The sequence below is a fragment of the Paenibacillus sp. AGC31 genome (assembly GCF_057334655.1).
The window spans coordinates 115,343-173,013 of sequence record NZ_JBHFJH010000047.1 but is presented as its reverse complement, the minus strand read 5'-3'; the positions used below and the strand labels follow the sequence as shown (position 1 = coordinate 173,013).

Sequence of the window (57,671 nt, the reverse complement as noted above, 5' to 3'; positions counted from 1 at the left end):
CATATTGTCAGCGTGTCTGCAGATCAACTGAATGCGATGGAAGAAGGCTGGCCCATTATCGCCCCACCTCAGCTCTTAAACCCAGATCTGTAATGTCAGGCAATCTAGTTATGCGAATCAGCAGCATGATGCGGAATGGAAAATGTAGCGGTAGCCTGTGGAATCGCTCTGATTCATTCCGCATCCGAATAATTGAAAGATCAACGAATTCTTTTTACAATATGACCAACGCAGTTATCATCAAGCGTAACTTGGGATCATGATATAGGGATAGGGAGGATGCGGGATGAAGAATTCTATAGTCAGACAAGCCGAACAGATTGCCAGTGATTTTTTGCTGGAAAAAGTAACATGCTCACATCATATCATCGGTAAAGGTTTTGTTAATCAGGTCTGCCTAGTGGAGACGGCAAGTCATAAAGTGGTTGTACGCATGAACGATCCAGATACATATTCTACCTTTGTGAAAGAAAAATGGTGCATCGAACAAGCGGCGAGTGCCAGTATTCCTGGGCCAGAGACATTGTCCGTTGGGGTCAACGCTGAACATGCCTATATGATTCAAACGGTTGTGGAAGGGGATAACGGGTTGGACACGACAGTGCCCACGTCTGTGATTTGGAGGAAACTCGGTGAGTACACACAACGTATGCAATCCATCCCGGTGGCAGGTTTCGGAAGGGAAATGCATGATCCCGTACAAAACCAATTTTACTCTCCTCCTCATGCAGGATCAGATGGCAGTTGGCAAGGATATGTGCAATACAATATCAATAGTCTCACGGAGCAAGATTCATTGATTGAGCTTGGTGTCATTACGATGAAGGAATCACAGCTCGTAAGGCAATGGTTCGAACAATTGAAATTGCAAAAGTTCCGCTTTGGTTTATGCCATGGCGATCTCTCCTTGAAGAATACAATCGTAAGTTCAACGGGTGAGATTACCCTTCTGGACTGGGGGAATGCGGAGGTCACCGTCGTGCCGTATGGCGATATCATTCAACTCATGCAATGCCAGCTACGGGGTGAAGGTCCTGACAAGGAAGAATTGAAAGCGTTTTTAGAAGGATATGGGACAGGCACACAAGAGCAAGAGCGCGAACTGAATCAAGCGAGCCGTGTGTTGTTATTGAAAGCTTTTGATACCCTGAGGTGGGCTATAGATCGAAGTCCGGATCAGATCGAGTTCTACACTGATTTAGCAAAACAAGCTTTTAACCAGGTTAGGAGGGGCCAATAGCGATTCAATCCTGTAAAATAAGCCATCTTTCAAATTTATAATTTAATCTTTCTATTTGGTTATAGGTTTATTCTATTAGCAGATCCATTGACGCAGGTAGGGCACAGGAGTACATTTAGAGCCATAATTCTTATTTAACAGATGGGAATTGAAGGTCTAGGGCGTTCATATTCAATCGCCCAGATCTTGATCTTAAAACTAATCAGGAGGTATGTCGATGTCATCATCAACCAAAAAAGTCGTGCTGTGGAGCAAAACAGGCTGTCATTTCTGCGGGGAAGTGAAAGCATTTCTGAAAGAGCGAAACCAGCCTTTTGAGAACATTGAAGTGCAGGGCAATGACGTGCTGCGTGATGTGCTTGAAGCAAAATATGGTATTCGGCATGTACCCGTCATTGAAGTGGGAGGGGACGGCAAGTTTGAAGCCTTGCTGGAACCTGATCTGGAGAAGCTGGCTGAACTTCTGGCACGAGCGGACGAAGCGGCAGCAGTCTAACGGGAGTTGATATATACCTTTGGAGCAAGCCGTTCCGGCTGCTGCATGATGCAAGATCGCATTTGTACAGCAGCTGGAACGTTCAAAAGCTATGGCTCACTTGGGATGTAAATGGTCATATTTACATCTTCAATGTTCATATAGAAAAAATCTATTAGTCGCGCTGTTGACCCTTTTACGGGGCAGTGATAAGATTTGTGAAATTAAAACAAACCAAACTCATAGGAATAGTTAACTTTTAAGTTATTTTGCATACGTAATCAGTTCAGTTGGCCCTTGATCATTCTTTTGAAGATTCTAATCCAAGGAAGGCGGAGTGCATATGACAGCGAAACGCAGTTTGAAATTTGGAGCCATTATTCATGGGGTTGGAGGAAGCAACACCACATGGAGACACCCGGAGGTTCTGTCGGATGCCAGCGTTAACTTTGGATTCTACAAACGTCAGGCACTGAAAGCGGAGGAAGGCAAGTTTGATCTGGTCTTTATCGCAGACGGTCTGTATATTACCGAGAAATCCATTCCGCATTTCCTGAATCGCTTCGAGCCAATCAGTATCCTCTCCGCTTTGGCTGCCGTTACTTCACGTATTGGACTGGTGGGTACCCTCTCGACATCCTATAGTGATCCGTTCACCGTAGCCAGACAGTTCGGTTCCCTCGATCAGATCAGTGATGGCCGTGCAGGCTGGAACGTCGTGACTTCTCCGCTGGAAGGTACAGCGAAGAACTATAGCAAGAGCAGTCACCCTTCACATCCGGAACGTTATCGCATTGCCGCGGAATATTTACAGGTAACCAAAGGGTTGTGGGACTCTTGGGAAGATGATGCCTTTGTAAGAGACAAAGAGAGCGGTGTATTCTTCGACCCATCCAAACTGCACACGCTTAATCATGAAGGAGAATTCTTCTCCGTACAGGGGCCGCTCAACATTGCCCGTTCACGGCAAGGACAGCCGGTGATTTTCCAGGCAGGTTCATCGGAAGATGGCAAAACGCTGGCGGCGCAAGAAGCGGATGCTGTCTTTACCGGACACGATACGATTGAAGATGCACAGGCATTCTATAAGGATGTCAAAACACGTGCGGCTTCCTATGGACGTTCTGCACAGGATATTGTTATTCTGCCAGGCATCAATCCTATTGTTGGACGGACGGAAGAGGAAGCTGAACAGAAATATCAGGAGATCGCGAGCCTGGTTACCATTGATAAAGCGCTGGATTATCTGGGACGTTTCTTCGAACACCATGATTTCTCCCAATATCCGCTGGATGAACCGTTCCCGGAGCTGAATGGCATTGGAAGCAACAGTTTCCGCAGTGGAACCGACAAGATCAAGAAGGATGCCAAAGAGCAGGGATTGACCTTGCGTGAAGTGGCTCTGCGGGCAGCAACACCGCGCAGCAAATTCCTGGGAACACCGGAGCAGGTCGCTGACAAGATTCAGAAATGGTTTGAGACGGAAGCAGCGGATGGTTTCATTATTGCTTCGGAACTGCCGAGTGGATTGTCTGATTTTGTGGAACTCGTTGTGCCGATTCTGCAAGAACGCGGCCTGTATCGTACGGACTATGAACACGATACATTGCGAGGTAACCTTGGGGTACAGATTCCGGTTAACCGTTATACGGCTGCGAAGAAGCAAGTTGTATCTGATTTGGCATAACTGATAGGGAGCGAACGAGCATCTGATGTTGTCTGGCTGTTTTCTCCAACCGGTAATGAAATCAATTACTACGTTTTGTACTACTTTAAAACCGACTTAACTCATAGGATATATAGAGTATTGGGTATAAACATCAATTAAATGACACCTGTATACACAGAGGGGGAAGCGATATGAACAGGTCTATCTCATGGATGAAATATATGGCATTGGCAGCAGTATTGGTGATGGTATTATCCGGTTGCGGATCGGCGGGAGGCAGCACGAACAGTACGGCACAGGCATCAGGCGGGGGGCAGGCCGGGCAAGCCGAAGGAGGTAACCTGACTTTTGCACTTGCAACTTCACCGGATACACTGGACCCTCATCGCAGTGGGCTTGCTGTAACTGTACGCGCCATCCGAACGATCTACGACAATCTGGTCGTGCAGCTGCCGGATGGTTCCATCAAACCGTGGCTTGCCACGGAATGGAGCGTATCCGAGGACGGCAAGAGTTATACATTCAAGCTGCGTGAAGGCGTGAAGTTCCATGATGGTACACCGTTTAATGCGGAAGCCGTGAAATACAATCTGGACCGGGTGATTGATCCGGCCACCAAAGCTGCCAATTCCCTTGCCCTGATTAGACCGTATAGCTCCTCCGAAGTTATTGATGAATATACCATCAAGGTAAATCTGGAATCACCATCGCAAGCCTTTCTTGGCAACTTGAGCCAGGCACTGCTGGGGATCGTATCCCCTACAGCTGCCCAAAAATATGGCGACCAGCTGGGTAAAAATCCGGTGGGCACAGGTCCGTATACCTTTGTGAAATGGGATGAAAATGCGGATATCGTCGTTGCCAAAAACAAGGATTACAACTGGGGGCCTGAGACGGTTGAAAATAAAGCTGCACCACATGTGGATACGATCACATTCAAAATTGTACCGGAAGAAGCAACGCGGATCGGAAGTGTACAGAGTAGTCAGGTACTCGCTGCCGAGACGGTTCCACCGCAAAATGTTGCTGCATTGAAAAACGATCCGAACCAGCAACTGTTGCAGGCCAACACAGTTGGGTTACCATACACACTCTTTTTCAATCTGCGCAAAGCGCCTTGGGATGATGTGAAAGTAAGGCAGGCGGTACAATCCGCCGTAGATGTGGAATCGATTGTCAAAACATTGTATCTGGGCAACTACGAACGTGCGTGGTCCGCACTGTCTCCTGGAATCCTGGGTTATAATGCATCGCTGGAAGGAAGCATCAACCCGGACATTAACAAAGCCAATCAGCTGCTGGACGAACAAGGCTGGGTGAAAGGCGCTGATGGTATTCGTGCCAAAGACGGGCAGAAGCTGACCCTGCGGTATGTTGATGGTTCGCCCAATCGGGAGAAACGCAATGACATTGCCGCCATTATCCAACAACAGTTGAAACAGATTGGCATTGCCGTTGAAGTCGAGATTACAAAAGATATCGCAACAGTCATTTATCAGAACTGGGATTATGATCTCTATGGCAACAGTCAGGTCAATTCTGATCCTAATGCCTTGTACGCTTTCTATCATACGAGTGCAGAGGGCGAGCGTCCGACATTGTCCGGTTTGTCTGATCCAAAGATCGATGAACTGTTAGAGCAGGGAGCGGTCGAGACAGATCCCGATAAACGTGTCGAGATCTACAATCAGATCCAGCAATACCTGATTGAGCAAGCGGTAATTTTGCCGATCTATGTATTCCCGTATACCGTCGCAGCATCGAAAAAGGTCGAAGGCATCAAGTTTGATTCATTGGGGTATCCACTCTTTAACGACGTCCGCATTCAGCCCTAACATGAACGGCCAATCCAGATTGAGGAAGGAGATATCCCGGTATGGTTCAAACGATACTGTCACGACTCGCAACATCGCTTCTGGTTATTTTCGGAGCTTCGGTGCTGGTGTACTGCATCATGTATCTTCTGCCGGGTGATCCGGTTCTGCTCATGCTGGACCCGTCCTCGGCTACCCCGGAGATGATCGAGAATCTGCGGGTCCAGCTAGGACTGGATCAACCGTTTTACATCCAGTTTGCGAACTATTTCGGTGATATGCTGCGTGGGGATTTCGGTAAATCAATGATCAATTCGGATCCGGTTCTGCCGAAAATACTGGAACATTTCCCAGCGACACTGGCTTTGACCGCACTCAGCTCAATCATTGCCATCACGATTGGAATTACACTTGGTGTATTGTCTGCGATTCATCGCAATGGCGTGATTGATTTTGTCGCTCGGCTAGTTGGACTTTTTGGCATCTCCATGCCAACCTTCTGGACGGGGATACTGCTCATCCTGTTATTTTCAGTACAGCTTGGCTGGTTCCCGGCGATGGGTTCCGATGGATTCAGTTCACTGGTTCTTCCGGCAGCTACGCTGGGTCTTGTGGGTGCAGGATTTATTGTACGGATGGTACGGAACAGCATGCTGGAAGTGATCAATGAACCGTTTATCGTGGCATTACGGGCCAAAGGACTTTCGGAACGTGCCATCATGTATGGTCATGCACTACGTAATGCGCTTATTCCTGCAGTAACGGTAATCGGCATGCTGATCGGTGATCTGCTTGCGGGCACCGTTGTGGTGGAAACTGTCTTCTCCAGACAAGGAATCGGCCGAATTATTGCGGATGCGCTAATGGCCAAGGATCTGCCAGTGGTGCAAGGGGTTGTCTTCTTTACATCCATTATCTATGTGGTCTTGAACCTGCTGGTGGATATCTCGTATTCGTACATTGATCCCCGGGTTCGGCGTGCAGTCCGCACATGATCATGGATAGAACAGTCAGATGTGTCCTGACGCGGAGTTATGAAAGGAGGAGTTGTTGCTCATGAGCATGAAACCTTTGGCTGGTGACAAAAAAGCATGGGCGGGCAGTGTAGGACGTATCCGTCTGTGGAATCGCCGCCCTTGGCGTTATCGCGTCTCATTCGCGGTATCCCGATTATTCTTTTATGCAGCATTGCTGGTGGTGGTATTTACCGTGGCATGTGCGATTGTACCGGGCTGGATTGCGCCCTATGATCCAACTCAGATGATGACTGATGTTATCCTGCAGGCTCCTTCTGCTGCGCATCTGTTCGGGACGGACTATTTTGGCAGGGATATCTTCAGTGTGGTTGTGCATGGAAGCAGGGATTCGCTGCTCATTGGATTTGCTTCCGTTCTTGTGGGCGGTATTGTCGGTAGTGCTCTGGGTATTATCTCCGGATATGCCGGAGGATTTGTTGATACCATCACGATGCGGGCTGTCGATATTCTGATGGCTGTACCTGGTGTGCTCCTGGCATTGTCTGTTGCAGCTGCTCTCGGGCCAGGACTGATGAATATTGCACTGGCTGTTGCGGTTTCCTCCATTCCGGGGTACGCACGGGTGATGCGTGGGCAGGTCATATCAGTTAAAGGTCTTCCTTTCATTACAGCGACACGTTCACTGGGCGGTTCCAATACGCGTATTTTCTGGAAACATGTACTGCCACATTCGTTGTCACCACTGCTGGTCATGGCTACGCTTGGCGTAGGGACATCAATTCTTACGGGTTCCGGACTCAGTTTTCTGGGACTTGGGGTGTTGAAGGAAATCCCGGATTGGGGCGCATTGCTCTCGCAAGGTAGAGGGTATCTGACGGTTGCCTGGTGGATCTGTACGTTCCCGGGGCTGGCGATCACGTTGTTTGTACTGGCGGTTAATCTGATTGGAGACGACATTCGCGATCGGCTGGACCCCAAAGTAAAAGGAGCGGCTTGACCGCTATTCCAAAATATAAGAATTTATAAGTTTCACCCTATCCATTTTTATATTTCACTGCGAAACGGTAGCTGTGCCACCAGAGGACAGCGACAGCCGTTTACGCTTGAGGAGGAGAAATTCATGTCACATGTTGTCATTATTGCCGGATCACCTTCCAAGCGTTCGCGTTTGACAGGTCTGACGGATTACAGCAGCCAAAAATTAACGGAGGCAGGCATTACCGTTGAAGTCATTCATGTTGTGGATCTACCCGCTGAGGATCTGGTGCAAGCCCGGTTTGACAGCTCATTCATTCGTGATGCACTTGCTGTCGTGGAAGCCGCGGATGCAGTTATTGTGGCTACGCCGGTATATAAGGCATCGTACTCGGGAGTGCTCAAGCTGTTCCTGGATCTGATTCCGCAAGAAGGGTTACGGGGTAAGTTGATACTCCCACTTGTCATCGGTGGCTCCATTGCTCATCTGCTCGCCATTGATTATGCATTGAAGCCTGTACTGGCAGCCCTTGGTGGAAGACATATTCTGGGTGGCGTGTATGCTGTGGATCAGGGAATCGAACGACTGGATGATGAGAAATTTGTGCTCTCTGCGGATATTACTACACGTCTGGATCGGTCGCTGGATGAATTGATATTGACACTGGAAAAGGATGGGATTACGATATCGTAAAACCAAGTAAATATATTGGATAAATCAATATAAGATCAAACGTCTGCGGACGTGGATACGGAGGCGCTCATGAATATCGAGAATATTGAAGCATTTGTATATATCAATCATTATGGAAGCTTCAATAAGGCTGCCGAAGTACTCTTCTTGTCCCAACCTTCGGTCACAGCTCGCATTCAGTCACTGGAAAGGGAGCTGGGCTGCAAGTTGTTTGATCGGCTTGGCAAGCAAATCGTGCTGACAGAAGAAGGTCGGAAATTCTTGCCGTATGCGCAGCAAGTGCTGCAAGTGATTCAGCAGGGCAAGCAGAAGATTCAGCAGCGTCGGACAACACCGGATGCTCTTCGGCTCGGTAGTACAGTATCAGTATCCAATTATGTCATTCCCGATTTTCTACCCAAGATCAAGGAAGCTTACCCCGAAATTAATATCAAACTGACGACAGCAACGACGGATCAGCTGATTGCCAAACTGCTTGGTCAGGAGATCGATCTTGCTTTTGTGCGCAAGGTCATGCATCCTGCGATCCGTACGGTTGCTTTTTATGAAGATCCGATCCAGCTCTATGTGTACAAAGGGCATCCATTCATTGAGAGCGGGCATGTCAGCATGGAAGCCATCCGGAATGAGCAACTGGTCTTTTTCGAATGTGGTTCACTGGACTGGCTTCGCATTCACCGGGCTTTCGACTCGCTGGAACAACCGCCGAATATTACATATCATGTCGATAATTCGGAGACGGCGAAGAAACTGGTTATGCAAGGGGCAGGCATTGCCTTTCTCCCGGGACTCACGGTGAAGAAGGAAGTGCAGAATCAGGAGTTGTTCCCCATTCAGGTACATGAGGTAGCAGGTGTATCGTTGCAGATCAGCGTTGTCACGTTAAAGGAAGAATATTCGCCATTGGCAGAGCCCTTCGGGGAACTGCTGCGAAAGTTATAGAGCGTCTAACGATGAATCTGACTTTTACACCAAAACGGAGAGTGCAGAACCAATCTGAAGAAGCGAAGCGTGCGCATTTATCAACAGATTTTTCCCTTGAACCAAGGGAGTAAAGAAAATCTGGGGATAAGAGTGATCGGAAGATGGTACTGCAATCGGAGTGATAAAGTGTAACATCTCCAGTTCAACTTAATAGTGATTCAAGAATAGTGGTTCAGCACAATCAAGGAGGAGAAGGATATGAGTATTCGTGTTGGCATTTTGGATCAGACCCCGATCTATGAAGGGGAAACGGCAGTGGATGCTTTTCGACATACGATTGAGCTGGCACAACGGGCAGAGCAGCTGGGATTCCATCGGTTCTGGGTATCGGAGCACCATGATTCAGGGCATGTTGCAGGTTCCTCCCCGGAGGTACTCATCTCTCACTTGCTTGCGCATACGAAGCGGATTCGTCTGGGGTCCGGCGGAGTAATGCTTCAGCATTATAGTCCATACAAAGTCGCCGAGAATTTCAATATACTCGCAGCGCTCGGACCAGGAAGAGTTGACCTGGGAATGGGTCGTGCACCAGGCGGGTTACCACGTTCGACACAGGCGTTGCAGGAAGGTATTCAGGAAGCCGCATCTCTTCAAGAGAAAATCGTTCAGGTGAAACGATACATCCACAATGAGCCGCTTGAAGATCAGTCGCATCCACTTGCAGGTCTCAGCGCTTCGCCTGTGTCCGACATTCCAGCGGAGCTGTACGTACTTGGAGCAAGTGTTGATAGTGCGGGCATGGCTGCGGAACTGGGACTCCCATATGTCTTTTCGCTGTTCATTAACAGTAATATAGGGGTAGCGCTTGAAGCGATCCGTGTATATCGTGAACAATTCGATCGTTCCCAGGGACGAGAGCCTTATGCTGCACTAGCCATATCGTTAATTGTGGCCGAAAGTGAGGAAGAAGCGGAAGGACTTGCGAGCGAGCATATGCTGGTGAAGATCCATCTGGAGAGTGGGAAGGTGCTGACGGTTGGTTCTGTGGAACAGGCGGAAGAATTCGGACGTCAATCAAACGAAACCTATCGGATCGAGATTTTGGAGCCAAGTGTGACCCGGGGTACGAAGGAAAGTGTAGGTCAGGCGCTGCTGAAGTTCCAGCAGGAGTTTGCTGTGGAAGAGTTCATTGTGACTACAGCTACACGGGACTTTACCAAGCGAATTCGTTCATTCGAATTGTTGCGTGAAATTTTGGCAGAGCAGGGACTCAGTGAATTTGCACTGGAATCCAAGGAAGAAGCAGCAATCGGATAGAAGTAGGCAGTGAAAATAGCAGTGAATATATACGAATGGGAGGCCATGTGATGAAAAGTGATCTGGAACAGCCCAAGCAGCATTCTGAGCAACAAGTACAGGGCCCCGAGCATGAACTGGACGGTGAACGGGCGGAAGAATTCGCGGAACGTTTAATCACCATTCGACGACATTTGCATCGTAACCCGGAATTGTCCGGCGAGGAAAAGGAGACGACAGTTGCCATTCGCGGTTGGCTGGAAGAGGAAGGCGTTCGTATTGCAGACGAATATGTGCTGCGGACAGGGCTTGTCGCTGAAGTGGGTCAAGGGGACGGTCCTGTTGTTGCCTTAAGAGCGGACATTGATGCGCTGCCCATTCAGGAAGAGACAAAGCTGGAATTTGCCTCCCAAGTAGATGGAAAGATGCACGCTTGCGGACATGACGTGCACACGGCAATTCTGATTGGTGCTGCACGATTACTGAAACAGCGCGAGTCCATTCTACCGGGAAAAGTACGGTTGATATTCCAGCCATCGGAGGAAAAAGCAACGGGTGCTCGGCAAGTGATCCAGACTGGCGCATTATCCGATGTTCGGGCGGTATTCGGGTTACATAACAAACCTGATCTCCAGGTAGGTACGGTGGGCATTCGGGAAGGCGCATTGATGGCAGCAGCAGACGGTTTTGTTGTCAAAGTGGAAGGTGTAGGCACCCATGCAGCCGTGCCTGAAGCCGGCATTGATCCAATCGTGGTTGCCGCACATATTGTTACGGCATTACAGGCCATTGTGAGTCGCAATGTGGGAGCACAGGAGAGTGCTGTAATCAGTGTCACCAAGCTCCACAGCGGCACAGCCTGGAACGTCATTCCGGATGAAGCGATACTCGATGGCACAGTGCGTACCTTTGATGAGAAAGTGCGTGCACGGATTCGCGAGCGTTTCAATCAGGTAGTCGCCGGTGTGGCAGCAGCTTATGGCACACGGGCTACGGTTCGCTGGATTCAGGGACCACCTGCCGTGGTCAACGATGAGTCTCTCGCATCTGCGGCGGAGCAAGTTGCAAGTGAGATTGGATTGAATAGTGTTAGACCGCTACCTTCTCCAGCAGGTGAGGACTTCTCTTTTTATCAAAAAGAAGTTCCGGGCCTGTTCCTCTTCCTGGGCACCTCTGGCCCGCATGAGTGGCATCACCCTGGCTTTGATATGGATGAACGGGCTCTGCCGCTGGGAGCACATCTTCTGGCAGCACTGGCTGAACGGGCATTGCACAATGTGCAAGCACATCAGGAGTGAGGGACGCAGTTTATCCCTGGATCATATCCAGATCGAAACGGTTCCGTTCTGCGGCAACCGTTTTTCGTATTTGTTGAATCTTATCAGACGGTGTAATTATGGCTAGGGCTGGCGCAGAAGCGTCAGCTCTGTTTGAGTTTTCTTACAGGAAGAGCAGCTAAAGGTATTGTTAAATTTTATTTTTTTAATGGAAATATTTGTTGACGCTTCCCAAAAAGATGTGCTATATTTTTCTCGACGTTTAATCGTAATAATTACTATTAGATAAAAAAGGAGAACAGGAGTAGTCGCTGCGATGAAACAGGAGATCGATTTTATCAAGTTCAGTCCCACCCAAAACATGACGATTCTGGTTAAAACAGATCATGCAGCCGAGCAATACAGTCATATTGCTACCCGCCTAATGTCGTATGACAACGTTTACGCTGAGCAAGTGGGATTCATTGAACCAACGAGGAGACCGGAAGCTGCTTCTCATCTGGAAATGGCCGGAGGAGAGTTCTGTGGCAATGCCTGTATGGCACTTGCAGCACACCTCGCATCTGAAGCAGGACTGGCACATCAGGAATCTATGGATATCATGTTGGAGGTTTCCGGAACTGACCAATTGATCATGTGCCATGTGAAGAAACAGCAGAACGAATACGACTGCCAGGTAAGCATGCCGATTCCGAAGCAGATCGAACAACGAACAATCCGATACGAAGGCATCGAACTCGATATGGTGATCATCCGGTACGCTGAGTTCATCCATATCGTGATCGAAGTTGATGACTTCGACGATACGATGAAGAAGAGGGCACAGACCCTTGCAAGATTACTGGGACTAACCCTGGGGGATAAGCTGATTGGTATCTTGTTATATCAATCACACTTGGAAGAAATGGCCCCACTCATCTATGTTCCGGAGCTGGACAGTCTGATCTGGGAAAGAGGGTGTGGTTCGGGTACGGCCTCCGTAGGAGCGTATCTCGCATGGAGCCAGCAGAGAGGAATTACTCAGTACATCAAGCAGCCCGGTGGTGCAATCAAAGTGGTGGCCGAGTGGGATGGCGCAGAACTTGGGAGCATTACGATTGAGGGATCTGTTGGCATCGTGGCTCAGGGCAAAGCCTTCATAGATGCTCCAGCAGAATGGAGCGTTGTAAACGCATGAGGGACATGATACATGATCGAGACAACGTATAGGGGGAAAAGAAATGATCACATTGGTCCATTTTCAGACATGTTTGAGTGAATTTGCAGAGAAATTCGATAAGCTTGCGAACAAGTATGATCATACGATTCAGCATAGTGCAGAGCTTGAGGCTGTGATCAATGACTACTCCCGCTTTGTGACTGATCAGAACAATAAGGCAGCCTGGGAACAGTTGGAGCATTCGGAGTTGGAAGAACTGGATTCGCTTGTATGGCAGTTAAGAAATAAATCCGCCCAGTGTGTGGCGATCATGGAGAAATATCGTGCATTGAAGTTAGAGAACGGGGATGTGCAGATTGCCGATTATTTCAAAAATATAGAAGAGTGTATCGATAAAGAATTTGGTAGTTTCCATGTCACCTCCGATTCCAACGTATTGCTGGTAGGCTCCGGTTCATTCCCCATGACACCATTACTCATTGCCAAGCGAACAGGTGCACAGGTTGTCGGGATCGATATTGATGAAGAGTCCATTACACTCGGGCGAAAAGTGGTGGATACACTGGGTACGGGTTTGAAGATTCGTTTGGAGTCAACATTGCTGGAGGATCTGGATTATACCAGGGAAGCAACCCATATCATTTTCAGCTCTACGGTGGCCCCTAAATATGAGCTGCTTGATCAACTGCATGCCCTGACGAATGCGCAGGTGGTTGTAGCCATGAGATACGGTGATCAGTTGAAGTCCTTGTTCAATTATCCCATGAGAGAGACGGACAGCAACAAGTGGAAGCTGGTGGATACGATCCTGCGCCCGGATGATGTGTTCGATATTGCGTTGTATCAAAAAGCATAACCATCCAAGTCAATCCCGATGGAGTCCAGATTGAACTTTGAATATAGGAGGCATATATGAGTAATCTTCAGCGAATTCTGATACTCGGAACCGGACCTGCATCCATTCAGCTTGCGGCAACGCTCAAAGATCATCTCAACTGCAGTATAGGCATTGCGGGGAGACAATCGGTTCGTTCAGCATCCGTATTCTCAGCCCTTGAAGAGAACAATCAACGTATTCAGGTCAGCATTCAAAATGAGAAACATCAATCGCTCGCAGGTGAGTGTTACGTTGATCATGTGTTCAAGGGATATGACACCATTGAGGGTGAATGGGATACACTCATTTTGGCGGTTACCACCGATGCTTATATCGATGTATTGGAACAAATGAAAAATGAATTCATTAAACAACTGAAATGTATCATTTTGATTTCTCCAACGTTTGGGTCGAATCGACTCGTGACCCATTACATGAGAGAGCGGAATGCAGAGCCGGAAGTGATCAGCTTCTCCACCTACCTTGGAGATACCCGTTGGATGCACGAACATCCGTCCAATCATGTGATTACAACAGGGGTTAAGAAAAAGGTCTATATCGGTTCCACTCGTTACCCGTCTGAACAGGTCAGCAAGCTACGCCAAGTGTATGATCGTTTGGGTATTGTGCTGGAAGTGATGCGATCCCCACTGGAGGCGGAAACGAGAAATATCTCGTTGTACGTGCATCCACCCTTGTTCATGAATGACTTTTCATTAGAAGCCATCTTTGGAGATTCGGATATTCAGAAGTACGTATACAAGATGTATCCTGAAGGTCCGATTACACAAGTTTTGATACGGGAAATGCGGGCACAGTGGCAGGAGATTATGAATATTACGGACCGACTTGATATTCAGGGAGTCAACCTGCTTCAGTTCATGACGGATGACAACTATCCGGTTCGATTAGAGAGTATATCACGCCAGGATATCGAGAATTTCAATCAGCTGCAGGTCATTCATCAAGAGTATTTATTATACATACGGTACACCTCATTATTGATTGATCCATTCTCGGAACCCGATTCGGGAGGGAAATATTTCGACTTTTCAGCAGTCCCATTCCGTAAAACGTTTATGAACCGCGAAGGGGAATTGGACATTCCTCGTATGCCCAAGGAAGATTACTACCGCATCAAAATCATTCAGGGCATAGCCAGACACCTCGATGTGAGCTGTCCAACCATTGATCAATTTATCGCCAGGTATGAGGCGAAAATTCAGGAAGTGGTTGACGCACACCCGGACCAGCGCTTGTCCAATGCCTTTGTAATCCAATCCTTTGACGAGGATATTCGCATGATCTGCACCGGACTTGTAAGTAACAAGGTTTAATTACATCTCAAATTAATCAAGTTGAACCTGATGTTTACATCATAACGGAGAGTGTAGAACCAATCTGAAGAAGCGAAGCGGTCGCCTTTATCCCCAGATTTTCTCTATGGAAAAGAGAATCAAAAAAAATCTGGGGATAACAGCGATCGGAAGATGGTACTGCAATCGGAGTGGTCCGATGTAACCTACAAGGTCTGCTTGTAACTTAATCATCAGGAGGAAATGTTGTGAAAAAGGGTCTTACTTTTACATCCATACTATTGCTGGTGTCTGCCATTGCGCTGCTCGCCGGATGCGGACAGAGCCCAAAAGAGAAAGAGAGCGCACAAACGGAGCCTGCCAATAGCCAAGTACAAACGGAACTTATCTATGCTTCTGCCAAAGATATTAATGATATGAACCCTCATCTGTATACAGGCTCCATGCCTGCGCAAGGGATGGTATATGAGTCTCTGGTGGAAAACACCCCTGACGGAATCAAGCCATTGCTGGCTGAATCATGGGATATTTCCGAGGATGGCAAGACTTATACCTTTCATCTGCGACAAGATGTGAAATTCCATGATGGGGAGCCGTTCAACGCAGAGGCGGTTAAACAAAATATCGATGCAGTACAGGCAAATGCCGAAAAACATGCTTGGATCAAGCTGTCTACCAAAATCACGAGTGTAAAGGTAATCGATGAGCATACGGTGGAGCTGACGCTGTCGGAAGCCTATTATCCGGCACTGGTGGAATTGTCAATGACAAGACCTTACGTCTTCATATCACCCAAGGATTTCAAGGATGGTGGAACCAAAGACGGAGTAAGTGGTTTCCACGGCACAGGACCATACAAGCTTACTGCTCATAAAGTCGAAGAGAATGCCACGTTTGAAGCCAATGAAGACTATTGGGGTGGTGCACCTGCAATCAAGAAAATCACATCCAAGGTTCTTCCCGCAGGTGAAACGACATTCCTGGCACTACAAAAGGGAGAGATCAACTTTGTGTTCACCGATGACCGGGGAGCAGATAGTATCGATGTCGAAGCCATGGATCAATTGGCTGAATCTAGTGGTTATCAAGTGGTCCGAAGTGAAGCAATGAATACGAATATGATCGTAGCCAATAGCAGTCGCCAGAATAGTCCGGTTCAGGAAACGGCAGTGCGGGAAGCGTTATGGGTGGGCATTGATCGGGAAACGATCAGTAAAGATATTTTCAACGGAACGCAGACTGTAGCGGACACGCTATTTTCAGCCAATGTCAATTACGCCAAGGTAGACCTGAAGAAACGGGAGTATGATCCGGAATTGGCTAAAAATCTTCTGGACCAAGCTGGCTGGACATTGGCAGATGGTGGAGGGGTGAGAACGAAGAACGGTCAGCCTTTAGCCATGAAATTATACTATGACAGCAACTCGTCTTCACAGAAAATACAGGCCGAATTGATCCAGTACTCCATGAAAGAATTGGGAATTCAGCTTGAAATCTTGGGCGAAGAGTCCACTTCCATTGCGAATCGGAGAGCCACCGGGGAATATGACCTGCTCTTTAATCAAACCTGGGGGCTGGCCTATGATCCACAGAGTACCATTGCTGCATTTACGTCTGATTCAGCATACAAACATACGACAAGCGGAATTGCCGAAGCAGATGAACTATATCAGAAAATCGATGCGGTTATGGTCTCCACGGATGAGGCTTCACGCCAATCCCTGTATGCTGACATTATGAAGATCGTCCATGATGAAGCAGTCTTCATCCCGATTACCAACGGACGTGTTACCGTAGTCGCTCCCGAGAATCTTAATGGAATCTCATTCAAGCAGACTCAATATGAACTGCCATTTGAAAAAATGAATTTTAAATATATAAATTGAACTAAACATTTACACAAAACGGAGAGGACAGAAAGAACCTGAAGAAGCGGAGCGTTCGCCTTTATCCCCGGATTTTCCCTGTATAAAAGGAATCAAAAAAATCTGGGGATAACAGCGATCGGAAGGTTGTTCTGTCATCGGAGTGTAGTGTAAATATTGTTTAGTTCAATTTAAATAGAGCGGAGATGGCTATGGGAAGTTATATCGTCAAAAGGATTCTGTTAACCATCCCTTTACTGATTATCATTTCATTTATAACGTTTGTTCTGATTAATCTATCTCCCTTGGACCCGGCGGTTGTTGTGTTACAGGCACAGGAAGTTCCGCAGATCACAGAGGAATTAATTGCTCAGACGAACAAGGCATTGGGGTTCGATCAGCCGTTCATGATCCAGTATGTGAACTGGATCATGGCTGTTGTGCAGTTGGACTTTGGTAACTCTTATGTATCTGGTGAACCCGTATGGTCATTGATGGGGCCGGCTTTTATGAATACATTGAAGTTAACGCTTGTCTCATCGGTATTCATTATTGCGCTGTCCATTCTGCTGGGTGTGATCTGTGCCATGAGAGAAGGCAAGCTGCTGGATCGATCGGTCAGAGGTGTATCATTTTTCCTTACCGCCATGCCATCCTACTGGCTTGCAGCCATGATGATCTGGTATTTTTCCGTCAAGCTGGACCTGTTACCTACCAGTGGCATGGACTCGTATCGAAGCTACATTCTACCGGTGATTGTAATCACGGTGAGTTATACGGGCATTTATTTCCGAACGGTTCGAAGTTCCATGCTGAGCAATATGAATGAGGACTATGTGTTATATGCAAGGGCAAGCGGTCTAAGTGAGAAGAAAGTTACCCTGCATATTCTAAGAAATTCATTACAGGTGGCTGTGTCCATCTTTTGCATGGCGATCCCGATTGTACTGGGCAGTACGGTAGTCATCGAAAATGTATTTGCCTGGCCGGGACTCGGTAGGCTCAGTGTAAAATCCATTTTAAGCAGGGATTTTCCGATTATTCAGGCGTATGTTCTGATGTTGGCTGTCACCTTTGTCTTGTTTAACACGTTATCCGACATCATTAATGCGGCGATGAATCCCCGTTTGAGAAAGGAATTCTGATGCGAATATTGAAGAATCTGAGCAAAGACAAGCTTGCGTTGACCTCTTTGGTAGTGATTATGGTCGCGATTATGGCGGGCGTACTGGCTCCGCTTATTGCGCCGCATGATCCTGGACAAGTGAACATGAAGCTTCGTTATGCCTCCTCGTCCTGGGATTATCTATTAGGCAATGATCATCTGGGCAGATGTGTATTATCCCGGCTTATCTATGGAATCCGTCCAAGTGTGTTATGGGTTCTTGTTGCGCTGAGCCTTTCTGTTCTGATTGGAGCTATTGTTGGCTTCGTCGCAGGCTACTTCAAGGGGAAAGTGGATGCGTGGATCATGAGAGTCTGTGACATTATGCTGTCTTTCCCCGGATACGTGATGACACTGGCGGTGGTCGGTATTTTGGGTGCAGGACTGGAGAATATTTTGATTGCCTTTGTGTGCATGAAATGGGCCTGGTTTGCCCGCGTTATTCGAACATCTGTGATGCAATTCTCCGATATGGATTATGTGAAATTCGCCAAAGCCTCCGGCACACCCAATCTGAGAATTATAACGAAACATATTGTTCCGGTTACCTTTGCTGATATTGCCGTCATAGCCAGTGGTTCCATGTGTTCGATGATGTTGCAGATCTCGGGTCTTTCCTTTCTGGGTCTTGGTATTCAGGCTCCGCATGCGGAGTGGGGCATGATGCTCAATGAGGCGAGAGAAGTCATGTTCTCCAGACCTGAATTGATGTTGGCACCGGTCCTGGCCATTGTGGTGGTGGTGTCTGCTTTTAATTTTCTATCGGATGCCCTTCAAGTGGCTCTGGACCCCAAATTGATGACCTCTCAAGGTAAGTCTGACAAGTCTTACGAAAGTGAGGTGAGAAAGACGACTTATGAATATAGTCGAGGTTGAACATTTGAAAGTATGGGATACCAATACAGGTAAAGTGATCATTCATGACATTTCATTCGAAGTTAAGCAGGGAAGCTGCATGGCCATCGTGGGGGAAAGTGGTAGTGGGAAGTCCGTTACGTGCAGGGCTATCATGCGACTGAACAAGCCATGGATTCGCCAATCGGGCACAATGTTATTTCAGGGCGAAGACCTGAACCAGCTTTCGGAACCGGAGATGCGGCGTAAGCGGGGCAAGCATCTGTGTATGATTTTGCAGAATGGCATGAGTGCATTTGATCCCTCCTGTGTTATTGGTGTCCATATTCGGGAGACGCTTCAGCAGCATTTTGGCTGGAATACCCGCGAGATTGAGCGGAAAATCATCAATGCGATGGAAAGCGTCATGCTCAGACATCCGCGCGAGATTCTGAATCAATATCCACATCAGCTGTCCGGTGGGATGCTGCAACGAATCATGATTGCACTGGCATTGGTGCTTGAGCCCGATCTCATTATTGCGGATGAGCCGACAACGGCGCTGGATACGATCTCCCAATATGAAGTGGTGGAGCAATTGATTCAATTACGCGAACGCATGGGCTGTTCCATGATGTTCATCTCCCATGATCTCGGCGTCGTTCAGAAGATTGCAGATGACGTGATGGTCATGAAAGACGGCAAGATCGTCGAGCGCGGTAGCATGCATTCTGTTTTGACAGAGCCGGAGCATGCCTATACGAAGTATCTGGTCTCTACCCGATTGGAGCTGAGCAATCATTTTAAGGCGTTGATGCAGGAGGACTTATAGATGCTAAAGGTGGAAGGTATTGAAAAATCATATAACCAAGGCGGACTGTTCTCCAAGCACAAACAACAGGTGTTGAAACAAGTTACTTTTGAATGCCGGCATGGCGAATGTCTGGGCATCATCGGTGAAAGCGGAAGCGGCAAATCGACGTTGGGCCGTCTGATCCTGGGCATTGAACGGCCGGATCGTGGAACGATCTCGCTGGATGGTAAAGACGTACAGGATCGACGTGTACGGATGGGTAACCTCAGCGCCGTTTTTCAAAATTATACGTCATCCATCAATCCATTTCTTAATGTGGAAGCTGCCATTATGGAACCTATGCAAGCGCAGCAGAAGCTACGGAAGGATCAGGGCAACTCAGAAAAGGTAGATCTGTTGCTGAATCAAGTTGGACTGGACCCTTCCTATAGATCCAAATATCCGCATGAACTATCCGGCGGGGAGGCTCAGAGAGTGTGCATTGCCAGGGCCATCTCGACAGCCTCAAAACTTATCGTATTCGATGAAGCGATCAGCTCACTAGACGTGTCTGTTCAGATTCAGGTACTGCAATTGTTGAAAGAGCTTAAGGAAATCTACAAGCTGAGTTATGTCTTTATCACACATGATATACAGGCGGCAGCTTATATCTGTGACAGGGTTATCATTTTCAGAGAGGGTCAGATTGAAGAGATCGTTCCTATTGAGCAGCTAAAGGATGTTCAGTCAGACTATGCGAAGAAATTATTGAAGCATTTAATTACATTTTAGGGGGAACACCCATTGTGAGTGGAGCGATGTCTTGGCCTTTTCTGCGCTTGTACATACTGGTTCTTCTATATTTCAGTGCCAATGCCATTCTTAACGTGATCATCCCATTGCAAGGGGCGTCTTTGGGTGCGAGCGGTACAACGATTGGACTGATCATGGGCGCGTATATGTTCACAACCATGTTTTTCAGACCCTGGGCAGGTCGGATTATTCAAAAGCACGGTCCGATCAAAATATTGCGTTTGATTCTGATCATCAATGGATTTGCGCTGATTTTATATACCTTTACGGGACTCGGAGGTTATTTGGTTGCTCGTATTTTGCAAGGTGTATCAACAGCGTTTTTCTCCATGGCCTTGCAGATTGGCATTATTGATGCTCTTCCGGAGAAAGATCGGTCACAGGGAATTTCGTATTATTCGTTGTTCAGTTATATACCGGGGATCGTGGGGCCTATTATCGCGTTAGGAATCTGGCAGACGGGTGGTATGGATTATTTTACAGTGGTTCTGATCGGCATTGCCGTCTGTACGGGCGTCTTCGGATATACCGCCAAAATGGAACCAAGCAAGGAGCAACCTGCTGAGAATCTTTCGGAGCAGAACGTGAGTATGTGGGAATCCTTTGCTCAGTTGGTGAAAAATCCGTTTCTGTTTCGATGCAGTGTATTGATGCTTGCGGCTTCCGTTGTATTTGGTGCAATTACAACCTTTATTCCGCTGTATGCGAGCCAAGTACCAAATGGGAATGCGGGTGTGTATCTGATGCTTCAGGCCGGGACGGTTGTGCTGGCTCGAATCATGCTCCGGAAAAGGATTCCTTCTGATGGGAGATGGCATTCTCCTTTTATCATGGGTACCCTTTTTCTTTTGGCCGTTGCTGCCCAATGTGTGAGTTTTTCGGTGACAGGAGGCGTAGTCTTTTTCTATGTCGGGGCTATATTCATGGGCATTGCTCAAGCCATTCTGTATCCGACGCTCACGACCTATTTGTCTTTTGTGTTGCCTAAGCTGAACCGGAACGTCCTGATCGGGTTATTTATCGCGATGGCGGATCTGGGGATTTCTCTGGGTGGTGTGATTATGGGACCCGTCGCTGACTTCTCTTCCTATTCATTTATGTACATGATGTGTGCTATCCTAGGAGCGGTAATGGTCGTTTTTGCCTATGAACGGCGGAGACCCGTGACAGGTACATCTGTGAGTTGACTGCCAGGAGAGAAAGTGGTGACGAACGTTTGAAGGCTTCAATGAATGCAACATCCAATGGAAAATTAAATCCGGTATCCTTTTCGTTTATCCGGTTTTATATGCTGGCCTTTTTATTTTTTGCGGCAAATTCAGCTTTGACGATTATTCTGCCTCTGAGAAGTGAGGCCGCTGGATTAAATCAGGCTGAGATTGGTCTGATGATGGGGGCATATATGTTCACCTGTATGCTCTTGAGACCTTTTGCAGCGCAGCTGTTGGGTAAGCATGGGCCGCTCCGAGTGATGCAATGGCTATTGCTTTTGCATGCGGGTACGCTGCTGCTGTTTGTTGTTTTTGGTGTGGAGACGTATCTGTGGTTGCGGGCCCTGCAAGGGGTAGCTACGGCCTTTTTCTCCATGACGATGCAGGCAGGCATTGTGGAAAAGCTGGAGGACAAAGACCGGGCACAAGGGCTCTCCATGTACACCCTGTTTACGATGGTTCCTACTCTGGTCATTCCGATCCTCGCCATACAAATCTGGGAAAATGCCAGTGATCTGGCGTTTACGCTGCTGATGATCGGACTGGCGGCGCTGCCACTTCTGATTGGATATAATGTGGATTTGCCGCGGAGTACCGTGCAGAACAAATCGTACACCTTGGGCGATATGTTTCGTTCATTCGGCGGCATCTGGCGCAGTACGCCACTGCTGATTAGCAGTGTGGTGATGTTGTTTGCGTCCTGCGTCTTTGGGGCGACAGCGACCTTTCTTCCCCTGTATATGGTATCCACCGGAATGGCGAGTGCAGGGGTATTTCTGACGATACAGGGATTGGTTGTGATCCTGTGCAGGTTTATTTTGCGTAAAAAAATTCCGTCCGACGGTAGCTGGAATACCTGGCTGATGGCAGGGTTAATGCTGTGTGCAGCACTGGGTACCCAATTACTCAGCTTAATGGAGATCATCGGGCCATTGGTGTATCTCTCCGCGGTGTTCAGCGGTTTTGCCCTGGCATTGTTGTACCCGACATTAACCACATATCTGTCTTTTGTGCTGCCTGCGGAATCCAGATATGTACTCATGGGGATCTTCATGTCCTCGTATGACCTTGGATTCTCCCTGGGAGGACTTGCGATGGGATTCATTGTACAGGTGAGTTCATATTCGACCATGTTTATGATCTGCACGTTGCTCTCTATTGCAGCGATGATTCTGGTGTTGGTGTTCAGGCAACGGATGGAAGCGGGGAATAAGGCCAAATCTGTGGTGGCAAGCTGAACCGTATGGTCGTGGAATGATCCTGGGCAGTAATAGACAGCCGGATGTTACTGCGAGGTATCGGTATTGAGGTACGAATGGAACGCCGATATGGAATAGTAAGGTAAAGGCTCATGAACTGAATTTTCCGGCACGTATCATCAGGATACAAAGCGGCAGGAGACAGATCATGGGTCTTTTTTATATCTTAGAATTTATAAGTTTTCAGCGGAGCTGAACAATTCGATTATTGTAAGAAAAACTTCAACTAAAAGCGGTCTGTCTTCTGTGAAAGTACATCGGTAGATGTTTTTCTTATCCATTTTTCTGGACTATTTCGTAAAAATAGTTTGACAACGACCGTCCAACAGGATTATAGTCATTGTTGTTAATCGTAATAATTACTATTAAAGTCCGAATTACACAGACTGCACATATAAGGAGTAGATTTCTATGACACAAAAGCAAGTTCCGGTAACCGTACTGAGTGGTTACCTCGGTTCAGGGAAAACGACGGTTTTGAATCATGTGTTGAACAACAGACAGGGACTCAAAGTTGCGGTGATCGTCAACGACATGAGTGAGGTGAACATTGATGCTGCGCTGGTTAAGGGGGAGGCAACCTTGTCTCGAACCGAAGAGAAACTGGTGGAGTTGTCGAACGGCTGTATCTGCTGCACCTTGCGGGATGATCTGATGCAAGAGATTGAGAAGCTGGTGAACGAAGGCAAGTATGACTATATTTTGATCGAATCCACCGGCATCAGTGAACCTGTTCCAGTTGCACAGACCTTTACATACGCCGATGAGGAGTCGGGTATTGATCTGACTAGCCTAGCCCGATTGGATTGTCTGGTAACGGTGGTGGATGCCAATCGATTCTGGCATGATTTTGGATCAGGGCAGAGTCTTCTGGATCGTAACCAGGCGACCGGAGATGAGGACACCCGTGACGTCGTAGACTTGTTGATTGATCAGATCGAAACCTGTGATGTGCTGCTACTGAACAAATGTGATCTGGTCGATGACACCGAGCTGAACAAGCTCGAAGGTATCATCCGCAAGTTACAGCCTAACGCCAAGATCATTCGGACCGAGAATGGACAGGTGAATCCGTCCGAGATTCTAAATACAGGCCGCTTTGATTTTGAGAAAGTGAGCATGTCCGCTGGATGGATTCAGGAACTGGAGAAGGAGTCGCACACACCGGAAACCGAGGAATATGGCATCGGTTCCTTCGTTTATCGCCGCAGAAAGCCATTCCATCCTTCCCGTCTGGCTGAGTTCATGAGTTACTGGCCGGAAGAAGTGGTACGCGCCAAAGGTTTAGTATGGATCGCGGCTGAAGGGGATGTTGCTGCAAGCCTCAGTCAGGCAGGGCCATCCATTCAGTTCGGTCCTGCGGGACATTGGGTCGCGGCGTTGCCGGAAGCGGACAAAGAGGAGATTTTACGTAGCGAACCCGATGTTCTGGAGAAATGGGATGCCCAGTGGGGAGATCGTCAGACGGAGCTTGTCATGATTGGGATCGAAATGGAGCGTGAGAGCATTGAAGACGAGCTGGACCAGTGCCTGCTCAGTGATGAAGAAATGTTAGCCGATTGGGGTCATTTCGACAATCCGCTGCCATGGCCTGTGGAAGCCGTATAACTCGGAAGATGATGTTTTGCATTGGGAGTAGCGCTGTATAAGCACATCTATATAAATTGAAATAAACATTTACACAAAACGGAGAGGACAGAAAGAACCTGAAGAAGCGGAGCGTTCGCCTACAAGCTTTCTGCAAGAAAGCTACATCGGAAGCATACGCTATCCCCGGATTTACCCTTTGTAAAAGGAATCAAAAAAATCTGGGGATAACAGCGATCGGAAGGTTGTTCTGTCATCGGAGTGTGCAGTGTAAATATTCTTTAGTTCAATTTATATAGATAAATAAACATAAATTCAATCAATAAGGAGCTGTCATTCATGGCTAAAAAATCTAAAGTGGTACGTGAGAAGCAACGTCAGGCAATCGTGGCAAAATATGCGGACCTGCGCCGGGAGCTGAAGGAAAAAGGGGATTATGAAGCATTGCAGAAATTGCCACGTAATGCATCTCCGACTCGTTTGAAGAACCGTTGTGAAGTGACAGGTCGCCCGCGGGGTTATCTACGCAAGTTCAAGGTATCTCGAATTAAGTTCAGAGAACTGGCCCATCAAGGACAGATTCCTGGCGTAACAAAATCCAGCTGGTAAAATGATCAAAGGGTGGTATTTTGCTGAAAGGATGTGCATGTTCATGCTGGACTCGTTTACGTTACGAAGAATTCAGTCGGTGATGAACGGTTATATTCACGAGAAGGTTCCGGCGCCAATCCGTACGATGGTGAAATTGACATATGAGATGAATGACAATGAATTGATCCTGACCGAAGAAAGACCTGCCGAAGAACGGTATCAATGGGACAAGATGCACATTGCCCGATTTTACTGGGAAGAAAATCAGTGGAAAGTGTATGCCAGAGATGAACAGAGCAGCTGGAATCCGGTAGATGTTATTACACCTTGTTCCGATTTTGAGAATGTTCTCGAGCAGGTGGAACGGGATGAGGCTGGACTGTTCTGGCGTACATGAGCGAGTTCAAAGATAACCACATGCAGTGGCTATCTTTGGACTTTTTTTGTGTCCAAGAAACATTGAAGCAAAGAGGGGGCTATTCTTTTGGTCTTTCTTCCTTAATGGGCAAAAGAATAAATAAAATCTGTTTTGCAATAAAAATTTATTGTAAAACGATAAATAATATGATAAATTCATATCACTTAAAACAAGTGAGGTGCTTTTTGTGAAGCGAGGTACGACCCTCTTTTTAAAATTGGCAGTGTTGCTTATTGGTGTTCCCATTCTTGCCTTATGTATATTCGGCATACCCTGGTTAGCAAATAACCCGGTGAATCCGAATTATGCAGGTGCACTATACCCCATAGTGATTATTATGTATGTGTCCGTTATTCCGTTTATTGTTGCACTGTACCAGGCATTCCGTCTGCTGAGCTACATCGACAAAAATGAAGCGTTCTCTCTAATGTCAGTGAAATCCTTAAAAACAATAAAATATTGTGCTATTGTAATCAGTAGTCTCTATTTTGTGATGTTGCCATTTGTTTATGTTGTCGCAGAGAAAGATGATGCCCCAGGCCTCATTCTTATGGGGATGGTTCCTGTTTTTGCTTCATTGGTCATTGCAGTATTTTCCGCTGTGCTCCAAAGATTGTTACAGGAAGCGATTGATATCAAATCAGAAAATGACCTAGTGGTCTGAGGTGAATATATGGCCATTATAATCAATATTGATGTGATGTTGGCAAAGCGGAAAATGACGGTTACCGAGCTTGCAGAGAGAGTTGAGATCACGATCGCCAATATTTCCATATTAAAAACAGGAAAAGCCAAAGCGATCCGTTTATCCACTCTGGATGCCATCTGTAAAGCACTGGATTGTCAGCCTGGAGATATATTGGAATATAAGGCTGATGAGGACGAAGATACAAATGAGCATTTATAAAAGTGACCGACGAAGACTCTGCATGTTGTATGCAGAGTCTTCTTTTACGTGTCTTGATCAAGAAATACGTGCCATGCCTATAACGAATGATTGTGCATCATTCGAAATTGCATGGGTGTTACGTTTTCCTGGGTTTTAAAACATCGGATGAAGTAGCTTGACTGTGAAAATCCCGTTTCCAGCGTAATTTGTTTAATGGAAAGGTTGGTTGTTGCGAGCAGCTGTTTCGCATGTAATAACCTGGATTCCAAGAGGAATTCCGGGAAGGAGATGCCAAACGTCTGACTGAACTTTCGGCTAAAGTATGTTGTACTGTATCCGGCAATCCCGGCAGCATGGTCTAGTGTAATGTGCTCGTTACTATGGGAACGAATATAATTCCCTGCTTCACGAATTCGCTCGGAAGTGTGATTGAGCGAAACATTGATCTGGCTCGCAGCGGATTGCAATCGGGTCAGAAGCTCATAGAGTGTAGCTGCCACACTATGCTCGTCTTCCACCTGATAGCCTCTGCCTAGCTCCAGTAATCGATCCATGAGCGCGGTAACCACCGGAAAGTTGGAACACTGAAACAACCAGGGCTCGTCAACGCCTTTCCCATTTAACAGTTCTTCGAGACGAACACCGTAAAAATGAATCCAACGAATGCTCCAAGGATCATCTAAATCTGAGTAGTACGTTTGTCTGAGACCGGGACCATAGAGGAATCCTTGCCCACGCATTAGCTCATAACAAGCGGTTCCCGTGTCCAGAAATCCTTTACCGTCCAGGACAAGGTGCAGGTTATAACATTGATCCAAGTTAATTTCAGTGGTGCCATATTCTCGATGCACATGATGTTTCGGAAAATCACTGTACCCTCCAATAAAATCGGGAAAGCATACATGTCTGGGGAAAACCGGCTTGGGGAGAAAGATGTGTTCTTTCACGTGTATCCTCCATTTAAACGCAATATTTTTATGTAGTGAACTGAAATAGATTCAGCCTACTGTTATTTGAATCTTGGACAATGACAATATTCTATTATATGTCGCATAATCTTGTCATTTATTATCTGTGAAGGTTCCAATAGAATGGAGGCAATATGGCAGGTTAAGGAGGCAATTAAAGGTGGCAAAATCAATCCAAATGGATGAATTGAAAATGGGGGTCTGTTATTACCCTGAGCACTGGTCGGAAGCGTTGTGGGAGGACGATTTCCGTAGAATGAAAGAGATGAATATCACAGTTATTCGGATGGCTGAATTCGCATGGTCCATCTTTGAAGCAGAAGAAGACCAGTTCGATTTTAGTTTTTTCCAAAAGGCACTGGATCTGGCGCATCAATACGGTTTGAGTGTTATTTTGGGAACACCCACTGCAACTCCACCAGCGTGGTTAACATCCAAATATCCTGAAGTATTAAACGCAAATAAGGACGGGGTGTTGTATCAACACGGAATGCGGCGTCATACCAACTACAGCAGCCCAATCTTCAGACAGCAATGTGAGAAAATCGTGCGCAATATGGTGATTGCCTATAAAGATCATCCGGCTCTTATTGGATGGCAGATCGATAACGAATTCAATTGTCATATGGATGTTTTCTATGCTGAGGCTGACCATGTCGCCTTCCGTGAATGGTTAAAGGATCGTTATGAATCGTTAGAGAATCTGAACCAGGCATGGGGAACCGTTTTCTGGAGTCAGACCTATACTGACTGGGAGCAAGTTCACCTTACCCGAAATATGGTCAGTCAATCGCCCAATCCTCATTTGGCACTAGATGAAAAGAGATTCATCTCAGCAAATACCATTTCATTTGCCAAGCTTCAGGTGGACATCATTCGGGAACTGGATCCGGAACATTGGATCACAACAAACGGTACATTTGGACACTTGGATAATCATGAAATGACAGAGGATTTATTGGATTTTTTCTCCTATGATTCGTATCCGCAGTTTGCCACGATCTTTCCAGGGACAGACGTTAACTCATTACAAGATCGGGCCTGGAGCATGAAACTGTCGAACGTACGCAACATGTCACCGAACTTCTGCGTCATGGAACAACAGTCTGGGCCAGGAGGCTGGGTTGACAGTATAGGCATGGGTACGCCAAGACCGGGACAGATCCGATTATGGTCGTATCAATCTGTTCTTCACGGAACAGATCTGCTCGTCTACTTCCGCTGGCGGACGGCAACATTTGGCACCGAGATGTACTGGCATGGCATCAATGATTACCATAATCAACCCAATAGAAGGGTACGCGAGGTTGCACAAGTAGGGGAAGAGTTTGCCAAGATCGGGCGTGTTATTGCGGGCACTACATATCAAGCCGATGTTGCGATCCTACAGGATTACGATAACATCTGGGACGGAGAGTTGGACGAATGGCACGGTCCGCTTCAGCAACAGAGTGTACGCTCCTGGTATAAACAGCTCCAGTATCGTCATATTCCGACGGACATGGTTACACTGCAACCAACGACAACACTGGAAGAGTTATCCGAATATAAGGTGATCATCTATGCTCATCCGGCCATCATGACAGACGAGACAGCAGAACTTCTGCAAGCCTATGTCAGTCAAGGAGGCACTCTGTTTTTCGGTGCGCGCACCGGATATAAAGATCTCAAGGGGCATTGTTACATGAGACCGTTCCCTGGGGCTGTCGCTGAGTTGTGTGGTGTAACCGTAGAGGACTTTACCTTAATCAAAGGAACCATTCCAGCAGCCAAACTGCAATGGAGTGGGGCGAGTGGGCGACTTCAGGAGGGAACGTCAACGGCCGGATTTAATGAAGTTCTTCATGTGGAGCATCCTGACGTACAGGTTGTGGCTGAGTATACATCCGAATATTATGCAGGTAGTCCTGCATTGACCAAACGTGTGGTAGGTCAGGGGCAAGTATGGTATTATGGAGCGGCTTACAATGAACCGGTCGTTGATGCTATTCTGGATGAAATAGGGCTATCTTCACCTGTGGGTGACCTGGTAGAGGTACCGTCCGAAGTTGAGCTTGGTATCCGTTCCGGTAAGGATAAAGCTTATGTATTTTTACTGAACTACTCGGATCAACAAGTGGCTATCAAGCTTAAGAAGCAAGCAAAAGAGTTACTGTCCGGTACAACACTTCAGAATGAGATCAACATGCCCGCGTATGGTGTATTCATCCTGGAGATTGATTTACCGCAATGAGGAGCCTGTTCTTCAATATAATGAGTTATATATATAAAGAAACACCAAAAACGCCTTGCAGCCATTGCAAGGCGTTTTGTATATGCATCTGGTGTAGCATCCGTTTAGCATGGGCTGTAATGGGGTGTTTTTTTCGTAAACCTATGCTTCGTACAAAATCTCACCTGTCCGGGATACATCATATCCCTCGAATGATTGCAGTTCCTGCCTAAACTCCGGCGATTGGAGAATTCGCAGTACTGATTCAGTCCAGGCTTCATTACCTTGCTTCCTCAGCATGACCAGATCATAGCGCTCCTGAGTGAGCGGGACAAAATCAACCTGACCCACAAGTCGTGCAGCTTTTTCAATGCCAACTCCGACATCAGCTTCACCTGAACTGACTTTGGCAGCCACGCCCATGTGACTGGTTTCCTCGGTTTCATATCCGATCAGACCTGCGGCAGGAATTCCATGCAGCCGAAGTTGCTCATCCAGCAATACTCTCGCGCCAGAACCTTTCTCCCGATTAGCTAGTCTCAGTTCAGGCTTGCTCAGATCGGTCCAATTCTGTAAGTTCTGCGGATTACCACGCTGTACATATAGTCCGGCAGGACGTGACAGCAGGTTTACCACAACATAGGACCGCCCCGTCAGAATTTTGCGAATATACGGCAAGTTATATTCACCCGTATCTCCGTCGAGCAGATGGGTGCTGACCAGATCGGACTCACCGCGATACATCGAGATAAGCCCATCCAGACTACCCATGAACGAGCGTAGCGGACGAATATCCCGAGTTTGTTTTTCCATATGGCGCATTAGAATATCCAGACTGACATCCTGACCTGTTATGACCAGATGCCGTGGTAGAGCAGTCATTGCATGAGCAGAACTCGCTGGAGTAATCGCATGCGCAGACCCAACAGGTGTAGTTGATTGTAAGGAAGTTCCCTGAAAATCACCCTGACCTGGGTGATTTCCTGATGCCGAGGTCTGATGAGGAGTCGGGATACGCTGACCTGAGGACTGAAGTTGCTTGGAGCGACGTTTATATGCCTCCAGATCGGTAGCATCAATCCGCATTTGTTTACCTACACGGTATGCGACGAGGTCTCCTTTTTTGATCAGGTCATAAACTGTCAGTTTCGATATTTTGAGTAGCTTGGATATTTCTTCGGTTGTGTAGGATTGCTCCTCCGTCATAAGTGAAGATCCTCCTTCAAAGGTATAGAGCAATGATGGTTTTGTTATGAATGTTTCTTGTACTATATCATTAATTGAGGGATGCCATAAACCTGAGAACACGCAATAAACGCGTAGGACAGATAACAAAAGCCAAATGTGATCTTAATCACCTTCCCATTTTTTTTGTCTTGTGTATAATTAGATATAATCAATTATAACTAGTTATAACCAAAGATAACGTTGGGGGAGAAATGAATGAGAAAGAGAATCGGATATGTGTTGGGAAGTATGTCACTGGGACTGGCTCTTGTATTGGCTGGTTGCGGCGCAAACACGGGCACTACGGATACATCCACGGGTGCAGAACAAACGACCTCAACGCCAGCGGCATCAGGTGAAAGTTCATCAGCAGAAAATACAGATCCGCAGGAAACGGTAGATCTGACAATCTCTGCGGCGGCAAGTCTGACCGATGCGATGAAAGAGATTGAAAACAATTATGAGCTAGCTAATCCTTATATAGAACTTAATTTTAACTTTGGCGCCTCGGGTGCCTTGCAACAGCAGATTGAACAGGGTGCCCCAGCTGATGTCTTTGTATCGGCGGCAACAAAAAATATGAATGCGCTAGTGGATGAAAACCTGATTGCATCGGGCGATCAGAAGAATTTGCTACAGAATTCACTGGTGGCGATTGTGCCAGCAGATGGGACACACACAGTAACCAGTGAAACGGATCTCACCAGCGACTCCATCAGGACGGTAGCGATTGGGATTCCGGAAAGTGTGCCTGCGGGAACCTATGCCAAGGAAGCTCTGACCAATGCCAAGCTGTGGGATGAACTGGAAAGCAAACTTGTGCAGGGGAAAGACGTTAGACAGGTTCTTCAATATGTAGAGACAGGTAATGCAGATGCAGGATTTGTATATAAAACGGATGCTCTTACTTCGGATCAGGTGAAAATTGCGTTTGAGGTGGACAAGAATAGCTACACACCAGCCAATTATCCGGTAGGTATTATTGAAGGAACGAAACACCGTACGGAAGCCGAACAATTCTATGCGTATTTACAAACCCCTGAAGTGCTCGATATCTTCAAGAAATACGGATTCACAATTCCGGAATGAATGTGAACGCCATAGACTGGTCCGTATTCTGGTCACCGGTGCGCCTATCGCTTCAGGTTGCGTTATTATCCAGCGTAGTGGCCACGGTGCTCGGAATTGCGATAGCCTGGAAGATGTCACGTTCTTCATTTCGGGGAAAGATTCTGCTGGAAACGGCATTTATGCTGCCGCTAGTCCTTCCTCCGACGGTGGTTGGATTTCTGTTACTTGTCATACTGGGGCGTAAAAGTCTGTTTGGACAATGGATCGAAGCCATATTCTCCGCACCGGTTATTTTCACCTGGTGGGCTGCGGTGATTGCTTCGGTGGTGGTTGCTTTTCCACTCGTGTATCAGACGATGAAATCGGGATTCAGCGGTGTGGATCGTGATCTGGAGGATGCGGGTCGTTCGATTGGGGCGAATGAGTGGCAGGTCTTTCGTTACATCTCCCTGCCGCTCGCAGGCAGAGCATTGATGACTGCTTTCATCCTGGGCTTTGCCCGTGCACTTGGGGAATTCGGAGCCACACTGATGATTGCAGGCAATATTCCGGGCAAAACACAAACGGTACCTACGGCAATCTATGTCGCTGTGGATTCGGGCAATCAGACCATGGCCTGGGCGTGGACTGTTTCCATTATTATCATCTCATTTCTCATGTTACTGATGACCAGACAGCAGCGAGATGGGAAAAGCGACTGATTTGATATGTGCTAATATTATATAAAATGATGAAAAATCCGTTTTAAGGAAAGAACTTTTTTCCTTAATGCGGGTTTTTATTACCAATTTCATATGTACCAATATCAATATCCTGCCAAATTGGTCTTAATGGAAATGTAAAGCTGTTTTAACATAAAAAAATAAAAATTTTCCCGAAATTTAATCGTTCAGTACTCGCTTTCAGTGGGCTTGTTCCTGTAAGATAGAAGTAATGGATTCCAGCCAAGTACTGAAATAAGGAGAGACGACGATGAACACTAAATCTGATTGCGGCGTTTCGTTGCAAATCGATGACTATCTGGATCTTTTGCATTTTGCCATCCAAATTCAGGATCAGGAATGGCAGCAATCCCTTATCCGCCAACTCAAAATATTTCAGACGGCGACGGAGCAGCAACGCACACCAGAAGAGGAATTATGGACACGGTTTGATTACATCAACAGCAAACTGACAGGTCTGTGCCACCAGATTCATGCCGCTCATTCCATGGACGAACGCAAGAAGTTCGAGGAACGGATCGGTCTCTTACAATTACAGCGAGTGGAAGTTGCACGTAAAATTAAATGGGCGAGTCGCAGATAGATGAGTAGTGTATACACCAAGTGATGCACCGCCAAAATGGTATAATCAGTGAGAGTCATACAAGAAGAAGCCATCCACCAATCGATATGGGGGATGGCTTTTTCTTGTGCCATAGAGAAGTTCTATAACCTTATCAGGATGTCCTATTAGTTTAGTTATTGCCCAAAGATGACTTGTAATGATATTCTTTGTTCAACCTAATTCCGAGTATACAAGTATGAATGGTTTGTTAAGAGGTTTGAGGATGGGGAGTACACATCATATTCGCTGTGATAACAGCCTGTGGAGGAGATTGGGAATGGTTAAAAAACGGGGGATTCAAAAATTCCGGACAGCACTGCTGTTCATTACAATGCTGGCGGTACTGGCTGGATGCAGCACTGGAACTGCAAGCAATGATTCAGAATCTGCTTCGGCAGCAGGCGACACCAAAGTGAAAAAGATCATTGTAGGAACAGGTACACAGTTCCCAAATGTCTGCTTCATTGATGAGAATGGCAAGTTAACAGGTTATGATGTGGAACTGATCCGGGAGATCGACAAACGTTTGCCTGAGTATGAATTCGAATTCAGCACGATGGATTTCAAAAACCTGCTGCTGAGTCTGGAAACGAAAAAAATTGACCTGATCGCTCACCAGATGGAAGTGAATGATGAGAGACAGGCCAAGTTCCTGTTTAATGATGAAGCCTATAATATTTTTCCAAATAAAATTGTCGTAAGTCAGAAAAATGAGGAAGTAAAATCGATTGAGGATCTAAAAGGGAAAAAACTGATTGTTGGTGCTACAAGTAATGCGGCTGTACTTGCTGAGAAATGGAATGCAGCGAACGGTAACGGGATTGATATCGTCTATTCCGGAGCGGGTGAGGATACCAATACCCAGATCAAAACAGGCCGGGTGGATGCCACCATCAGCACTCAGTTTGCCATTGATTATCAGAATAAGGCGGTTGATGCTCAGCTGAAAACGGTAGGCGATGCCCTCTCCAACTCCAAAGTGTACTTCATTCTGAACAAAGATGAGCAGGAGCTCAAAACCAAAGTGGACGAAGCGCTCAAAGCGATCAAAGAAGACGGAACGTTAGGCAAACTGAGCACAGAGTGGCTTGGAGCTGACTATACGGTTGAAGAGTAGTCTGAGAAAGGTGTGCAGCGGTAATGGGAAAATCATTTGATCTGTCATTAGTTCTGGATTTCATCCCGGAACTGCTACGATATTTGCATATAACACTGATTGTACTGGGTGGTTCCATCGTGCTCGGACTGGTGGGCGGCGTGCTTCTGGCCGTTCCCCGGCTGTATCGGATTCCGGTACTAAGCCAGTTGGCTACCCTGTACGTCTCATTCATGCGGGGCACACCGATCCTGATCAAATTGTTCCTGGTGTATTACGGACTTCCCGAGTTGCTCAAACCCATTGGCATCGACCTATCGAGAACCGACCCGTTGTTATTTGTCATTGTGACCTATGCGCTTAGTGATGCGGCATCTTTTGCCGAGATCTTTCGCGGAGCGGTGCGCAGTGTGGATAAAGGCCAGACGGAAGCAGCCTATGCTGCGGGAATGACCACATTCCAGTCTTTTCGGCGGATTGTTGTTCCGCAGGCACTGATTGTTGCTTTTCCGAACATGGCTAACACGTTAATTGGTTCATTGAAGGATACTTCTCTGGCCTTCTCCATTGGTGTCATGGATATGGTGGGCAGAGGGCAGACGTTAATTTCGGCCACGTCCCACGCACTTGAAGTGTATATCAGTCTGTCTGTGGTCTATTATGTCATTGTTATTGTGCTTGAAAAAGGATTTGCCTTTGCAGAACGCAGACTCCAGCGTCATGAACGTAAGAGAGTTGTACACAAACCGGCAATTCGAGCCAAACGCCTGAAAGAGGTTGTTCAAAAAGTCCGCTTTTGATTACGAATCATGCCTGGCGGCATCTTCTCGGTACTGAAAACCAGACTTTTTGAACTCTCACTGAAACGAATAGCGGGGTGAGCATATGTCGATTGATCTCCAGTTTATCTATACATCTTTTTTTCAAATCCTGAAGGCATTGCCACTGACACTTGTCATTACGATTGTTCCGTTGATTGCAGGCTTCGGAATCGGTCTGGCTACGGCTCTGATCCGTATTTATCGCGTGCGGTGGATTCACCGCATTGCTGACTTCTACGTTTCATTCCTGCGTGGAACACCGATGCTGATGCATCTATTCCTCATCTATTACGGCATTCCGATGATTATCGATAAGCTGGCGGAACGTTACGGTTGGGCTTTCCAATCCTCGTCGATTCCTATTCTCGTATTTGTACTGATTGCTTTCTCGCTCACTGCGGGCGCCTATATGTCCGAGATTATCCGTTCAGGCATTCTTGCTGTGGATATCGGCCAGATGGAGGCGGCTCACGCTGTAGGCATGAGCACATTTCAGGCTTTAAGACGTATCATCATCCCTCAAGCAATCGGGGCTGTATTGCCTAACCTGTGCAGTATGTTTGTTGGGTTCCTGCATGGATCAACACTCGCTTTTACCGTGTCTCAGATGGATATCCTCGGTAAAGCGGATGTGGTGGCATCCGTCAGTCTGAAGTTTCTGGAGGCCTTTATCGCCGCAGCGTTCATCTATTGGGGGCTGACCATCATTGCCGAGCGGATCACTGCTCTGCTTGAGCGTCGGGTTGCCGTGTACAGCAAAGGAGGCGTGTCATGATTACACTAACCAACATACACAAAACTTTTGGCAAGCAGGAAGTATTGAAGGGAATTGATCTGACCGTGGAACAGGGTGATGTCGTAGCGATCCTTGGACCGAGCGGATCAGGTAAAACAACGCTGCTGCGCTGCGTCAATTTTCTGGAACGTGCCGATGAGGGCGAGGTTCAGATCAGTGGATTAACCGTCGATTGCAAGCATGCACGCAAACATGACATTGTGCAGTTGAGACGAAAAACAGCGATGGTGTTCCAGCATTATAATCTGTTCAAACACAAGACAGTGCTGGATAACGTCACCGAGGGATTAATTATTGCCCAGAAAATGTCCAAAGCCGATGCCCGCACTCGTGCCCTGCATGTGCTTGAACAAGTTGGACTGTCTGCCAAAATCAATGAGTATCCAAGTATGTTGTCAGGTGGACAACAACAACGGGTGGGCATCGCCAGAGCACTGGCACTGAATCCCGAAGTGATTTTGTTTGATGAACCGACCTCGGCGCTGGACCCCGAGCTTGTGGGTGAGGTGTTGTCTGTCATCCGCTCCATTGCTCAAGAGGGGATTACCATGATTGTAGTTACCCATGAAATGGGGTTTGCCCGTGAGGTGGCAAGTCGGGTTGTATTCATGGATGGAGGTTCCGTTGTGGAGGAAGGAACCCCGGAGGAGGTGTTTGTACGTCCCAAGCAGGAACGTACTCGTCAATTCCTCAGTCGATATTCTTCCGACTGGAGTTATGTCATCTGACGATATAGGCGCAAGCTGTAGTAACTGACGATCCCGGCCCGGCATATGCTGTAACAGGCAAATGCTGATAGGCCGGGTTTTTCTATGGGTGAAGCAGGCCGTGACGGTAAGGAGGAGGACCATGCAGAGCAAAATCGATGAAATCATCACACATATTGCACACTCTCACCAGCAGATCGCACGTGTGCTGGATGCCAAACGCCAAGTCGCTGTACGCATGTCTGAAATCATCAATCATTTGCCAGATATCGAACCGGAGTTGGATGGCGTTGACGGTCTGCTGGATAGCTCTGGGCAAATCAACAAAAGCATTATCTCTTACTTGGGGGGCCTTGCAGATCTGGAAGAGGCTGTAGCCGAAACGCTGACCCAAGTCATGCGGGAGATCGCGGTTCAAGAAGAAGAATAAGCCCGGAAGGCGGGTGAAGGAACATGAGTAGAGAACAGAGCCTCATTCTGATGCTGGACGCAGCAGCCAAAATGCAGTGGAATATTGCCCTGATCTTGGAGGCAAAAGCGATTGAGGCCGAGAAGGTACGGAACTGGACGCTGAATCATTTGAATGGGGATACCTTTCTGACGCACGGGGATCAGGTAGGCGAGCCGCTCAAAATGCATGATCAGCTGGTGGAATTGCTGGAAGGTTTAACCCGGATGGAGACCGGACTGTGCAACAATCTCAAAGCGGTGATGGTACAGAACGATAGCGAAGATGGCGGCGGTATGGACGGGGGCATGTTTGGCGGCATGGATCTGGGAGACATGGGAAAATGAGTCTGATGCGGCGTGAGCAGGAAGCCAAACTGGCGCTCATTGAATCCATTGCACACAGTCAGCAGGCGCTGGCACGCATTCTGGACAGTGTAGCCAGTGTAACCGCTCATTCGGAAGTATCCGCCCGCAGTCTGGCCGAAAACATTCGTTTGCTGAGTCGCTATCAGGCAGAAATGTCTCGTATGGTTACGGGAATCAGGCTGGCCCGAATCCAGCATGGGGAGCCTGGCTTGCCGTGGCTCAAAGACCCCGGGTGTGCAATTCGTATCGTTCGGGACATACAGGAGGAATGTTGACATGTTAAAGAAGAAGAAAATACGACTGAGAACCAAAAGAGCTTTGTTAATCCGTGGAGCCCGTCTGCGCAAAATTCGCAAACTGCGTGCGCTCAGAGCCAAACGTGTTCTTCACAAACGCCCACTTAAAGGACGCAGTGCGTGGCTCAAAAAAAAGAAACGTGCGGTACGGCGGCACCGGAGTCCAAAGCCCGTACAACCAGTCGTCCCGGCTACCCCTACCGATCCGAACCCGGACGGTGCGTACAGCCAGGGATACAACGAGGCGTACAACGAGGGATTCAACGCGGGTTTCGCCAAGGGATTCGAGGACGGACATCAGCTGGCGTACAAAGCACAGTAACCGAGTAGACACGATTATTCCTGCATCGAATGATACCTGTCTAGCAGTTAGCCCGGGGGACAGATCCCTCCGGGCTATTTGCATCGCCGCAAAAGCGGACATGCCCGTACAGGCGGATGTGGAGGGCATGCGCCAATTTTGCGCCTTGCAGGACACCCGTCCATGATGCATCTGACCCCGAGGCATATCCTTTAGAGGGAAGACCAATCTCGGGGAGAGTCTGGAAGTGAGATCTCCTGAAGGAAGACAGGGTGAAGAATGTGGCAAAACGAAGGCACCGTCCGCTGACCGAAGCGGAAACGGCTTACCGCGGCGGATATGCAGAAGGCCGCAGATTCGGCGGCTGTCAAGCCATGATGGAGCGGGTGCAGATGTTTGAACCGACCCTGCGGGACATGAAGGTGTTATATATCCCGCAAGGATTCGATGCCATCGATGAAGGTGTCACCTTGGCTCTGCAGCAATCTGTACGTGAATGCGTTGTTGGATCGCCAGCAGCGATGTTGCAGGAAGCCAGTCAGCATCGGCCCGATGTTGTGCTCGTTATGAATGGTCTGCATGTATTTCCCGCAGATCATGTAGAGCAGGTGAATGGCATACGTGCACTCGGTATCCGAACTGCCGTGTGGTTTGTGGATGATCCGTATTTCACCGAAGATACAACGTCCCTTTGTCAGCATTATGATGTCGTGTTCACGCATGAAGAGGCCGCCGTACCCTTCTATCTGGGACATGGAGCGAACCAGGTCATCTATATGCCACTCGCGGTGAATCCAGGCATGTTTCAACCGCGGCGCGCCGCACCGCAGCATCAGCACGACATTTGTTTTATCGGTACCGGATTCTGGAACCGGATTGCCTTGTTCGACGAGCTGGCCCCTTTTCTTGCGGACAAAAAGGTATTCATTGCGGGTAGCCAGTGGAACCGATTGACACGCTATGATGTACTAGGCCGTTTCATCCACGAAGGATGGATTGCTCCTGGAGAGACAGTAGATTATTACAATGGCGCCAAGATTGTCATTAACATTCACCGGACTTGCGAGAATGGGGAAGACAATCGCAACACACATCATCTTGAAGGTCACTCGATTAATCCACGCACGTATGAGATTAGCGCATGCGGCACAATGCAGATTACGGATGCACGTGCAGATTTACCCCGTTATTATAAGCCGGGATATGACATCGAGACGTTCACCAACGCAGCGGAACTTCAGCGCAAGATCCACTATTATCTGAAGCATGAAGAAGAACGACAGGCGATGGCGTGGCGTGGACTTCTCACCACGATGAACCAGCATACATTCACTCGCCGGATCGGTCAGTTGCTGGAACATTTGTAATCCCCGTCTGAAGTGCAGCATCAACAAGAACCCTATCCCAAAAAATAAAGGAGTGGCGGTATGTCTCTCAAACACCGTAAAACCAAAAAGGTTCATGCACCCGTACTGAGCCTGGCTGATCAAGCGCGCAAAAATGGGCAACATGCCGGATATGACGCAGGTAAGGAAGAAGGATATCTGCGCGGTCGCGCCAACTATATTGTGAATTGTGCACAGGAACCGTTGCCTTTCCGACAGCTTCATGTGCTGTATGTATCCTCGGGTAAAGGCTTCCCTTATTCCCCGTTGGATGAGGCCATTATGGCCACGTTACAGGGTATGGTAGCTCAAGTAACCCTCTCTGATCCGCGTCAACCGGTTTCTGAAATTGCGCTGCAGACGCGTCCTGATCTTGTGCTGGTGCTGGATGGAATGGATATCCCCATCGAGCATATCGATGCGATTCGCCAAGCGGGCATTCAGACGGCGATCTGGCTGACGGATGACCCGTACTATACAGATATGACGCTGGATATTGTGACACATTTTGACCATGTCTTCACGCTGGAACTGAACTGTATCGATCTATATCGACAAATCGGCTGCGCGTCAGTACACTACCTCCCTTTTGCCGCATTCACTAATCATTACTTTCCAATTACAACCCCTTCCCCGTTAAAACGGGATGTCAGCTTTATCGGCTCGGCCTACTGGAACCGGGTATACTTCTTCAATCCGATCATGCCTCAGTTGATGTCACACAATACGGTATTTAACGGAATCTGGTGGGATCGCCTGCCTGACTACACTGCCTATGGCGAGAAGATTGAACTTGGTCGCTGGATGAGTCCGCCGGAGACCAATGATGTGTACAATGGCACCAAAATTGTCATCAACCTGCATCGATCCCACGAAGATGATTCCGTTAATAATAATCACCTCAAAATCCCGCCAGCCTCACCGAACCCTAGAACGTTTGAAATTGCCGCGTCCACGACGCTGCAGCTGACCGACGCCCGGGATGACATTGCGCGTTTCTACAAACCGGGTGTGGAGATTGAGACATATTCCTCGCCGCAGGAGTTACTCGACAAAGTGGAATATTATCTTACTCATGAAAAGGAACGCCGTGAGATTGCACTTCGTGGACTCGAACGTACACTGAAAGACCACACGTATGGCAAAAGAATTAATGAAATGTTAACCATCATATTCCCTTAATTCTGGCCGGGAGGAGGTGTGCACAGTACCCTGTATCGGATACCCGTGTACAGGGTCCGTGCGGCCATGGCAACGAAACCAAAGATGATGTTATTTTCACATGTGTGTAATACTCGCAGCATTACAGGCGCCGAGAAGCTGCTGCTTCATTTTATGAGAGAGATCGGTGCGATCTTTGAATGTGTGCTCGTAGCTCCTCAGGAGGGGAAGCTTGCGGGGCTTGCGCGAAGATTCGGCATTCAGGTCAAAATATGTACTCTGCCGATGCTTCACGGTGTGTACACACCTTATCTGGGCATTGCAGATGATGCGGAGCATCTTCGTCATACACCAGCGTTTCAGGAAGCAGTCTCCCTAATACGGGAGACTGCTCCCGATATGGTGTTAACGAACACCTGCGTTAATGTACTGCCGGCTGTAGCGGCAAAGTCCCTTCAGATTCCGGTCATCTGGAAGATTACCGAGATCATTCATACGAATGAACATACAACCGAGGCGATCCAGATGATTGGCCGTTACGCGGATTGGATTATCGGTATATCCGAGACAGCTGTAGCCCCATTCCAAGAAGCCGGCATAGGTGACAAAGTGACCATTATCTCCCCAACTTGGGAACCCGCGCTACCAGCCCCGGACCGCTGGGTTCATCTGCGCGAACGCAAGCGTAAGGAGCTCGGTTTCAAATCATCACAGACCTGTATCGGTTATATTTCTTCATTTATATATGATGCCAAAGGGTTGAAACCTTTTGTGGATATGGCCTTGAGGATCTGTGAAACGCATTCGCGTTGTCGCTTCTGGATCATCGGGGCACCATCGGATAAAAAGTATTACGACGAGTGTGTATCACGGGTGAAAAAATCCGGGTATTCACGCCGGTTTACCTTCACTACGTTTGAAGAGAACGTATCTCTGGCATATACCGCGATGGATATCCTGGTCATCCCAAGCATGGTCAAAGAAGGATTTGGCATGACCGCACTGGAGGGTCTCTATTTTGCCAAACCGGTCATCGCTTTCGCTCAGGGTGGACTGAAGGAACTAATGGAATCCGTAGGCAGTGATGCATTTCTGGCCCCGCCGGGCGATACCGAAGCGCTTGTCACCTTGGCAACAACCTTGCTGAATGATGCAGAGCTGGCCTCAACTACAGGATGGCGCAATCGGACAGAAGCGGAAAGGCTCTACGGCGTTGAAACCTACCGAACAAAATTGCATACGATGGTGACACAGTGGTTATTGCGTTTTCCCGGATGGTTTGCTTATATCCAACCTCCGAATGGACCGGTGTATGCCCATGGAGAGGGCGGACTACGCACTGTACTGGTTCTGGAGCCGGCTACGGTTCGGGCACTGTTATTCCCGCTGACCGTCATCCAGGCGTTGCCACATTCCTCATTACCTCCAATCGCATTGGGTCACGATGCTCCTGTTGCCTCAGGTACTGTCCCAGCTGCAAAGCTGATTCCACGGAGGGGCAAAACACGGAAGCGTCGTCGCAAGCCACTTGCACCTCATTCTCGCCGAGACCGTGAGGGACTGAAACGTACTTCCGGAACTGGCAGACGTAAGGGGAGACTCCGTACAACGAAGGGACCGCGTCCACATATGGGGAAATCGGCTAGTCGCAGACGCAAATCTGCCAAGGCAGGACGTAGCCGAGCAGGGCGCAAGGGTTCCAATACAAGATGAAGGCAGGGATTACGATGAAGATCATGACGGTGCTGGGTACGAGACCTGAGATCATACGGCTCAGCCTGATCATCTCCAAGCTGGACCAGTACGCGTCCAAACATATTCTGGTGCACACGGGACAGAACTTCACGGAAAGTCTCAGCGGTCTCTTTTTCAAGGAAATGGGCCTGCGCGCACCGGATTACGTTCTTCAGGATGAAGCGGCCACTCTGGGACGACAGCTATCCTCGATGTTTACGCAGATGGAAGATCTGATATTGCAGGAGAAACCCGATAAATTGCTGCTGCTCGGCGATACCAATAGCGCATTATGTGCAATATTGGCTGAGCGCATGGGTGTTCCTGTTATTCATATGGAAGCAGGCAATCGTTGCTTCGACCTGGATGTGCCTGAAGAGAAAAATCGTAAGGTTATTGATGCCATCTCCACCGTTAATATGCCTTACACGGAACAGAGCAAGAAACATTTGGTCAGTGAAGGGGTACCAAGCAGGCGCATCGTGCTAACGGGCAATCCCATCTATGAAGTAATGCAGCACTACGACGCGCAAGTAAGTTCCAGCAAAATACTGAAAAAGCTCAAGCTGAAGTCTGGGCAATACTTCCTGGTTACTGCCCATCGAGCCGAGAATGTGGATCATGCCCCTCATTTGCTGGAGATTATGAAAGGACTGAACCAGGTCGCAGAGGAACACGGGTTGCGTGTGATCTGCAGTATTCATCCGCGTACCGCAATCCGGATCGCGGAGCATCTGCAACTGGAGATGAACCCGCTGGTGGAGTTTCACGAGCCGTTTGGATTCTTCGACTTTGTAATGCTTGAACGTCATGCACGCTGTGCACTTACGGATAGCGGTACCGTGCAGGAAGAGTGTTGCATTATGGGCGTGCCGACCGTAACGATGCGTCGAACTACCGAGCGGCCGGAAACGGTCGATTGTGGCAGCAATGTAGTCTCCGGTCTGGATGCCGCGCGCATCGCTGATTGCGTGAAAGTCATGACAAAGATGTCTAGCGACTGGGATTGCCCGCAAGGTTACAAAGCCACAGATGTATCCAGTAAAGTGGTTAAATTTCTGCTTGGAGGGAAAATGCATGTTTGAAAATAAACGTATACTCGTGACTGGCGGTACGGGATCATGGGGTTATGAACTTGTGGCTCAACTACTGCCCCAGCAGCCCAAAGAAATTATTGTATATTCCCGGAACGAGTCCAGCCAAGTGGCTATGAGTCGTGAATTTGAAGACCCACGTCTTCATTTCCGGATTGGAGATATTCGTGACAAGGACGCCTTGACGGCGGCTTGCCAGCATGTGGACTATGTATTTCATCTGGCTGCGCTCAAGCATGTTCCGGTGTGTGAAGACCAACCGTACGAAGCACTCAAAACCAATGTGATTGGTACACAGAACGTGATCGAGGCCGCTATTGAGAACAAGGTGGAAAAAGTAATCTATATCTCAACTGACAAGGCTGCCAATCCGTCCAACTTCTATGGCATGACAAAAGCGATCGGCGAGAAATTAATTGTATATGCAAACTTGTTACACAGTGATACCAAGTTTGTTACGGTACGGGGTGGGAATGTACTGGGGACAAATGGAAGTGTGGTACATCTGTTCAAGAATCAGATCCGCCAGAAAGGGCAGGTCTCCATCACGGATATGAGTATGACTCGATTTTTTCTTACGCTGAAGGATGCAATCACCTTGCTGTTCAAAGCTTCGGTGGAAAGTGTCGGCGGAGAGATCTTTGTCATGACGATGCCTACCTGCAAAATTGTTGATCTCGCGGAAGTGCTGATTGAGGATTCCGGTGTGGAGAATGTGAGCATTGTGGAACGTGGCATTCGTCCAGGGGAGAAAATTCATGAAATATTGATGAGTGAATTCGAGAGCATGACCACCGTTGTCTACGATGAGCAGTACCTGGTAATTCTTCCTACCCTGGGCATACCGGGTCTGCGTGAACACTATACCAATTGTCCCCCGGTCTCCTTTAACAGTTTCAGTTCTGAGCATCAACTCATGACCAAAGAGGAGATTCGTGAAATTCTGAAACGCGGAGGATTCCTGTCATGAAACTGCTGATACTTGGTGGAAACGGAATGGCCGGCCATATTCTGGTCGACTATTTCCGCCGTCAAGGTGTACACAGCGTCTTCTACACATCTCGGGATGTAACCGACCCCAATGGTCTGCTCCTGGATGTGAACGACAGCTTCATGGTTGATCGATTGGTAGAAGCTGTGCACCCGGATGTGATTATTAATGCTGTAGGTGTGTTGAACAACTTCGCAGATGAGGACAAAATTACTGCATATCATATTAACGGTTTCCTGCCACATCGTCTGCGGCGGGTTGCAGATACGATTGGTGCACGCCTGATTCATATCAGCACAGACTGTGTGTTCAGTGGAGAACGGGGAGCATATCGGGAAGATGATGTTACGGATGGGACTTCAGCTTACGCCATCACCAAAGCCCTAGGTGAAGTTCAGGATGAAGGTCATCTGACGATCCGTACGTCCATCATTGGACCCGAGATTCGCCAGGGCGGCATTGGTCTGATGCAATGGTTTATGTCCAGCACAGGTGAAGTCGGAGGCTATACCCGCGTATTCTGGAACGGTGTGACCACACTTGAGCTGGCCAAATGGGTAGACCATTACCTGGCCTCATCGGTTAGTGGTCTGATTCACCTAGCTCATCCGGCACCTGTCAGCAAGCATGACCTGCTTGTATTGTTCAAGCAGACCTGGGATAAGCAGGATGTGACGATTGTTCGTGATGACAGTGTCGTGCAGGACCGTACGCTGGTGTCCACTCGCGAGGATGTGAAAACAGACCTGCCGGATTATTCTACAATGCTGAAGGAGTTGGCATTATGGATGGAGCAGAGCTGAGAGGCAAGAAAGTGCTGATTACAGGCGCATCCGGTTTTACCGGGCGACATGCCGTATCTTATTTTCGGGAAGTTGGTGCAGTGGTTGCGGCGGTAGTCCGGAGGCCGAATGTGTTTTCATTTGGTAAAGGTACTCAGGTCCATGTCTGTGATCTGAATGATAAACAGCAAGTGCGTCATCTGATCGGCGAGGTGCAGCCCGACTATGTGCTGCATCTCGCTGGCAAAAATTCAGTGCCTGATTCGTGGTCTGATCCGCTACTGGTCCTGGAGACCAATGTGATGGCCGTGCTGTATCTGCTGGATGCGCTTCGCAGTTGTCCGACAGCACGAACCGTTATTGTAGGATCGCGGTTAAAATATACGCCGGAACCTGGCCAGATTCCCCAGCCTCCGCATCCATACAGTCTCAGTAAAGCGCTGGAAGAGATGGTGTCCTTGTCGTGGATGTCGCTCTTCGGACAACAGATCATGCTGGCGGAGCCAGGCAATCTGATTGGTGCGGGTCCTTCCACAGGCATATGTTCACTGCTTGCACGCCATGTTGTTGCCTGTGAGCAGGCAGGCAAAACCGAGGCATTCCGTCTGTCCGGACGGGACAATACGCGTGACTTTCTGGATGTGCGGGATGCGGTCAGAGGGTATGCGACCCTCCTGGTACACGGGTCCAGCGGTACAGTATACCCGGTGGTGTCTGGAGTCGAGCGCAGTCTTGGTGAAATTGCAGATCTGCTGTTGTCCATGACAGAAGCGGAAGTCCCTGTTCGCTGGGATGGGGCATCTTCTGGTCCGGATGGTTCGGGGAAACAGGAGGAATTATCACTGCTGCGCAAGCTTGGCTGGCAGCCGATGATTCCATTTGCCACATCACTTCAGGATATCCTGAGTGATGTTCGTGTCCAGCAAGGGAGGACGACAAGTTGAATCCGAGAGTATCCATTGTCATTCCATTCTACAACTGCCCTTATGTGCCTCAGGCAATTCATAGTGCACTGAACCAGACGTATCCCCATGTGGAGATCGTTGTTGTGAATGACGGTTCAACCCGGCATGCAGAGTTGCTTCAACCCTATCTTCCTTATATTAATGTGCTTGGCAAAAGCAATGGCGGGACGGCTTCGGCACTTAATCATGGCATCCGCCATGCTTCTGGTGATTATGTAGCCTGGCTCAGTTCGGATGATTATCTGTACCCGGATAAAATTCGTTATCAGCTGGAGTTTATGCAACGCGAGAATGTGCTCGTCTCCCATACGAACTTTCATTATATCAACGAGCATTCGGCAGTTACCAGAATGCATGGTGGGCCTGAACCGATGGCCGATCTGGATTGGCTGCGAGTGTTCGTTAACAGCAATCCGGTCAACGGTTGTACTGTCATGATCCGCAAGGATCTGTTCAGCGGAGTGGGATTGTTTGATGAGCTTCTGCCCTACACCCATGATCTGGATCTCTGGATGCGGATTTTGCTAAACGGTCATCGGTTCCCATACCTGAATGAACCACTTACTGCCTATCGGTGGCATGGGGGAATGGGATCGGTACGTCATGCGGATGTCATCGGCAGAGAGGCATCCATGGTATGGTCCAGATATCGCGAACCGCTGTTGCAGCGAATAGCGACGCTTGGCGGGTAGCGTAGGGAGGGCAGTTAAGAAAGCCAAAAGATGGCTGATTAACGCCCTCTTTGCGCAGCATTTTACCTAAGACAGTAAGAGGAGGGGAAGGCCCGAATGGAGCCAAAAGTATCGATCGTCATTCCTTTTTACAATTGTGCTTATATCGAGCAGGCTGTTCACAGTGCCATTCACCAGACGTATCCGCATATCGAAGTCATCGTGGTGGATGATGGGTCAACCGAGCATGTGGAGCGGCTACAACCGTTCATGGATTCCATCCGCTATATTCGCAAAGAAAACGGTGGAACCGCGACAGCATTAAATGAAGGAATCAAACATGCAACAGGGGATTACTTTGTTTGGCTCAGCTCGGATGATGTGATGCTGCTGGACCGGGTGGAGAAACAACTGACGTTTATGCGAGAGGTCAAGGCTTCATTCTGCCATGGTGCCTACCATTATGTGAATGAGAAAAGTGAATGGTTGGATACGGTGCATCCGGAAGTGGGAAGTCGTCTGGAGATGTTGCAGGTACTGCTGGAAGGTTGTCCGATCAACGGCTGTACTGTCATGTTAGAGATGGAAGCATTTGAGCGGTTTGGACTGTTCGACACTGATTTTCGCTACACCCATGACTATGAGATGTGGATGAGGCTGTTTCCAATGTATGAGCTGTTCTACTACAATGAACCTCTGATGTGTTACCGATTGCATGAGTCAATGGGAACCAAACGTCACTTCAAGGCACTCGTTGCCGAGATGGAACGGGTTCAGGCGAAGCATCGGCCGATTCTGTTCAACTTGCTTCAGGTTGGCGGGTACTGGAAGTAGATGGATTTGGCAACGATGGCTGAATGGAATAGGTGTTAATTGGACAGGAGAGCACCCTTATGAAACACTTTTGAAGTGTTATAAGTGGAAGCTCTTTTTTTGCTCTATGGACAGATTCGTGGACAGAAAGGGTGAACGATTGCTGAAGTCTCTGTATAATGAAATGATTCATACACGGAAGGGACTGGACTATGCGCAGATATCAATATCTTAAACCCAACTATTAATAAACTAATGGAGGTAAGAGTATTGATTACAGAGTTATACACAGAACGGTTATATTTGCGAAAAATGAACGTATCGGATGCGGCCAGCTTGTTTAAAATTTGGTCTGATCCGGATGTAACTAGATTTATGAATATCACTCATTTTACGGATGAAAATCAAGCTATAGCCATGATTAATCTTCTGAATGATCTTGCTCAGGAAAACAAGGCCATTCGGTTCTCTATCCTTGTGCAAGAGTCCAACGAAATCATAGGTTCCTGTGGTTATAATTCACTGGATTTTGACAATCTTAAAGCAGAAATTGGGTATGACATTGCCAAATCACACTGGGGGAAAGGATATGCTACGGAAGCGATCTCTTCTTTGTTAGCTCATGCATTCTCGACTATGAAGCTGAATCGAATGGAAGCAAAGGTTGACCCCGGTAATGTGAATTCTATCAGGCTATTACAAAAGCTCAATTTCACATATGAAGGCACTCTCAGAGCATACGAGACGGTAGGCGAAACGTTCAGTGATCTGAATATGTATTCCAAGTTGTTGACAGATTAAAACGATCTGTAATAGCGTGTTCTCGGTCCGTTAGAACACATATGAAGCGAGCAAGGGGTGTCCTCAGTCATTCATATGACAGATGGGACACCCCTTGTTTGATATTTCGGCATGTTATATGAAGACGGCATATCATTGGACAACTCAATCTTTTGAATTCATGATCGCCATCGATGCAGGATCGGGAAATACATATCCTTTAGGCAGCTTTTTCATCAATTCATTCATTACAGTGTAATCCACGTCGATGTGAGGTGTGGAAACTGGAGTCGAAAACCAGCGATTGTATAGATCACTCGGTACAAGTAACGTCATATTGTATGTCCTCCTCTATAAATGGCTTCTTGGTAGACTTGAAATGTGCGAAACCCCATCACTTCCAGTGAACGGTATTGTTCAGCCCAGGCTTTCGCCGCCGCACCCACTGTTCTCCGGGTAACATGATCCTCAAGTAGTGCATCCAACAGTTCACGGAGCGAGTCGACATCCTGCGGAGGAACAACCCATCCCGTACGTCCAGGTTCAACCATCTCGGGCATGCCGGCTGTGCCACTGACGATAACAGGTACACCCGCAAGTTGCGCTTCGGTAACGGAGAACGGCTGGGTGTCCTGCAGGCTGGGCTGGACATAGATATCTGCATGGCGCAGGAAGGAAGGAATATTGTCCAACTTGCCCCAGAACACAACATCGGCTCCAATACCCGTTGACGCGGCTTGTGACCGCAATTCATCGGTTAGATTGCCTTCTCCTGCGATCCAGCAGACCCAATCGGAACGTTTGTTTTTCAGACTGGCTAAGGCCTTGATTAACACATGAACGCCCTTGATGTATTCAAGTCGTCCGGTAAAGGCAATGACTTTCTTGCCCGCAGGTGGTCGCTGGCGGAACTTCACAGCTGCTGAGGCGCGGTAGGCTGGGAGATCTATAGCATAGGGAATCTGTCTGAACTTTGATTCAGGAACGGCAAACTCTGTAAGCGTACTCTTGATCCAGTGGCTTGACACGAGAATGAGCTCGGACTGTGCTGCGCTTCGCTCTTCCAATGAGAGAAAATAACGTCCACGCTTGGATTGCAAATATGAAGGGAGAGTAAGCTGTGGGTTGGAATTTTGAGCATCGTAAAAGGCTTCGCGTGCAAGAGCGCCATGATAGCTTGTAACCAGTGGGATATTGCGGTTCAAGATGCGTTTTATGGCTACCGCAGCTACCGGATCTTGAGCATGAATAACGTCATAATGGTCCACCCCCAGATAAGCGGCCGCCATCTCGAAGGCATATCTATTCAGTTCATAATAAGCGAGAAGAGGATCGGCAGTGAATTGTGGCAGATCAGTCGGATTGAGTTTGGCTTGCAGCATGGGCCACACCTTATCCTTGGAGAAAGCGCGGTTGAGATTACGAACATATACTTCGTTATTGGCACCATTTGTGCCCATGATATCAACCTCTACACCAAGTGCGATTAACCTGTCGGCCAGTTGTTTAACATATGTCCATATGCCTCCCATATGTGTAAGCTCCCAATACGTAACGAGCAGAACCTTCATAGCTACCTCCTTGTCACGGCCTGCACCGGCCGAGCTTCGATCCTTTTATTCTATGAAAAAAGAGGACCGGAAGGTCGGGCATTTCCGTGTAATTGGTCGAAAATGGGTGAATGCAAATGGCAATGGACGAGAGGAAGCATATCCTATGTACAGGAAGGTTCATGTGCTCCGAAGGAGGGATCTACAGTGGCGGTATATTTACTTGAGATTCATGAGAATCTGTTACAGACATTTGTTCCCGTCAAGTACATGGATGTGGAGTTGGCCTATGTGGGCGGCGAGGAAGGGACGGATGTATATGTTGGTGGAGCCAGTATTCACGGAGAACTGTACCGGCACCTTTTTCACCTAACGTCAAATTCAGGGGGGGCGGGCGGTAATCAGGTCATTCATAATCTGGATGTCACATCCGAGCCTTATGAACTGAGGGTTATCAGCAACAGTTCTTCACCGAATCATCTGGTTATTCGAATATATTGCAGAAGTATTCACGGTCAGACATTGGGCATACTGTCAGAATATCAGATGATGAAGCTTGCAGATTGATATGGACATCATTGCATAGTCATGATTAACCAACGTGTGGAGCAGGGAAGGTGCCTGTTCCATTTTTTTGTGAGCATCCATAGTAGAAATGCTTAAAAAAATAGCTTGACAGCAAAGGTATTTTCATTAGAATTAGATCAGTATTAAACGAAAGTTTAAAACGATAGTTTGAATTTAGTCGTCAATATAGGCTGAGTGAGACGCATGAATACGCCTGCGATCTCCTGCCGGAAAAGAGTGTGGAGAACGTGAAAGAACAAACAGCAGGACTTCAGGAGCCCGCAGAGTTTTCAATCAAAACGATTATACTGCCACTCCTGGCTATTATCGTAGGTATGATCATGGTTATACTGGACAGCACGGTGGTGAACGTGGCCATTCCCAATCTGGTTCAATATTTTGAGACGGATCTTAAAACGATCCAATGGACGGTTACGGGTTACACCTTGGCTTTGTCTGCAGTTATTCCACTGGCAGGCTGGTTAACGGACCGTTTTGGTGCCAAAAGAGTATTCCTGTTCACCATTGCCATGTTTACCTTGGGTTCAGTGTTATGCTCGATCGCTCAATCACCTGAGCAATTAATCATTTACCGTATCATTCAAGGCCTTGGTGGAGGCATGGTTGCTCCTATTGGTATGGCGATGGTCTTTCGTCTGGCTCCGCCTGAGCGAAGAGGTTCCATCATGGGGATGCTGGGAATTCCCATGCTGCTTGCCCCCGCATTGGGTCCGGTGTTGTCCGGGTGGTTTATTGAATCACTGAGCTGGCACTGGATCTTCCTGATTAACTTGCCCATTGGTATTGCAGCTTTCATTCTATGTATCAAGTTTTTGCCGGATACAGATCGTGGACGCACACCTGCACTGGATCTGCTCGGCATGATTCTGGCGCCAATTGCGTTCTCGATGCTGGCTTACGGTGTGAGTGAGGGTGGAACGAGCTGGACGTCTGCAACAACTTTGACGGGTGTCATTGTGGGTGGTGTAGCGCTCATTTTGTTCATTATTGTGGAGCTTCGTCATCAAAATCCATTGCTCGAACTCCGGGTATTCAAATCATCTGATTTCTCACGGGGAATTATTCTCGCATGGGTGTCACAGGTGGCGCTGTTCGGTGCGATGATCCTGATCCCGCTTTATTTGCAGCAGATCAAAGGATACACTGCACTGGAAACTGGATTAATTCTGCTGCCACAGGCATTGGCTTCCGGTGTGGGTATGCCGCTTGGTGGTCGGTTGTTTGATAAAATCGGTGCTAGACCTCTGGCCTTTGTGGGTCTGGGTATTATCTCGGGAGCATTGTTTATTCTGTCCTCCATCACGGCAGAGACAGGTCTTGGCCTAATTATAACGGCTCTGGTCATGATGGGTCTGGGTATGGGCTTGTCCATGATGCCACTCAACACGCATGTATTAAATGCTGCACCGCGCAAGTTGGTTGGACGGGTTACACCGCTCACGGCTGCTGCACAGCAAGTAGTCGTGTCCTTTGCGGTTGCAGGGCTTACAGGCTTCCTGACTTCAAGAATCGCAGACAATACAACGAGTACAGAGCCGACCGCTATCGTTCATGGTTTGGTGGCTGGTTTCAATGATACGTTCTTCCTGGCCGCTTGTATTGCATTGTTCGGATGTTTGCTCAGTCTGATTCTGCGCAAACCTAAGCCGATGCCGAAAGAAGAGCTTCAAAATGGCGACAAGCCTGATCCCGCGATGATGATGGGACACTAACATTCTATAAAAACCATAATAGGGCAGTTCAGAGAAATTTTGCTGAACTGCCTTTTTTGCTATGATCAATGGAAAATTCGCAGTGCTGTCATCATTTCACGAAAAGAAATGGCATATCGATCTGGTGAAAAAGACAAGCTCATATGCTGTCTGCCCTGAATGCGAATATACTCACGCAGTTTCTTGTTTTTCATAAGGTCCCTTGCTTCGGCTACAGCGGCCTCTACATTTCCAATTGGATAAAACTTACCAGTCTTATTATGTGTGATAAATGAACGCACACCATCCGAATCCGTGCTGAGCACCGGGCAGCCACAAGAGATGGCTTCAGCGACGGCATAACCGAATCCTTCAAGCAGGGAAGTGGACAACATGATACCTCCTGAAGCAGCGATCATGGAATAGTATGCAGGCATCTGAGAATGAGGAACATTGATGAAGATCCCAATCCGATCCTCAAGCCCGTATTCTGCCAGCATGTGCCGGAACATGACTTCATCTTCTGGATTAGCCAAAGTTGGATCGTGGAACAACCATAGCCTGGCTTCCGGATTTTTTTTGACGATTTCACTCGATATGATTAAATATTCACGCCAGTTTTTGTTGTGTTCAAGTCGTCCTACCCAAGCCAGCACCGGATAGGGTGGGGTATCCACCAAGATTGGTGCAAAGGTGTCGGTATCCAGCATATTGGGAATAACAAACCGATGAAGCCAAGGACAGATATGAATGAACATATCCAGCAGGTGGTCTGTGGGAGGTATAACGGCAGCATCGCAATGGGCCTGAAGGTATGGGACACCCATCTGTATCGTTTCCAGAGCCTGATCGCGTGTTCCGAGTCCCTGCGCTTCAAAAATAATTCGCCCGGTATAACCAAGTCCTCTCAAGCGGCCGGGCATAGCGATGTCTGAAGTGGCAATGATGGCATCATAATGATGAGTATGAATGATATGATGGATATCCTCGTCACTGGACGCGGTGAAAATGGGCGTATCACTGTTGTTCTGCAATCCCGAGCCTGTGTTGAGATACAATAGGTGCGCTTCAATGCCATGGCGTTTCAGAACAGCGGTGCGCAGTCGATTTAACGTATCCACGCCACCGCTTGGAACATAAAACGTGAATAATACTTTCACACGATTCACCCTCTGACTTTTGGTCAGGAGCACATTCTCCTGTACTCTATGTTACGTTGGCTTTAAGCGCAGGGTGTGGGTGTTGCTCAGAATGTTCACATTTTGGACAAAAATTTTTAAGCTGTCTTTTAAGTGTCATTAAGCTGAGGCTAGGATAGCTCACGTATTATACAAAGAACTTCCCGTGTCTATCATCTATCCTAAACGATGGTGCACGGGTATTTTAACGGGAAAGGATGAATGATGTGCTCGAAGTGAAACAGGTCAGCAAAGTTTACGAAGGGCAGCGCGGCGTACATCAACTGGATTTCACCATGGAACGTGGTGAGATTGTTGGCTTTCTCGGACCCAATGGTGCCGGAAAAACAACAACGATGCGTATGATTACGGGTTATGTGCATCCAACCGCAGGTTCCATTATGGTGGATGGGGTATCGGTGCATGAGCAGGGTCAGCGTGTTCGTTCCAAGATTGGGTATCTGCCTGAAACGCCGCCGCTCTATCCGGATATGACGGTGCAGTCTTATCTTAAATTCGTGGCCAATTTGCGAGATGTGCCGGCACGTGAGGTTAAACTGCGGGTCAGTGAGATGGTTAGCAGACTGGGACTTCAGAGTCGGGAAAGGCAAATGGTACGTGGGTTATCCAAAGGATACAAGCAACGCCTTGGGCTGGCAGGAGCCATTATTCACAAGCCGGATCTGCTGGTCCTGGATGAGCCAACATCGGGCCTTGATCCAAATCAGATTATCGAGATTAGGGATCTGATTCGGGAACTCGGGGAGAATCATACGGTGCTGCTCAGTACGCATATTTTGCCTGAAGTGAGCACGCTCTGTAATCGAATGTTGATCATCAATCAGGGACAGCTCGTGCTGGATGGTTCACCTCAGCATTTCGGATCAGCAATGGGGGATCAGTTCAAGGTGTCGATTGAAGTGAAGGCCACTGCGGAGCAATTACATAATGTGCTGACACCATGGGAGAAGGTACGGAGTGAAGTCATTCATGCTTCGGATGCCACTACCGCCAAAGACAATTCACTTCCGTCAGATTCAGCGGATACGGTTAAAATGTTGCTCACTGGAGAAAACTCGGAAGATTTCCGGGAGGAGCTGTTCTACCTTTTGTCAGGTGCAGGATTACCGATACTGGAGATGAAGAAGGAGAACCTGAGTCTGGAGCAAATCTTCCTGAAGCTGACCACAACCGAGGCAACAGACACAGACGCAAATTCCGAAGATGTGGATAAGGTTGCTGGGGCAGAGATGGATCACGACGTAACTTCGGACATCGACTCGTCGAGTATATCGGGAACATCAGTTAATACAGCAGCCGATGCTTTGCCCCAAGCTCGCAAAGGGGAGGAGTCCAAATGAGACGAATGATGGCGGTATGCAATAAAGAGCTGCAAGCTTATTTTCTGTCACCAACGTCCTATTTTGCTTTTGCCGTATATGTACTGATGACCAGTTTGCTGTTCTATTCAAGCTTTGTGTATTACCAGCCGAGTATTGTCGATTATCGTCTCGTGTTGGGCGATACGTTGTCCATGCTGCTGTTTGTTGTGCCATTGTTAACGATGCGACTGGTTGCAGAGGAATTCAGACAAGGAACGGATGAATTGTTGCTGACTTCTCCGGCACGAGTAACAGAAATTATTTTTGGCAAATATCTTGCTTCTCTGGCCATTCTGGTCGTGCTCATCCTGTGTAGTCTGGTGTATCCATTCATCATGTCGTTCTATGGGACACTGGATATGACGACGGTATGGATGTCTGCGCTGGGGTTATTTTTCCTGGGCGGAAGCATGATGGCGATTGGACTGTTCGCTTCTACATTATCCCAGCATCAGATGGTGTCTGCGGTGGCGGGCTTTATTATTTTGCTCGTTTTGTGGATGCTTGATTCATTCGCAGGCAATACAGGATCTGCTTTGCAACAGTGGTTGGATCCGTTTGCTCTGACCAACCGGTTCGACAGCTTCATGAAAGGTGTGCTTAGTGGGCCGGATATCTTGTATTATGTCACCCTTTCGGGTGTGTTTCTGCTGTTAAGCATTCAAATTGTGGAACGGAAGCGGTGGAGGTGAGAAGATGAAAAAATGGTTAAGTCATACCAACAGTACCGTGCTGTCCGTAGCGGTGATTGGCATCTTTATTTTGCTAACACTGTTCCTGAATTCACTTGGCGGCTTCCAGCTGGATCTGACCTCGAACAAACAATACACGTTATCTGACCAGTCCCTTACTGCGATCAAAAATGTGAAGGATGACGTCAACATTCTGGTGTTAACCGTCGAAAATGCTAACAACACCGTCCTGAACCGTGAGGTCACGGATATGGTCGAGGAATATACGAAACGCAATAGCAAGTTGAAAATAAAACAGTATAATCTGACGCAGGAACCTGCGCTTGCATCCAAATACGGCATAACAGGCAGCTCCATTGTGCTGGAGCAGGGAGATCAACACAAAGTGATTGATATCGCCAGTTTGTTCACCGCGACAGGTGACGGCAGTGACGGATCATACCAGTTCACAGGTGAGGAAAAGCTTACGCAGGCGCTCATGAATATGTCATCCACGGAGATGCACAAAATGGTGTTTTTGACTGGACATGAAGAGCTGAGTCTCGATCAGATGACTACGCTGCAATCCTCCTTGGAACAAAATAATGTGCAGACAGAAGAGTTGCAGCTGAATCAAGCAGGGAAGGTTCCGGAAGATGCAGATGTGCTCGCCATTATTGGCCCACAACGCGACCTCAGTGATACGGAAATGAAAGCCATTCGCACATATCTTAGTAATGGAGGCAAGCTTTTATTATCCCTCGGATTTGTAGAAGATATGAAATCCAGTTGGAAAAACATCGATGCCCTCATGGCTGATTATGGCGTCGTTGATGAGCATGCGGTCATGGTGGATAATCAGCAAGCCAGTACGATGGGGCCACTCTGGGTGGTGCCGGAGTATGGTACACATGCAATTACGGACAAACTCGCTGCGAGCCAATTGTATCCGATGTTGTCGTTGTCGATTGCGTTGACCAGCAAAGAACAGGATAAATATACCCTTTCACCGTTAATGCATTCTTCGAATGACAGTTATGGGGAGACGAACATCGGCGGTTTACTGCAGAATGAAACAACCAATGATGTCGAAGAGGACATTCAGGGTCCAGTGGAACTAGGGTATGCAGCCGATACGAAGGATGGCAAACCGAAGGCTGTTATTCTGGGCTCGTCCATTTTCATGCAGGATTCGGAAATTGCAAATGGCGGCAATCGGGACTTTATTTTGAATACGGTAAACTATCTGAGTGAGAAAGAAAATGGATTGACGATTCGCCCACGGGTACAAGCCGGGTATGAGATGGCATACCTGAATGGCGAACAGGCCAGAACGATTTTCTTCGTGGCTATAGTAGCATTCCCACTTCTCTTTGTTATCATTGGTGTACTCTTATGGTGGAGGCGCAGACGCGTATGAGAAAATGGGTCCCAACGATTCTGGTGGTCATCGTACTGATTGTGGGCTGGGTGTACGCAGCCAGTCAAAATTATTTTCGAGAAGAAGAAGCGGTGCAAGCCAAATTGCTCGGTATTCAATCCGGGGATATCCAATCTATTACAATTCATGACACAACGGAGGAGACATCCGGTACAGCAGCATCTTCAACCCTGACGCTTGAAAATGGTGTATGGCAGATGGTTGAGCCAAAAGCCTATCCCCTGAACGGTTACAGTGTTAGCAGTTGGCTGGATGCTCTGAGTGGTGCGAATCAGGAACTGGTAGTGGAAGAAGCGCCGACGGATCTGGATAAGTACGGATTGGGAACAGATGCTACACGTATGGATATCAAACTCAAAGATAATCGGGAGATCAAACTGGCTATTGGCGGCCAGCTTCCAGCAGATGATGCACGTTATGTGCGTGTGGATTCGGGTCCTGTGGTTGCTGTGCAAACAGAGGCGATTACCAGCATAGCTTTGTCTCGTCGTGATTTGTTGGACACTACACCTTTTAACATGGATGAGACAAATGTTGGGTCTCTGGAGTGGGAAGGTGAAGCAGCTACCTGGATGTTAACATCGACATCGAAGAACGATGCGGCAGAGCAGACTTGGACATTGAATGGAAAAACGATTGAAGCCACAGATGCCATATCTCTTATCGGCAAAATCAAAAACCTGTCGACAGCAGATGATGTTCGTAAAGCGTCCGAGCTGAAGAATTCCGTTCCCCGATTCACCCTGTCTGTTGAACAGACGGTCAATGGGCAACAAGTTCGAGATGTGTATCGAGGAATTACGGTGCCATCCGAACCGGATCAGATCTGGGTCATTACCCCGGATGGTCAATGGGCATATAGCATGGATGCAACCAGTTTAACGGAAACAGAGAAATTGCCGGATACAATTAAAGCATCCACAACTTCTTCGGAAGAGTCATCGAGTTCTGCAAATGACGAAACGACTTCCTCATCAACAGACGGGAAATGAGCGGCGCGCAAGATAAGTGATATTATTGTGTTGAGATGCAAATATTA

59 protein-coding genes (1 of these 59 cut by a window edge) are annotated in these 57,671 nt (G+C 47.8%); 54 read left to right on the top strand and 5 right to left on the bottom strand.

What is annotated here, in order from left to right:
* From ACE04G_RS28600 to ACE04G_RS28475, 26 genes are all read left to right on the top strand, one after another.
* Positions 1-93, top strand: the final stretch of a protein-coding gene (locus ACE04G_RS28600) for a glycosyltransferase family 2 protein (protein WP_449004604.1). It extends 1,635 nt beyond the left edge of the window; 93 of the gene's 1,728 nt are visible here — the last part of the coding sequence; the start codon falls outside the window, past its left edge; the stop codon is at positions 91-93.
* 193 nt (positions 94-286) lie between these two features.
* Positions 287-1,240, top strand: coding sequence for an aminoglycoside phosphotransferase family protein (locus ACE04G_RS28595; protein ID WP_449004605.1), 954 nt, complete (start codon positions 287-289; stop codon positions 1,238-1,240).
* Positions 1,241-1,457: 217 nt separating this feature from the next.
* Positions 1,458-1,736 carry a glutaredoxin family protein gene (locus ACE04G_RS28590; protein ID WP_221820974.1) on the top strand — a complete coding sequence of 93 codons (279 nt, stop codon included), beginning with the start codon at positions 1,458-1,460 and terminating at the stop codon, positions 1,734-1,736.
* Positions 1,737-2,058: 322 nt separating this feature from the next.
* Positions 2,059-3,402 (top strand): LLM class flavin-dependent oxidoreductase, encoded by a 1,344-nt coding sequence (locus ACE04G_RS28585; RefSeq protein WP_221820972.1) that lies wholly within the window; start codon positions 2,059-2,061, stop codon positions 3,400-3,402.
* 173 nt (positions 3,403-3,575) lie between these two features.
* The gene (locus ACE04G_RS28580; protein WP_221820969.1) at positions 3,576-5,219 is read left to right on the top strand and encodes an ABC transporter substrate-binding protein; all 1,644 of its coding nucleotides are present in this window, start codon (positions 3,576-3,578) and stop codon (positions 5,217-5,219) included.
* A gap of 41 nt (positions 5,220-5,260) precedes the next feature.
* On the top strand, positions 5,261-6,193 hold the full coding sequence (locus ACE04G_RS28575) for an ABC transporter permease (RefSeq protein WP_036605816.1): 933 nt from the start codon (positions 5,261-5,263) through the stop codon (positions 6,191-6,193).
* Between the two features lie 61 nt (positions 6,194-6,254).
* Positions 6,255-7,172, top strand: coding sequence for an ABC transporter permease (locus tag ACE04G_RS28570; RefSeq protein WP_221820967.1), 918 nt, complete (start codon positions 6,255-6,257; stop codon positions 7,170-7,172).
* 123 nt (positions 7,173-7,295) lie between these two features.
* Complete coding sequence (gene ssuE, locus ACE04G_RS28565) at positions 7,296-7,844, top strand: NADPH-dependent FMN reductase (protein ID WP_221820966.1); 549 nt, start codon at positions 7,296-7,298, stop codon at positions 7,842-7,844.
* Between the two features lie 69 nt (positions 7,845-7,913).
* Entirely contained in the window at positions 7,914-8,786 is an 873-nt protein-coding gene (locus ACE04G_RS28560) for a LysR family transcriptional regulator (protein WP_449004606.1), read from the top strand.
* 240 nt (positions 8,787-9,026) lie between these two features.
* Positions 9,027-10,085 (top strand): LLM class flavin-dependent oxidoreductase, encoded by a 1,059-nt coding sequence (locus tag ACE04G_RS28555; protein ID WP_449004607.1) that lies wholly within the window; start codon positions 9,027-9,029, stop codon positions 10,083-10,085.
* A 50-nt stretch (positions 10,086-10,135) separates the two neighbouring features.
* Positions 10,136-11,362 (top strand): amidohydrolase, encoded by a 1,227-nt coding sequence (locus ACE04G_RS28550; RefSeq protein WP_405130779.1) that lies wholly within the window; start codon positions 10,136-10,138, stop codon positions 11,360-11,362.
* 295 nt (positions 11,363-11,657) lie between these two features.
* Complete coding sequence (locus tag ACE04G_RS28545; RefSeq protein WP_339179045.1) at positions 11,658-12,518, top strand: histidine racemase CntK family protein; 861 nt, start codon at positions 11,658-11,660, stop codon at positions 12,516-12,518.
* A 43-nt stretch (positions 12,519-12,561) separates the two neighbouring features.
* On the top strand, positions 12,562-13,356 hold the full coding sequence (locus tag ACE04G_RS28540) for an SAM-dependent methyltransferase (RefSeq protein WP_221820963.1): 795 nt from the start codon (positions 12,562-12,564) through the stop codon (positions 13,354-13,356).
* Positions 13,357-13,412: 56 nt separating this feature from the next.
* Positions 13,413-14,714: an opine metallophore biosynthesis dehydrogenase gene (locus ACE04G_RS28535; RefSeq protein WP_339179041.1), complete on the top strand. Its 1,302-nt coding sequence runs from the start codon at positions 13,413-13,415 to the stop codon at positions 14,712-14,714.
* A 227-nt stretch (positions 14,715-14,941) separates the two neighbouring features.
* On the top strand, positions 14,942-16,579 hold the full coding sequence (cntA, locus tag ACE04G_RS28530) for a staphylopine-dependent metal ABC transporter substrate-binding lipoprotein (RefSeq protein ID WP_449004608.1): 1,638 nt from the start codon (positions 14,942-14,944) through the stop codon (positions 16,577-16,579).
* A 191-nt stretch (positions 16,580-16,770) separates the two neighbouring features.
* Positions 16,771-17,703 (top strand): nickel/cobalt ABC transporter permease, encoded by a 933-nt coding sequence (gene opp1B, locus ACE04G_RS28525; protein WP_133387061.1) that lies wholly within the window; start codon positions 16,771-16,773, stop codon positions 17,701-17,703.
* Positions 17,703-18,599 (top strand): staphylopine uptake ABC transporter permease subunit CntC, encoded by an 897-nt coding sequence (gene cntC, locus ACE04G_RS28520; RefSeq protein WP_449004609.1) that lies wholly within the window; start codon positions 17,703-17,705, stop codon positions 18,597-18,599. Before opp1B ends, cntC begins: the two co-directional genes overlap by 1 nt.
* Complete coding sequence (gene cntD / locus ACE04G_RS28515; protein WP_449004610.1) at positions 18,580-19,389, top strand: staphylopine uptake ABC transporter ATP-binding protein CntD; 810 nt, start codon at positions 18,580-18,582, stop codon at positions 19,387-19,389. The genes cntC and cntD overlap by 20 nt, the downstream gene beginning before the upstream one ends.
* Complete coding sequence (locus ACE04G_RS28510) at positions 19,390-20,142, top strand: ABC transporter ATP-binding protein (protein ID WP_449004611.1); 753 nt, start codon at positions 19,390-19,392, stop codon at positions 20,140-20,142.
* A 14-nt stretch (positions 20,143-20,156) separates the two neighbouring features.
* Positions 20,157-21,350: a staphylopine family metallophore export MFS transporter CntE gene (cntE, locus tag ACE04G_RS28505; RefSeq protein ID WP_449004612.1), complete on the top strand. Its 1,194-nt coding sequence runs from the start codon at positions 20,157-20,159 to the stop codon at positions 21,348-21,350.
* A 29-nt stretch (positions 21,351-21,379) separates the two neighbouring features.
* Entirely contained in the window at positions 21,380-22,612 is a 1,233-nt protein-coding gene (cntE, locus tag ACE04G_RS28500; protein WP_486095305.1) for a staphylopine family metallophore export MFS transporter CntE, read from the top strand.
* 432 nt (positions 22,613-23,044) lie between these two features.
* Complete coding sequence (locus ACE04G_RS28495; protein ID WP_449004614.1) at positions 23,045-24,241, top strand: GTP-binding protein; 1,197 nt, start codon at positions 23,045-23,047, stop codon at positions 24,239-24,241.
* Between the two features lie 318 nt (positions 24,242-24,559).
* The gene (gene rpsN, locus ACE04G_RS28490) at positions 24,560-24,829 is read left to right on the top strand and encodes a 30S ribosomal protein S14 (protein WP_036605831.1); all 270 of its coding nucleotides are present in this window, start codon (positions 24,560-24,562) and stop codon (positions 24,827-24,829) included.
* A 43-nt stretch (positions 24,830-24,872) separates the two neighbouring features.
* Positions 24,873-25,208: a DUF3024 domain-containing protein gene (locus tag ACE04G_RS28485; RefSeq protein WP_449004615.1), complete on the top strand. Its 336-nt coding sequence runs from the start codon at positions 24,873-24,875 to the stop codon at positions 25,206-25,208.
* Positions 25,209-25,416: 208 nt separating this feature from the next.
* The gene (locus tag ACE04G_RS28480; protein WP_076211191.1) at positions 25,417-25,893 is read left to right on the top strand and encodes a DUF2975 domain-containing protein; all 477 of its coding nucleotides are present in this window, start codon (positions 25,417-25,419) and stop codon (positions 25,891-25,893) included.
* 9 nt (positions 25,894-25,902) lie between these two features.
* Positions 25,903-26,136 (top strand): helix-turn-helix domain-containing protein, encoded by a 234-nt coding sequence (locus tag ACE04G_RS28475; protein ID WP_076211193.1) that lies wholly within the window; start codon positions 25,903-25,905, stop codon positions 26,134-26,136.
* Positions 26,137-26,213: 77 nt separating this feature from the next.
* Here the strand turns inward: ACE04G_RS28475 and ACE04G_RS28470 are convergent, their stop codons facing one another.
* Positions 26,214-27,065: an AraC family transcriptional regulator gene (locus tag ACE04G_RS28470; RefSeq protein ID WP_221820955.1), complete on the bottom strand. Its 852-nt coding sequence runs from the start codon at positions 27,063-27,065 to the stop codon at positions 26,214-26,216.
* 181 nt (positions 27,066-27,246) lie between these two features.
* Between ACE04G_RS28470 and ACE04G_RS28465 the strand changes: the two genes are divergently transcribed.
* Positions 27,247-29,319, top strand: a complete 2,073-nt coding sequence (locus ACE04G_RS28465; protein WP_449004616.1) for a beta-galactosidase — start codon at positions 27,247-27,249, stop codon at positions 29,317-29,319.
* 141 nt (positions 29,320-29,460) lie between these two features.
* Here the strand turns inward: ACE04G_RS28465 and ACE04G_RS28460 are convergent, their stop codons facing one another.
* A complete protein-coding gene (locus ACE04G_RS28460; RefSeq protein ID WP_449004617.1) occupies positions 29,461-30,504 on the bottom strand; it encodes a substrate-binding domain-containing protein in 1,044 nt (347 codons plus the stop codon).
* A gap of 237 nt (positions 30,505-30,741) precedes the next feature.
* Between ACE04G_RS28460 and modA the strand changes: the two genes are divergently transcribed.
* The 21 genes from modA (at position 30,742) to ACE04G_RS28355 (ending at position 48,152) form a co-directional block, all read left to right on the top strand.
* On the top strand, positions 30,742-31,614 hold the full coding sequence (modA, locus tag ACE04G_RS28455) for a molybdate ABC transporter substrate-binding protein (protein ID WP_221820952.1): 873 nt from the start codon (positions 30,742-30,744) through the stop codon (positions 31,612-31,614).
* The gene (modB, locus tag ACE04G_RS28450; RefSeq protein ID WP_449004618.1) at positions 31,611-32,297 is read left to right on the top strand and encodes a molybdate ABC transporter permease subunit; all 687 of its coding nucleotides are present in this window, start codon (positions 31,611-31,613) and stop codon (positions 32,295-32,297) included. The genes modA and modB overlap by 4 nt, the downstream gene beginning before the upstream one ends.
* Positions 32,298-32,568: 271 nt before the next feature.
* Positions 32,569-32,901: a hypothetical protein gene (locus ACE04G_RS28445; protein ID WP_017692504.1), complete on the top strand. Its 333-nt coding sequence runs from the start codon at positions 32,569-32,571 to the stop codon at positions 32,899-32,901.
* Positions 32,902-33,217: 316 nt separating this feature from the next.
* Complete coding sequence (locus ACE04G_RS28440) at positions 33,218-34,039, top strand: transporter substrate-binding domain-containing protein (protein ID WP_423804645.1); 822 nt, start codon at positions 33,218-33,220, stop codon at positions 34,037-34,039.
* 23 nt (positions 34,040-34,062) lie between these two features.
* A complete protein-coding gene (locus ACE04G_RS28435) occupies positions 34,063-34,818 on the top strand; it encodes an amino acid ABC transporter permease (protein WP_036605839.1) in 756 nt (251 codons plus the stop codon).
* 85 nt (positions 34,819-34,903) lie between these two features.
* Positions 34,904-35,614, top strand: a complete 711-nt coding sequence (locus ACE04G_RS28430) for an amino acid ABC transporter permease (RefSeq protein ID WP_036673453.1) — start codon at positions 34,904-34,906, stop codon at positions 35,612-35,614.
* Positions 35,611-36,363: an amino acid ABC transporter ATP-binding protein gene (locus ACE04G_RS28425; RefSeq protein WP_449004619.1), complete on the top strand. Its 753-nt coding sequence runs from the start codon at positions 35,611-35,613 to the stop codon at positions 36,361-36,363. Before ACE04G_RS28430 ends, ACE04G_RS28425 begins: the two co-directional genes overlap by 4 nt.
* Before the next feature lie 121 nt (positions 36,364-36,484).
* Complete coding sequence (locus ACE04G_RS28420) at positions 36,485-36,772, top strand: hypothetical protein (RefSeq protein WP_017692509.1); 288 nt, start codon at positions 36,485-36,487, stop codon at positions 36,770-36,772.
* A 23-nt stretch (positions 36,773-36,795) separates the two neighbouring features.
* Positions 36,796-37,137, top strand: coding sequence for an alpha-helical endospore appendage domain-containing protein (locus ACE04G_RS28415; RefSeq protein ID WP_017692510.1), 342 nt, complete (start codon positions 36,796-36,798; stop codon positions 37,135-37,137).
* The gene (locus ACE04G_RS28410; protein ID WP_017692511.1) at positions 37,134-37,433 is read left to right on the top strand and encodes a hypothetical protein; all 300 of its coding nucleotides are present in this window, start codon (positions 37,134-37,136) and stop codon (positions 37,431-37,433) included. Before ACE04G_RS28415 ends, ACE04G_RS28410 begins: the two co-directional genes overlap by 4 nt.
* A gap of 1 nt (position 37,434) precedes the next feature.
* Positions 37,435-37,776, top strand: coding sequence for a FliH/SctL family protein (locus ACE04G_RS28405; protein ID WP_051446920.1), 342 nt, complete (start codon positions 37,435-37,437; stop codon positions 37,774-37,776).
* A gap of 251 nt (positions 37,777-38,027) precedes the next feature.
* On the top strand, positions 38,028-39,122 hold the full coding sequence (locus tag ACE04G_RS28400) for a CgeB family protein (protein ID WP_449004620.1): 1,095 nt from the start codon (positions 38,028-38,030) through the stop codon (positions 39,120-39,122).
* Between the two features lie 60 nt (positions 39,123-39,182).
* Positions 39,183-40,322: a CgeB family protein gene (locus ACE04G_RS28395; RefSeq protein ID WP_091020900.1), complete on the top strand. Its 1,140-nt coding sequence runs from the start codon at positions 39,183-39,185 to the stop codon at positions 40,320-40,322.
* Between the two features lie 66 nt (positions 40,323-40,388).
* Complete coding sequence (locus ACE04G_RS28390) at positions 40,389-42,014, top strand: glycosyltransferase family 4 protein (RefSeq protein WP_449004621.1); 1,626 nt, start codon at positions 40,389-40,391, stop codon at positions 42,012-42,014.
* A 14-nt stretch (positions 42,015-42,028) separates the two neighbouring features.
* Positions 42,029-43,120, top strand: a complete 1,092-nt coding sequence (gene wecB, locus ACE04G_RS28385; protein ID WP_339185449.1) for a non-hydrolyzing UDP-N-acetylglucosamine 2-epimerase — start codon at positions 42,029-42,031, stop codon at positions 43,118-43,120.
* Entirely contained in the window at positions 43,113-44,099 is a 987-nt protein-coding gene (locus ACE04G_RS28380; protein ID WP_017692517.1) for a polysaccharide biosynthesis protein, read from the top strand. Before wecB ends, ACE04G_RS28380 begins: the two co-directional genes overlap by 8 nt.
* A complete protein-coding gene (locus tag ACE04G_RS28375) occupies positions 44,096-44,923 on the top strand; it encodes a dTDP-4-dehydrorhamnose reductase family protein (protein ID WP_036605842.1) in 828 nt (275 codons plus the stop codon). The genes ACE04G_RS28380 and ACE04G_RS28375 overlap by 4 nt, the downstream gene beginning before the upstream one ends.
* Positions 44,905-45,846 carry an NAD-dependent epimerase/dehydratase family protein gene (locus ACE04G_RS28370; RefSeq protein ID WP_449004622.1) on the top strand — a complete coding sequence of 314 codons (942 nt, stop codon included), beginning with the start codon at positions 44,905-44,907 and terminating at the stop codon, positions 45,844-45,846. The genes ACE04G_RS28375 and ACE04G_RS28370 overlap by 19 nt, the downstream gene beginning before the upstream one ends.
* On the top strand, positions 45,843-46,559 hold the full coding sequence (locus tag ACE04G_RS28365) for a glycosyltransferase (protein ID WP_221820936.1): 717 nt from the start codon (positions 45,843-45,845) through the stop codon (positions 46,557-46,559). The genes ACE04G_RS28370 and ACE04G_RS28365 overlap by 4 nt, the downstream gene beginning before the upstream one ends.
* Positions 46,560-46,655: 96 nt before the next feature.
* A complete protein-coding gene (locus tag ACE04G_RS28360; protein WP_449004623.1) occupies positions 46,656-47,372 on the top strand; it encodes a glycosyltransferase in 717 nt (238 codons plus the stop codon).
* Between the two features lie 249 nt (positions 47,373-47,621).
* Entirely contained in the window at positions 47,622-48,152 is a 531-nt protein-coding gene (locus tag ACE04G_RS28355) for a GNAT family N-acetyltransferase (RefSeq protein WP_449004624.1), read from the top strand.
* A gap of 144 nt (positions 48,153-48,296) precedes the next feature.
* On the opposite strand, the gene ACE04G_RS28350 is transcribed toward ACE04G_RS28355, so the two are convergent.
* Both ACE04G_RS28350 and ACE04G_RS28345 read right to left on the bottom strand, forming a co-directional pair.
* Complete coding sequence (locus ACE04G_RS28350) at positions 48,297-48,467, bottom strand: hypothetical protein (protein WP_176873013.1); 171 nt, start codon at positions 48,465-48,467, stop codon at positions 48,297-48,299.
* Positions 48,464-49,702, bottom strand: coding sequence for a glycosyltransferase family 4 protein (locus tag ACE04G_RS28345; RefSeq protein ID WP_449004625.1), 1,239 nt, complete (start codon positions 49,700-49,702; stop codon positions 48,464-48,466). The genes ACE04G_RS28350 and ACE04G_RS28345 overlap by 4 nt, the downstream gene beginning before the upstream one ends.
* A gap of 186 nt (positions 49,703-49,888) precedes the next feature.
* Between ACE04G_RS28345 and ACE04G_RS28340 the strand changes: the two genes are divergently transcribed.
* Both ACE04G_RS28340 and ACE04G_RS28335 read left to right on the top strand, forming a co-directional pair.
* A complete protein-coding gene (locus tag ACE04G_RS28340; protein WP_339305506.1) occupies positions 49,889-50,248 on the top strand; it encodes a hypothetical protein in 360 nt (119 codons plus the stop codon).
* 248 nt (positions 50,249-50,496) lie between these two features.
* On the top strand, positions 50,497-51,981 hold the full coding sequence (locus tag ACE04G_RS28335; protein WP_449004626.1) for a DHA2 family efflux MFS transporter permease subunit: 1,485 nt from the start codon (positions 50,497-50,499) through the stop codon (positions 51,979-51,981).
* Between the two features lie 65 nt (positions 51,982-52,046).
* On the opposite strand, the gene ACE04G_RS28330 is transcribed toward ACE04G_RS28335, so the two are convergent.
* A complete protein-coding gene (locus ACE04G_RS28330) occupies positions 52,047-53,120 on the bottom strand; it encodes a glycosyltransferase family 4 protein (protein ID WP_486095292.1) in 1,074 nt (357 codons plus the stop codon).
* A 245-nt stretch (positions 53,121-53,365) separates the two neighbouring features.
* Here ACE04G_RS28330 and ACE04G_RS28325 point away from each other — a divergent pair, with 245 nt between their 5' ends.
* The 4 genes from ACE04G_RS28325 to ACE04G_RS28310 are packed head-to-tail and all read left to right on the top strand — an operon-like array spanning position 53,366 to position 57,624.
* Positions 53,366-54,499 carry an ABC transporter ATP-binding protein gene (locus ACE04G_RS28325; RefSeq protein ID WP_339305502.1) on the top strand — a complete coding sequence of 378 codons (1,134 nt, stop codon included), beginning with the start codon at positions 53,366-53,368 and terminating at the stop codon, positions 54,497-54,499.
* Positions 54,496-55,212, top strand: a complete 717-nt coding sequence (locus ACE04G_RS28320; RefSeq protein ID WP_017692528.1) for an ABC transporter permease subunit — start codon at positions 54,496-54,498, stop codon at positions 55,210-55,212. Before ACE04G_RS28325 ends, ACE04G_RS28320 begins: the two co-directional genes overlap by 4 nt.
* Positions 55,213-55,216: 4 nt before the next feature.
* Complete coding sequence (locus tag ACE04G_RS28315; RefSeq protein ID WP_449004628.1) at positions 55,217-56,611, top strand: GldG family protein; 1,395 nt, start codon at positions 55,217-55,219, stop codon at positions 56,609-56,611.
* A complete protein-coding gene (locus ACE04G_RS28310; protein ID WP_449004629.1) occupies positions 56,608-57,624 on the top strand; it encodes a DUF4340 domain-containing protein in 1,017 nt (338 codons plus the stop codon). Before ACE04G_RS28315 ends, ACE04G_RS28310 begins: the two co-directional genes overlap by 4 nt.
* The last annotated feature ends 47 nt before the right edge of the window (positions 57,625-57,671 follow it).

Coding starts and splice junctions, on each gene's coding strand:
- ACE04G_RS28425 (WP_449004619.1), top strand. CDS start 35,611: ATGATTACACTAACCAACATACACAAAACTTTTGGCAAGCAGGAAGTA.
- ACE04G_RS28475 (WP_076211193.1), top strand. CDS start 25,903: ATGGCCATTATAATCAATATTGATGTGATGTTGGCAAAGCGGAAAATG.
- ACE04G_RS28375 (WP_036605842.1), top strand. CDS start 44,096: ATGAAACTGCTGATACTTGGTGGAAACGGAATGGCCGGCCATATTCTG.
- ACE04G_RS28430 (WP_036673453.1), top strand. CDS start 34,904: ATGTCGATTGATCTCCAGTTTATCTATACATCTTTTTTTCAAATCCTG.
- ACE04G_RS28510 (WP_449004611.1), top strand. CDS start 19,390: ATGCTAAAGGTGGAAGGTATTGAAAAATCATATAACCAAGGCGGACTG.
- ACE04G_RS28545 (WP_339179045.1), top strand. CDS start 11,658: ATGAAACAGGAGATCGATTTTATCAAGTTCAGTCCCACCCAAAACATG.
- modA (WP_221820952.1), top strand. CDS start 30,742: ATGAGAAAGAGAATCGGATATGTGTTGGGAAGTATGTCACTGGGACTG.
- ACE04G_RS28360 (WP_449004623.1), top strand. CDS start 46,656: ATGGAGCCAAAAGTATCGATCGTCATTCCTTTTTACAATTGTGCTTAT.
- ACE04G_RS28580 (WP_221820969.1), top strand. CDS start 3,576: ATGAACAGGTCTATCTCATGGATGAAATATATGGCATTGGCAGCAGTA.
- ACE04G_RS28485 (WP_449004615.1), top strand. CDS start 24,873: ATGCTGGACTCGTTTACGTTACGAAGAATTCAGTCGGTGATGAACGGT.
- ACE04G_RS28415 (WP_017692510.1), top strand. CDS start 36,796: ATGAGTAGAGAACAGAGCCTCATTCTGATGCTGGACGCAGCAGCCAAA.
- cntC (WP_449004609.1), top strand. CDS start 17,703: ATGCGAATATTGAAGAATCTGAGCAAAGACAAGCTTGCGTTGACCTCT.
- ACE04G_RS28390 (WP_449004621.1), top strand. CDS start 40,389: ATGGCAACGAAACCAAAGATGATGTTATTTTCACATGTGTGTAATACT.
- ACE04G_RS28380 (WP_017692517.1), top strand. CDS start 43,113: ATGTTTGAAAATAAACGTATACTCGTGACTGGCGGTACGGGATCATGG.
- cntD (WP_449004610.1), top strand. CDS start 18,580: ATGAATATAGTCGAGGTTGAACATTTGAAAGTATGGGATACCAATACA.
- ACE04G_RS28540 (WP_221820963.1), top strand. CDS start 12,562: ATGATCACATTGGTCCATTTTCAGACATGTTTGAGTGAATTTGCAGAG.
- ssuE (WP_221820966.1), top strand. CDS start 7,296: ATGTCACATGTTGTCATTATTGCCGGATCACCTTCCAAGCGTTCGCGT.
- ACE04G_RS28590 (WP_221820974.1), top strand. CDS start 1,458: ATGTCATCATCAACCAAAAAAGTCGTGCTGTGGAGCAAAACAGGCTGT.
- ACE04G_RS28310 (WP_449004629.1), top strand. CDS start 56,608: ATGAGAAAATGGGTCCCAACGATTCTGGTGGTCATCGTACTGATTGTG.
- ACE04G_RS28560 (WP_449004606.1), top strand. CDS start 7,914: ATGAATATCGAGAATATTGAAGCATTTGTATATATCAATCATTATGGA.
- ACE04G_RS28405 (WP_051446920.1), top strand. CDS start 37,435: ATGTTAAAGAAGAAGAAAATACGACTGAGAACCAAAAGAGCTTTGTTA.
- ACE04G_RS28410 (WP_017692511.1), top strand. CDS start 37,134: ATGAGTCTGATGCGGCGTGAGCAGGAAGCCAAACTGGCGCTCATTGAA.
- ACE04G_RS28555 (WP_449004607.1), top strand. CDS start 9,027: ATGAGTATTCGTGTTGGCATTTTGGATCAGACCCCGATCTATGAAGGG.
- ACE04G_RS28320 (WP_017692528.1), top strand. CDS start 54,496: ATGAGACGAATGATGGCGGTATGCAATAAAGAGCTGCAAGCTTATTTT.
- modB (WP_449004618.1), top strand. CDS start 31,611: ATGAATGTGAACGCCATAGACTGGTCCGTATTCTGGTCACCGGTGCGC.
- rpsN (WP_036605831.1), top strand. CDS start 24,560: ATGGCTAAAAAATCTAAAGTGGTACGTGAGAAGCAACGTCAGGCAATC.
- ACE04G_RS28345 (WP_449004625.1), bottom strand. CDS start 49,702: ATGAAGGTTCTGCTCGTTACGTATTGGGAGCTTACACATATGGGAGGC.
- wecB (WP_339185449.1), top strand. CDS start 42,029: ATGAAGATCATGACGGTGCTGGGTACGAGACCTGAGATCATACGGCTC.
- opp1B (WP_133387061.1), top strand. CDS start 16,771: ATGGGAAGTTATATCGTCAAAAGGATTCTGTTAACCATCCCTTTACTG.
- ACE04G_RS28460 (WP_449004617.1), bottom strand. CDS start 30,504: ATGACGGAGGAGCAATCCTACACAACCGAAGAAATATCCAAGCTACTC.
- ACE04G_RS28535 (WP_339179041.1), top strand. CDS start 13,413: ATGAGTAATCTTCAGCGAATTCTGATACTCGGAACCGGACCTGCATCC.
- ACE04G_RS28570 (WP_221820967.1), top strand. CDS start 6,255: ATGAGCATGAAACCTTTGGCTGGTGACAAAAAAGCATGGGCGGGCAGT.
- ACE04G_RS28350 (WP_176873013.1), bottom strand. CDS start 48,467: ATGACGTTACTTGTACCGAGTGATCTATACAATCGCTGGTTTTCGACT.
- ACE04G_RS28315 (WP_449004628.1), top strand. CDS start 55,217: ATGAAAAAATGGTTAAGTCATACCAACAGTACCGTGCTGTCCGTAGCG.
- ACE04G_RS28585 (WP_221820972.1), top strand. CDS start 2,059: ATGACAGCGAAACGCAGTTTGAAATTTGGAGCCATTATTCATGGGGTT.
- ACE04G_RS28420 (WP_017692509.1), top strand. CDS start 36,485: ATGCAGAGCAAAATCGATGAAATCATCACACATATTGCACACTCTCAC.
- ACE04G_RS28445 (WP_017692504.1), top strand. CDS start 32,569: ATGAACACTAAATCTGATTGCGGCGTTTCGTTGCAAATCGATGACTAT.
- ACE04G_RS28370 (WP_449004622.1), top strand. CDS start 44,905: ATGGATGGAGCAGAGCTGAGAGGCAAGAAAGTGCTGATTACAGGCGCA.
- ACE04G_RS28495 (WP_449004614.1), top strand. CDS start 23,045: ATGACACAAAAGCAAGTTCCGGTAACCGTACTGAGTGGTTACCTCGGT.
- ACE04G_RS28395 (WP_091020900.1), top strand. CDS start 39,183: ATGTCTCTCAAACACCGTAAAACCAAAAAGGTTCATGCACCCGTACTG.
- ACE04G_RS28595 (WP_449004605.1), top strand. CDS start 287: ATGAAGAATTCTATAGTCAGACAAGCCGAACAGATTGCCAGTGATTTT.
- ACE04G_RS28550 (WP_405130779.1), top strand. CDS start 10,136: ATGAAAAGTGATCTGGAACAGCCCAAGCAGCATTCTGAGCAACAAGTA.
- ACE04G_RS28435 (WP_036605839.1), top strand. CDS start 34,063: ATGGGAAAATCATTTGATCTGTCATTAGTTCTGGATTTCATCCCGGAA.
- ACE04G_RS28575 (WP_036605816.1), top strand. CDS start 5,261: ATGGTTCAAACGATACTGTCACGACTCGCAACATCGCTTCTGGTTATT.